Consider the following 48,683-nt stretch of genomic DNA (forward strand, 5'->3'; position numbering starts at 1 on the left):
ATCTCCTGAACAGGCGACAGGGAGCAAACCGCGGCACTCAGTCAGAAGCACTCAGGAGCGTCTAGCGTCGGGCACTTCATGGAATGGTTTTGGCTGAGAGCTGGCTTGGCCTCATTCGCGTGCGCTCATCCCCCTGTCTGAACTATCAAGAAAGCCACCTGCTATTCGACCTTGAAAGGGGTGGGTTTCAGAGCCCACAGGAACTTGCGGCGAACCTCAAATACGGCGACTTCGACAAGATGCTCGTCATTCAAACGCCGTCCGAGAAGATCGAATTCCCGGACGATTTTGCGACGATTCTTCTGGATAATCCTCAGCGGCAGGTTTCATCGGGTGCTGATGCCTACTCGAACGCCGAGAACCGCCTCAAGGCGGCAGCGGTGTCTGGTGGGATTACAGTGTCGATCGATCAACATGTATGTCGCTCGGAGTGTATTTGTGTGCAAGTCTATGCAAACCACAATCAGCAAAAGCTAGATTTATTCTTCGACTAAAGTCCTATGTTTCTGAAAGCGCCTAAAGAGTCTACTGATCCACGGGTTCGCTCCCTTCTACAGAAAGCAGCCCGCCGTGGTTTCACGGGGGTCGTTGATCGCGCTCTGGCTCGTCTTGAAATGAATGGAGACAAGACATGGGTACGCTCGCGCGCAGTCGTTATCACTTTTGAGGAATGCTGGCCGCTTGCCAGTGCACTCGTTGTCAACCGAGAGTCCTCAAGTAAGCGCGATTGTCTGCTTCGCGTCGCCAAGACAGCCAAGCAGAAGGATGCGGCAGGACTTGGCGCACTCGCTCATGCCTACCAAGAGGGTGACAGGTCAATGACAGACTGCGTTCCCGACCAGCATATGTTAAGAATGGTCTCAGAAGCGCTTCAACGTCCGGCCGCCTTCTTCGAGTGGGCACTCCGGCAGAGCACATCTGATCAAAGCAACGCCATCATTCGTGCCGCTCAGCAGTACTTGGCTGCGGCCACTTGGCAGTGGGACAAGGCCTGCATTCTCGCTGGCGCATTGCTGTCGCTTAAGGGAGACATTCCTGCTGTTGAGCCCGCAGAGACGCCGCTAGGTGCCTGTCGGAATATCTCGACGACCCACTACATATCGAGTAGTGCGAGTTAAACGCACCGCTACGGTTGGTATGTAGGAGTCGTTTTTTGGCGGTACTCCGACAAGCTCCTAGCCCGCCTGACGCTCAACGCGAGTCTCAGCGCTTACCGCGAGGCCTGCGTCGACGTGGTCCGCCTGGACGGGGCCGTACTTCAGTTGACGGCCTTTCCAATGAGGCCGCCTGCGCCAAAGCCCAACATCCCGCCGACCAGGGCGAAGGGGGCAAGCGGAGTGAGCAGGAGGAGAGCTGTCGTCCCCACTCCACCGACCATAGCGCCAGCGTGCCCCGCCAGCGGGGAAAGGGGTGGAACGCGAGGGTACGGGGTGGGACGGGGCGGGATGACGAACCCGAGGAGAATCAAGGCGATAGCGGGTAACAGCGCGTCCTGCTTAGGGTTTTCTATCGCCTTGCTCACGGGTTCGATTCCCGCCGACTCCACTTTTTTACGCCGTGCTTACGGGTGGTTGGCAGCTTCCTCCATCTGGGCACACGCCGGCCCAGGTGGCCCCCAGGGGGGAGGCAACAGGGGCGTGGGCGTCTGGGGCAGCGTGACTGCTCGAGGCTCAATACCACGCCTGCTGGGGAGGCCCCTGCGCTGCAGCCAGCTGAGCAGGCCGCGTGGGCAGTGCCCTGTGGTGGCCTCATGAGCGTCGGCGGACGTTCAATGGGAAGGATGGCCGTCCCGTGTTCGTGCTAGCGGCTGATCCCGTCGGGCCCGGCTGTGTCAATAAGGCGTAGCCCCTCGCTTGCCATGAAAACCCACGCTTCCGCCCGAATGTTGCGCGCCGCGCTCGCCACCGCGCTCTCGCTTGCCCTATTCGCCTGCAGCTCCGAGCCGGAGCAGGCGCCGCGCCCCTGCCCCACCCCCCAGGACACCACGCAATACCGGCTGCCCATCATCGAGGTGGGAAAGGTGGGCCAGGTCGCGAAGTTGACCGTGCCAAGCCCGAACATGGACGTGTGCGCCAGGTCGGTCACGGAGGTCACCACCACTGTGACCGAGCCCCTCGGCGCGGTTGTCCCGAGCACCGGCGCGATGACCGAGATCGCGAACCAGGATTCCTCAAGCGCCTCGCGAAAGCTGACGGGCGGCACCGCCGAGTTCACTCCGACGCGGTGGGGCTGGCACACCGTGAGATTCGACTTCGGGGCGGTGGGCGGCCAGGTCGACGCGCGGATGTTCATCGCCGACACCATTGCGCTCACCCAGACGTTGCCGTTCAGGTGCGAGTACCTGCAGCGCAGCCGGTACGGGTGGCTGTGCGAGACCGCCTACGTCCGCGACCTCATCACGGTGCGGACGTTCACCGGGGCGGATGTGTCGATCGTCGACGACGTTCTCTGGGTCTACGACTACCAGAACGGCGCGCTCCAGCGGTACATCGATACGGGCTCGGGCGAACTGGTGAACGACCCGCCGGCCGCCGCCGCCGTCCCACGATACACGTATTCTGGACCGGGCATGCTGGCGACGCGGGATGACGTCCTGCTCGTCTTCAACGGCAAGGCCGAGCTCTACGCGGCCAGCATCGGCGGCGTCGGGTTGGTGGCGAGCCTCGAGTCTCCTCTGCTCTCGGACGTGACCGCGATGCACCGCGATGGAAACTGGGTGTACGTCCTCCGCGACGACAAACTGGTCGTGCCCCTGTGGATCGATCAGGCCGGCGGCCGCATCGTCCCAAAGACCGGCTTCACGGTCCCGGGCACCGAGGTCATGGCGGCAGGGCCGAGGGGGCTGGTCACCTACGAGGAGGTGAACGGTTCGCTCACGGTGCGACGCCTTCAGCTTCGCGACGGCGGCCTGGCCAGCGAGGCGCGCCTGGAGTTGCCGGGCCTGCTGGACCCGGACAGCTTCGTGTCCTCCCAGGCGCTCTTCGAGCGCTCCACGAGCCTCTACGTGCCCCGCCGGGTATTCGTCCTCCTCCACGACGGCGAGTCGATGCGCCTGGGCGAGGTCCCGTACCAGCGAAACACTTGCAGCAGCGCGTGCGTGTTGTACCCCGGTGTGCGGAGGGACCTGCTGTTCTGGCCAGAAGGGGGCATGACGAAGGTCGTCCTCCTGCCATAGCGGTCTCGTCCTGGGCTGTGGCGTCCAGGACGTCGTTGTAGGAGGGAGGCTCCGCGCCCGGAGACGCGGAGCCCCCGCCCCGTCACTCAGCGCACGGTGGTCTTGAAGGAGTTCACGGTGACGTCGCCGGTGCCTTCCACGGGCTCGGTCCCGAGCTCGAGAGACGACAGGTATTCGTTACCGGTGATGAAGCCGCGAGACTTCAGGTAGTCGAAGAGCGGTTTGAATTCCAGGGTGCCTTGCGTCATGGGCGTCAGCATCTGGAACACCAGGAATCTCCATGTCTGCGACCCACCGGGCGGGAAGTTGTCTGCTTTGTAGGTCTTGTAACGCACGCCGTTGATCGTGATCTCCTCGACGAACCAGGCGGGGTTCCGGTCGAGCCCGTAGCCTCCATAAGGCTCGACGGCGACCATGACCTCATGCGTGATGGGAGTCTGGGGAAAGCTGGGGTAGCGGGTCGCATCCCGCGTCAGCCAGAGGTCGAAAGTCAATTGACCCGTTCCCGTGTAGGTGCTTCGCGTCGCCCACGAGCTCGTCAGCTGGCTGATGGCATTGATTTGCCTGGGCAGGTTGGTGTTCGGGGTCACGGGGTTGCCAGGCTTCTGGCCAAACACGATCGCGGGATAGCCTTTGACCTCGCCCGGATCCTTCGGCCACCTCCAGGTCCACCGAGCGGACACGGAACCATCAGCGGCGATTCCACCGATGCCGACACACTGGGAGTAGTCGGTGATGGGTCCCCGGCCCCACTGGTTGTTCTGCACCGCGTAGGAGCCGGCGGTCAGCCACGCTTCATCCTCGCAGTTCATGACGAAGGACGTTCCACTCACGGTGAACTGGTTGCGCGTCTCGTAGAGAAGGGTGTTCCAGGAGGAGTCCCACACCCCGACCCGGACGTCGTACTGGCCCGGAGGCAGGTCCGCGGGCGAGGCGAAGTCGAACGTCAACTGCTGGGGCGAGCCCGCCGTGAGGGTGACGGGGCTGAAGGACTTGTTCCCGTAGATGACGTTGAAGTCGAGTGATTTGTAGATGCGGATGTCGACGTACAGGCCTTGCAAGGTGGTCGTCGACGACAGGGTGACGGAGGCTGTCTGGACCTCGCCCGCGACGAGCGGGTTCTTCGAGACCGACGAGCTCACGATGGAGACCTTGGGGCCCGTCGTAGGCGCCTGGACGGTGAACTGGTCGCGCGTCTCGTAGAGAAGGGTGTTCCAGGAGGAGTCCCACACCCCGACCCGGACGTCGTACTGGCCCGGAGGCAGGTCCGCGGGCGAGGCGAAGTCGAACGTCAACTGCTGGGGCGAGCCCGCCGTGAGGGTGATGGGGCTGAAGGACTTGTTCCCGTAGATGACGTTGAAGTCGAGTGATTTGTAGATGCGGATGTCGACGTACAGGCCTTGCAAGGTGGTCGTCGACGACAGGGTGACGGAGGCTGTCTGGACCTCGCCCGCGACGAGTGGGTTCTTCGAGACCGACGAGCTCTCGATGGAGACGGGCGAGGAGGAGATGTCACTCGCTCGAAATTCCGAAGGTGATGAAGCCGGGTCGCCGGTGCAGGCGATGAGGACGAGCGTCAGTGCGAAGCCGATGAGTTGCTTGGACATGGCCCCTCTCCTTGTGGATGGCGCGACGCGAAGATGGGGTCGCGCGGAGGGCCTGCAGGAGTGCGATGGTGGACGCACCTGCCCTCGAGGGAGGGGCTCGTGCGGGTCCGGACACATTCGGGGGCCCCAAAAGCCCTCTGCGAGAGGCCCTCGGGTACGACTCAGGCGGCCAGGCGGGCCGATGCCCGGGTGCTCGGCCTCGGAGGCTCGTAGCACACCGACAGGCCGGTCAGCGGGGTGAACCGGTCCAGCGCCTCGACGCCCGCCACGGAGTTGCCGCGGGCCTCGCGCGTGGGCAGCTACTACTCGTTGAAGCGCAACGGGAGCTGGATCGCGAGCTCGGGTTGGTTGGTATTGCGCGGGAACACCACGCGCTTCAGCTGGCCCTCCAGGCACTTCGCCAGGCTCGGCGACACGGTGGCGGGCTCGGTCACCTGGGCGGCGCTCACGTCGCCCGAGTGAGCGATCGTGACCAGCAGCATGACGCGGCGGTCCGCGGGAAGCTCGGCGCGGAACTGCTCTCCGCACTCGAGGAGCTTCCGCGAGTTCTTCATCATGACGCGGTTCACGTCCCTGGCGGTGAGCACGGGGGCGGGCTTCGGCGTCACCGTGGGCTTGGGCTCCATGTCCACGGGAGGCTCCTCCGCCGGTGGAGGCTCGGTCTTCTGCTCCACGGCGGGAGTGGGCGCGGGGGGCGCTGGCGTGGGAGTGGGCTCCACCCTGGGAGCCGGGCTCGGGACCGGCGCGGTCACCACGGTGACGGGCGCAGGAGGCGCTGCCCGAGGCATGAGGTACCAGACCGCGCCTCCACCCAACGCCAGCAGCGCCACGGCCCCCAGGGCGCCCATCGCCACCGACAGCCCCGTGCTCCGCGCGGGAGGACTGGCGGCGTCGGTGACGGCGGCGGGCGGGGGAACGGTGTGGAGCCCCTGGGAATCGTTGCTGGGGCGCTCCTGGGCCTCGACGGTGGGAACCCGAGCCGACGGACGGATCAGGGTCTTCTCGGTGCCGAGCGGCTCCTCCTGCTGCGGGAGCAGCGTGCTCACGCCCAGCTCGGAGAGCGAGGGAATCTTCGTCTTGCGCTCGACGTCGGCCGCGCCGAACACGCCCTGCAGGTACTGGGCGAGCTGCGACACGCCCGGGATCGACGCCGTCCCGCGCAGGAACTCCTCCAGGTCGGCGCGCATCTCGGCCGCGTTCGCGTAGCGATCCTCGCGGTGGCGCTCCAGCGCCTTCATCACGATGCGATCCAGGGCGGGAGGAACGTCGGGCCGGTGGGCGCTCGGCGGGGGGATGGGCTGATCCATCAGCGCCAGCAGCACGCCGAGCTCCGTGTCCCGCTCGAAGACGCGGCGCGCGGTGAGCAGCTCGTGGAAGGTGACGCCCAGCGAGAACAGATCGCTGCGGGCATCGAGCTGCTGCTCGCCCCGGGCCTGCTCGGGGGACATGTAGCCCCACTTGCCCTTCAGGAGCCCGGGCTGCGTCTGCGTCATCCGCGAGGAGGCCTTGGCGATCCCGAAGTCGAGCACCTTCACCGTGCCCTGGTACGTGACGAAGATGTTCGAGGGCGAGATGTCCCGGTGGACGAGCTCCACGGACCGCCCCTGCTCCTGGTAGCCGTGGGCGAACTCCAGGCCCTCGAGCACCGAGAGGATGATGCGGGCGGCGATCGGGATCGGCACGCCCTGGCCCGTGGACTGGGTGGCGGCGAACACCGCCTCCAGGTCTTCGCCCGCCAGGTACTCCATGCAGATGAAGTACCGGCTGTCCGCCACGCCCAGATCGGTGATCTGGACGATGTTCGGATGGTGCAGCCGCGCCGCCAGCCGCGCCTCGTCCAGGAACATCGAGACGAACTCGCGATGCTGGGTGAAGTGATCGAGCATGCACTTGATCACCACGTCCCGCTCGAAGCCCTCGGCGCCGAGCTGCTTGGCCAGGAAGATCTCCGCCATGCCGCCCTCGGCGAGCTTGCGGATGAGCACGTACTTGCCGAAGCGGCGCAAGGGCGTGACCGGCTGGGTCAGGGGAATCGCGGGTTGGGTAGCCGTCATGGCCGAGCTTTCCGAAGAGTTCGGACCCAGTATGCCTCGTCCTGACCCGAGACGAGACGGAACACCAGGGCCTCCGTGGGAGGCAGGCGCTGGGAGAAGCGGCCCTTGGCGTCGAGCTTCATCGCCTGCCCATTGAGGAAGAGCCGGGAGCCGCGCGGGACCACGCCCTCCACCGGTATTCCCTCGCGTCCGAAGCGCTCATCCGGGCGGGGACGGCTGAGCGCCAGCCCCTTGCGCTCATTGTCATACACCAGCTGCAGCTTGTTCATCCGGCCGCCTGCCAGCTCGTCTCCCCCAGGGCCGAGCGCCGCCACGTACCAGAGGTAGCTCCCCTCGCCGAGCGTGCCCGGCTCCAGGCTGTATTGGTTCTGGTTCGTCACCCGCTGCAGGAGCGGCGTCTGGACGTCGGCGGCGCGGTAGAGGCGCAGTTGGTACGAGCGCGCCCCCGGCCGGGGCTCGAAGCTGAAGTGCAGCGAGGGCACCGCGCTCTGGAAGTAGACCGTGGCCTTGAGCCCGGTCTCGAGCACCTCGGCCTTCGGGGTCGAGCTCGCCAGCGCGGAGCGGCCGCGATCCGGCTGGAACCGGGCCGAGCCCTGGGCGCGCACGTTCCCGTCCTCACCGAGGAAGCGCCAGTACAGCTCGCCTCGGGCCGGCGGTTCGACTCGCACCTGGTCCGCGCCCGCGCGCCCCGCGAGCAGCGGCTCCCGGAAGGAGGGCTCCTCCGCCACCTCCACCCGGAGGGGCGCTCCGGACGCGGAGGGAACCTGGATCCCCGCCTCGCCGGGCCCGTCGGTGAACACGCGCACGCCCTTCGCATCCGGAGGCAGTACGAGCAGGGGCGCCGAGGCCTGCTCGGCTCGCGGAGACTCCGAGGCTCGGCGTACTCCTTCGCCCGCCTTGAGGAGGGTCGTCTTCCCATCGGCCACCAGCTCGGCCTGCCCGGCGAGGACGGTGACGGTGGCGCCTGTCTCGGGATTGCTCACGGAGAGCGTGCTCTGCTCGGAGACCTTGAGCTCGACTTCACCGCGAGCGTCCGCCAGCTTCAGCGACTGCTTGCCCGTGCCGAACTGGAGCCGCGCCTTTCCGCGGCTGAGCCGCAGCGTGTAGGCGTTCTGGTCTCCCTGCCGGGAGGCCTCCTCGAGCGTCCCGGCGGTGTCCCCGGCGAGGCTGACCTGCAGCGCGCTGGAGGACAGGCGGGCGCTGGAGCCCGCGGGGATCTCGAACGCCGCGCCGCGACCGAGCTCCCGGCTCTGGTCAGGGGCCACGTCGGCGAAGGAGCTGTCCCGGGCGCCCCGCACGCGGGCCTTGCCGCCCTGGGGCTTGAGGGTGAAGACGAGCTCCTCCGCGACCATGGGCGGCGGGGCCCGCCTGGGCTTGCTGAGCGAGAGCGCGAGCTCCTCACCCGCCACGACGGGGACGGGCTGGCCTTGCGAATCGAGCACGCGGATGGCGCCGTACTGGAGCGTCAGCTTGGGATCCGTCTCGCGCAGGACGAACACCATCTCCGACGCGGTGACCAGCTCCGCCCGGCCGAAGCGGCCCGTGACGGTGAGCCCGTTGCCGCCGGCCTTCGGCGCGGTCGAGACGATCCTCCCTTCCTCCAGCTCCAGGGTGAGCGCTCCCGGCGCGCCATTCACCCGCAAGCGGCTGTTCTCGGCCACCTCCACCTCGGTGCCGTTGACGTAGCGCACGCGCGCGGTGCTCCCGGGACCGGTCACCACGGTCTCGCCCGGGTAGAGCGGCTCGTCCACGCGGCCGGGGCGGGAGGCCGCCTCCTGCTGCACCGTGACCTGGCCCTGGAGTTGGATGAGCTTCGCCAGCTCCGGCATGCCGGGTGTGGCAGGGGGCTGCTTGTCACATCCCCCGCATCCCCCCCAGAGGAGCAGGAGCAGCGGGAGCGTGAGGGAGAGGACGCGCACGACTAATTCTCCAGAGGAGACAGATCCACGTAGAACAGCGCCTGATCTCCAGCGCCCACGTCCACCACCTTCGTCTGCGGCATGTAGCCGCGTGCCTCGAAGGTGACGTGATAGCGGCCCGCGGGCAGGCGGAACTCGAAGTCTCCCGTCGCGCGGGTGCGGGCGCGGAGCCGGGCCTCCTCGACACGCAGGGTGGCCAGGACGGGGCGCCCCTGGGTGGAGCGCACGTGCCCGCGTAGCCAGGCCCGTACCTCCGTGGCCTTCTGCAGGAGGACCTCCACCGAGGCCTCGCCATGGGAGGGCACGACCACCACCTCCTCCTGCGGCCGGACTCCGGTGCCGGCGAGCTTCAAGGTGACGGGGCCCGGGCCCGCCTCGGGCACCACGAAGAAGCCGTCCGCATCGCTCCGGGCGACCACCTGACCGCCGAGCTGAACCTCGATACCGGCCACGGGCACCTTCGTGCCCTCGTTGCCCTGCTCCCACAGGAGTCTGCCCTTCACGGTGCCGGGACCTGGGATGCGCTCGAGCGGCAGGAACACACTGGCCTGTCCTCCCGAGGGCACGAGCACCGCGAGCTCCACGGGCTGATAGCCCTCGGCCGAGGCGCTGATGGCCACCTGGCCCGAGGCAAGCCCCTCCACGCGGAACGCCTCCCCCACGGCGATGGCCTCCTTGCCACCGGCCTGGACGCGCGGGCTCTTCAGCGGCAGGGAAGGGTGGGGCCGCAGGGTGATCCACACCGTCCCGGACGTCTCCGGCGTGGGCGCGGCGGCCAGGGCGCCGGTGCTCAGCAGCACGAGCACGAGTGTCATCGCGCACGGTCTCATGGGTGCGGCTCCCCTCCGAGCGTGAGCTGGTAGCCCACTCCGAGAGACAACCCGCCCAGGTTGCCGCTCACCTGCTGGCTTCCCGGCGCGTAGCCCCACTGCACCAGTCCGGCCACGCGGCCCGGGCCCAGCCTCCAGGCGAAACCGGCTCCCACCGTCACGTCGGGGCCCGTCGAGCGGAGCTCCTGGGTGACGGTGCCTTCCTGGCTCTTCAGCTCCAGGTCGCCCTGCATGCCCAGGACGCCCGCGCTCGCGTCCGCGAAGAGCAGGCCCCGTGACAGGACTGGCTGGCTCCAGCGGACCCCGAGCCGGAGGGCGCCACCGCCGAGGGTGAACGTCTTGGTGACCGGGTTCGGTCCGTCCGCCGCGAGGGTCGTGCTCACCGCGGTGTTGCCGCGCAATTCGAGCTGCACCAGCGCCTCCACGGGCAGGGTGGCGAGCCGGAGCGCGCCCTCGAGCTGGAGTCCCGCGCCATGGGCCTGGGCGGCGTTGCTGTGCCCGAACAGGAAGGCGCCCAGCGTGGGCTGCCAGGGCGACCGCTGGGAAGGCGGGGGCAGGTGCTGCGCGGTGGACGCAACCGGAGCGGGGGACTCTGGTCGCGTCGGCGCGCCAGGGGGCGCCGGACGAGGCTCGAGCTGGAGCGTGAACGAGCGATCGGTCTCGTCGAGCGGTGAAGCGGAGATGTTCACCGGAGCCGTGCTCACGGTGGAAGCGGTGAAGGGGACCTCGAAGACGCCGCCCTCCTTCGCTTCGATGGGGCCGAGCGTGCCCTGCTCGGCGCTCACGGCGAGGGGTGGGAGCGCGACGGCGGGGTTGCCGCTCTCATCCACGACGAACCCCTGCAGCCGGACGGGCTGCCCCTGGATCGGAGTCTCCATCGCCACGAGCTGGACGCGGGGGAACCTGGGCTCGGGGAGCGGCACGGTCCGCGTGCGGCTCTTGCGCGAGCGCTCGAGGATGGTCACCTGCGCGCTCGTGACTCCGGGCGGAAGCCGCACCGGCACCACGGCCTCTCCGTTGGCCGCCGCGATCACGGGCCCGTAGGAGGCGGCACCCAGCGAGACCTGCACCCGCGCGCGAGGCGGCGCCTCGACCCGGAGCGAGTAGGGACCGTGGACGGGCAGGGCGAGCCACGCCCCGGAACTGCTCGTTCCCCGCTTCACCGTCGCATGGAACAGGGCCACCAGGGGGCCTTGTCGCGAGGGCGGCCGATAGGTGGCGTGGAACGTGCCGTCCCGCGCGGGAGCGGGCTCGGTGATGGAGCCGGCGTTGACGCTCAGGGAGACCTGCGCGTCACTCAGCGGATGGCCCGCCTCATCGAGCACGCTGAGCTCGAGTTGCGCGCTGTCCTCGGAGGTGACGAATGGCTTGTCGGAACGCAGCGCGACAGCCTGACCCGTCATGGTCAGAACCAGGAGAGTGAGAGTCGCTGCCGCCATGGAGCCTAGGGGTCGTTCCTTTCGCCTCGCCGCAGTCTACGCAATCCACCCCAGGGGCGCGATGCCACCACGAGAAGGGCCAGCCAGGTGACGAGCTGACCCGGTAGACCGGCGGTCTGGCAACCGCACCCGACGTCCACACCCGGGTCCTTCTGTTGGAAGTCCACACGCTCCGTCTGGGTGAGCAGGCTTCCCTCCGGGTTCACGACCCAGACCTTCGTGCTCACCGTCTGGTGGAGCTGGGTGGTGGTCTGGGCGGTGACCTTGACCGTCAGCGGCGAGCCCTTGCGCAGCTCCGGGAGCGCGAAGCCGCCTGCCTTGGCCGGTAGGGCCTGGCCGCCGCTGCTCGCCCCAATCACCGTCAGGCCCTGGGGTTCCAGCATCAGCACGCCGCCCGTCACGGTCAGGTCACCCTCGGTCGATACCTGCACCTCGAGCTCGACCAGCTCACCGGGCTCGGTCACCAGGCTGTCCGCCGAAGTCAGCACCGAGAGCTTCGCGACGGCCGAGCACTGCGGCAGGACGAACCGTTGGACCTGATCGCCGTTCGGCTTCCTCAGCACCTCGTCGTTGATGAGCGGCCAGACGGCCAGGGTCTTCGATGCATCGGCGGGGCACTCGGGCAAGCTGACGGCGGTCGTCCACCGGCCGGGAGACTCCTCGACGGGCGAGGTGACGGCCAGGGGCGGATTGGCGGCGAAGGAGAGGCTCTTGTCCGCGGGCAGCGTCGCCGGGTTTCCACATTGGTCGCGCAGGATGATCCTGGCGGTGAGCTGTCCGCTGCGGATGAGCAGCGGAGCGGGCTCCTGGGTGCTCTGGATGAACGAGAAGCTCGAAGTCTCACGGCTGGGAATCCCCGCCTTGAAGCGGATCGTGAGCGCCTCCTCGGGGGGGACGCCGGGGACGATGTAAGGGGTGCCGCTGGAGACGGTGAACCCGACGTCCTCTGGCTCCGTGTCCTTCCAGACCACCTGTGCGGTGCTCGCCAGGGAGCCCGTGACACATTTGTCGGCGTACGTCGACCGCTCGAGGGTGCTTTTGACGAACGTGGCCGAGCTGCCCGCTGGTGCGCAGAGCGTCACCGTGGCGGCGGGTTCCGCCGTCACGGGATTGTCCCAGGCGTCCTCGGCCGTGAGCACGAGCGTCGCCTCCGAGCAGGTCGGCGTCGGGTCCGGGGCGGTGGTGGACAGGGCCACGTGAGCGAACGGGCCGGCCGTGACCACGGTGGAGGTGCTCCCAGAGAGGTTCTGGGCCACGTCCGTGACGGTGAGGGACTTCGGGTCCGGAGCGGCGCTGAAGAAGGTGACGGGGAACCGCGGCGGCGTCGGCTGATCGGAAGCGAAGTTGATGTCCGTGTCAGGTGGGAGCTCCGCCCGGAGAGCGGTCGTCTCGAAGTGCACCTGGCCGGTGTAGCCGGTGGGGTTGCCGGCCCCGTCCACCGGGATCACCTGGACGGTGTGGACGGTCCCCGCGACCATCGCCGAGTCGAGCTCGACGGTGAAGCGCACGGGCGGACCGGGCGTCACGGCGATCTTCGAGACGCTGGAGTAGAGGGTGGGGATATTGACGTCCTGGACCAGCAGCTCCCACTGGCCGAGCGATTGGAACGTGACGAGGAAATCCTTCGTGCCGCGGTCCACGGAGGGGTTGAAGGTGTAATTGGCGGGCAGCAGCGCGCGAGGTGCCGTGGAGGAGAATCGGATGGTGCCGGCGTAGTCCGGATCGACGGAGCCCGCCGAGGTCATCGCTGTCACCGTCACGTTGAGGGCCACCCCCGCCAGCTCGGCGGAGGCAGTGGTCAGGCCATTGATCGCGAAGGAGCTCGTGGCGGTGGAGGTGGACGTGGAGCTGGTCGTCGCCAGGGAGACGAGGGGCGTGCCGGCCACCAGCAACGGCAGCAGCAGCAGACAGTTCGTGCGGAGACGACGTCTCTGTGCCTGGTTCATCGTTCGCTCCGGGGCTGGCCAGTCAGCGCGAGTCTGCTCAGCGGGGGGCGCCCATCGTAGAGAGAGGTGCATGGAGGTTGCAACAATCCAATGTGGGTGTGATGGCCTCTCTGCGTCGCATGAAGAGATGAGGCAGGTGGCGCTCACGGTGCTGAGGGCGCAGGCGGGCAGCTTCGTGCCGTCCAGGGCGGGCAATCGGGGGCTCGGCTCCTCGTGCACCCTCCGGAGCCCGTGCCGCGGCCCGTGCCTAGGCTTGAGCTGAGGAGCGTGCGTGGGAAATCCTCATGGCGGCGGACGGTGAGGTCCTGGGCAGATGAGGCACCCATCCCGTGTCCTGAAGCTCGCCCTGTCCTTCAGCCTCGCGCTGCACCTGGTCATCCTGTGGTGTCAGGGAATCCCACTTCCACGCGCGCAATCCCCCGAGGCCTCTCAATCCACCCAGAGCCCAGAGGAGGAGACGGCCGGCGACGTCCCCCCCGGCCGGATCCTGATTCGCCCGCCGTCGGCCCCCGCCCCGCCACGCCAGGGCCCGAAGACGCGCGAGCGGGCGGCGGGACGGAGCGGAACGCACAGGGGCTCCCTCACCAGTGATGTCCCACGGGCCGAGCAGGACCCGGAGAGGCCCACGCTCCTGCCGAGCCCCGAGGTATTGGCGCTCCACCCCGGCGGAGAGCTCCCCGAGTCCCCACCAGAGCCGGGACCGCCGGGTACCCGTCTCCGAGCGCCCGCGCACCCAGCCTCCCTCCAGGAGCTCGTCGCCGAGACGGTACGCGACACCGTGGCCAGGCGGCGCGTCGAGAACGGCCTGGTCCACCCGTACTTCGGTGACGTGGGCAAGCAGCTCCTGCGGCGATTCGGCCAGCGCCATGCGTCCGTGGAACGCGGACTGACGGAAGGGGAGAAGGTGGCCCGGAAGGAGCGCGACGTCTCCAGCGTGCTCTCCCGCTCCGCCGAGATGGAGGATCCGCTCGCGCATCCCCGCCGGCCCGATCCGCTCGCGAGTGCACCTTCCTCGCACCCCTCCCTCGAGGAGGCCCAGGAGAGTCTGGCCTATTCGCTGCCCTACCTCTGGACGTACAGCGAGGGCGCGACGGTGGTGCGCCTCACCCAGGCCGCTGACGGGAAGGTCCTCGCCGTCGAGGTCATCGCTTCCTCGGGCAACGGGGAGCTGGACAAGGCCGCCGTGACGGCCGTGTGGGACCTCGGCGAGGAGCTGCCGGCACTTCCGCCGGAGGTCGTGATGAGCCGGGACTCGGTGGTGAGCGAGTGGAAGTTCGAGGTGCAGCGGACCGTGGCGGGCCCCGCGGCACTGGGCGTGGGCGCCGTCGCAACGTTCGATCCCGTCCTCGGCACCGGGGATGTCCTCCACTCCTTCGAGGCCAGGAGCCAGGTCCGGGTGACGCTGGTGGCGTACTACTGAGCGCGCCCCTGCGTGGCCGGCTCGTGGGCAAGGGGGTCCAGGTGCGCGGCAGGGCCACGAGCGAGCTCGACAACGAGTGCGAGTTCTCCTGGACCCGTACGGGCGGGACGAACGCTCAATAGAATGTGTAGTTCATGTACCTGTACTGCTGGTTATTGGCGTCATTCCGAAAGCCCCCCACGCCATCCGCGGTCTGGAACGGGAAGCGGTCGAAGTCGCCAATGTCGAGCGAGACCACTCCGACCCGATGGGCTCCCGCCGTGCGGAAGCGCCGGACCTCCATGTCCCAGTTGTTCTGCACATTCGCGGTATTCATGCCCCAATGCGTGAACAGCGTGTTGCGAATGTTCTGCACCGTCGGGCCATCCGAGACGCAGATGCTGATCTCCCCATCGTAGACCATGCTGCGGTAGCTGAAGTTCGAGGTGCCGACGAACGCCACCTGGTCATCGATCAGCGCCATCTTGGAGTGGATGTAGATTTGATCCAGGCCGCCAGCTCCCCGGCGCATCGGCGTGTAGAAGCGGACCCCACCGTCGAAGGAAGTGATGTCCGCGAGAGGCACCGTGGTGGCGGCGCGGTCTCCCGGGCGCCTGTACGAGAGCGAGTCGCTCTCGAGCCAACGGTTGCGGACCGATGAGAGCATCGACTCGCCGGTGCTCCACGCGTTCACGTTCTCCGAGATGCTCCACTGCTGGCAATCGCGGCGGAACACCTGCCCGCCGTTGGCCGTCCTGAAGGCCACGCAGTTGGTGAGCGCCAGTTTGGCATACGCAATGCGCGCCAGATAGTTGAAGGGCTGCAGCCCGAAGCCCGGGTGCGGCAACATCACGATCACCTTGAGCGTCCGGTGTTGGCTCAACCGGGTGCGCAAGGCCCAGACCAGCGAGGGATCGCAGAAGGCATAGTTCTCCAGATAGACGTACCGGGTGGCCCGGGAAATCTTCTGCATGAGCAGCGCTTGGATGTCAGCCGAGCGGCCCCCCCAGGACTCGGAGTTGGTGGTGAGCACGTTGACCGTGGCGCCATTCACCGCGGCTGCATTCTGGGCGAGGGTGGCCTTGGGTTGATTCCCAGGCGTGAAGTAGACCTGTTTGTTCCAGCGCCGGAGCCACTCCCGCTCCACGTCGAGCGTCGCGGGTCCCTCGAGCAGCACCGCGGTGTCGTGACAACTCCTGCCATCGCCGCCCGCGTGCGGTGCGTATGGCGCGGCGAGCGTATGATGGTGGTCGTCCCAGTAGAAGCTCGCCAGGTTGATGCCACCCACCAGGACCCGGAGATGGCCCGCAATGGAGAAGATGGCCATCTTCTGGTGATTCGAGGTGCCCGCGATCCAGCCCTTGTACACCTCGAAATAGGCCTGGATCCTGTTGTCCCGATACCCGTTGAGGCGGCGGATCGTCTCCTGGTTCGTGTTGAACACCGCCTGGCTCAGGTTGGCGTCCATGCGGCGATCGATCGACGCCGGCTGCCAGAGGATCAGCTCCACGCGGTGCCCCGCGTCGGCGACCGCCTTGAGCGCCGTCTCGAGCGTGGGCCCCGTGGTCGGGGTGTCGAGACGCAAGGAGTGTTCCGCTTCCCAGTACGCCAGGCGCACGTAGGTGTTCTGGGCGGGGGCGCTGGCCCGAACCGCCGCCAGTTGATCACGAAACTCGTGGAAGAAGTTCTCACCATCCAGGATGAACTGGACGGTATTTCCCTGGCTCTGCGCGTTCATGCTCACCCTCCCGGGGGGAAGAACTGCACGTCAACCCGGCAAGCCTAGCACCATCCCCTCGGGCCGCCCGCACCGGTACGCCCACCCGTGCTTCTCCGCGGCGAAGCCCTCGGCACCCTCAGGTCAGTTCCCCAGCCGCGCCACCCAGGCGGTGGCCTCATCCGAGGCGGGTGCGGTGACGCTGCGTCCGAAACGTCCATCCGCATGTCGACAGGCCTGGAGCGCCGCGCGGTGGGCCGCGAGGGAGACGGTGTCGAGGTGTCCGCGCAGTGCCTCCAGCGCGCGGACGGTGTGGCGTGACAGGAGATGGGTCAGACACCGGGCGTGGAGCCCGGCGGCACCGGACGAGAGGCGCGTGGCGCCGGGCAGTGCATACTCTCACCTGCTTGAGGTGAAGGGGATGTGGGAGACTCCCTTCATGACGCTCCCGACCGCCGTGGAAATCGACCACCGCGACCGCGCACTGCAAGCCGCCTTCTGTGACTACGTGCCCCAGGTCTTCCGCACCGTGGACTTCCGGCGCTGGTGCGCGTGGGGTGAATGGAATGACGACTACCGTGCCTTCGCGGTGCTCGACGAGGGACGGGTGGTGGCCAATGCGTCGGTGATGCGGATGCGGCTGTGTATCGAGGGCCGCGAGGTCATCGGCTATCAACTCGGAGCGGTCGGCTGCGTGCCCTCGCACCGTGGCAGGGGGTTGTCACGGATGGTGATGCAGGCCGCGCTCGCGTACTGCGGCGCAGCGCCCGTGCTGCTGTTCGCCAACGAGAACGTGCGTGACTTCTATCCACGCTTCGGGTTCACGCCTCGGGAGCAGGCGCTGTTCGGTACAGCGCTCCACGTGGAGCCCGAGGGCGAGCCCGCGCCGGTGCTCGAACTGGCCGAGCCTCACGTCCGCGCGGGGTTGGTCTCGCTGTGCGACGAGGGGCTCGCGGTGACCGGGCGGTTCGGCGCGCGCGGCCATGGGAGGATAGCGAGCTGGTATGCGGCCACTGCCTTCTCACGGCCGCTGCGCCAACTGCGCGGCGATGTCTGGGTATTCGCCGGGGTCGAGGACGGCACGCTGTATATCGACGATGTCTTCGCGCGCGAGCCCTTCGATCTGCGCGCACACATTCCGCGATTGATTGATCAGCCCATCACCGCGGTCCGCTTCGGCTTCACGCCCGAGCGTTGGTGGCCTCGGGCGGGCGTCGTCGGCGAGGACACGGAGGCGCACCTCTTCGTGCGCAACCTGGCACCGCCGCCCGGGCCTCATCGGTTTCCGGTGATGGCTCGGACCTGAGGAGAAACCGCTGAGGTTGCGGTTTTTTTCGAACGCGGCTTCGATTCCCGCCGCCTCCACTTTTTTACGCCGTGCTTACGGGTGGTTAGCAGCTTCCTCCATCCGTGTTGCACGTATGTCGCACGCGGGCGCAGAGGGCCGGTCGAGAACCCCGACCGCCTCTCTGCGCGTGTCCGGGCTCAGGTGGGCGTAACGCTCCGTCATGTCGATGGTCGCGTGCCCCATCAGCTCCTTGATGACCGTCAGCGGTATCCCCCTCATGGCGAGGTGGCTGCCGTAGGTGTGCCGCAGGTCGTGCCAGCCGATGCGGCCCTGCTCGCGGGTAATGCCCGCCCGCTGGAGGGCCCGGCGCAGCGGCAGCTTGAGCAGCCCGTCAGTAAGCGGCCGACCGTCCTCCTGGCAGAACACGTAAGGGCCGCGTAGGTGCCGGTGTCCCTTGAGCGCATCCACTGCCGAGCCCGGCAGCTCCACCGTCCGCTCGCGTCCGCCCTTGGGCAAGCCCGAGACGCCGCGCCAGATGGTACGGCGAACGTGCAGCTTGCCGCGCTGGAAGTCCACGTCGCCCCACTGGAGCCCGATCAGCTCCCCTTGCCGCAGCCCCGCCTTGAGCGCCACCAAGAGCAGCGCTCGCCATTCCGGCTCGACGGCGTTGAGCAGGCGCTCTGCCTCCTCGAAGGTGAGGAAATCAAAGGGTGGCTTCGGCAGCTTCGCGAAGAGCCTCACACGCGGGGCCTGTTCCATTACCCGCTGCTCTTCCGCGACCGCCAGCAGCTTGCTCAGCACCGTCAACACGTTGTTGATGGTTTTGAGGCTCAGCGGCTTCGGTTCCTCGCCGCTGCGCTTGCGGATGGCGGCCCGCGTGGGGGCCTCCTTCCGGGCGCGCGCTGCCGACTTCTTCTTGCGCATGACAGCCTTGAAATCCTCCATCTCAGCCGGGCCAATGGCAGCCAGCGCCATTTCACCGAAAAACGGCAGGATGTGAGCCTCTAGGATTTGGCTCTTGCTGACGACGCTGGAGTGTTTGTTGTTGTTCTCGCTGTAGGTCAGGAAGCGCGGGGCAAACTCCGCCAACGTCATAGGACGCCCCCCGTTGTTGCTCTCCTTTCCGAAGGTTCCATTGAGGAGGGAGGCGCGCAATTCGCGCTCGTACTGCTCGGCACCCCGGCGCGTCTGCACAGGCGAGAACTTCACGACTCGCTGTCGCCGTCCGTCCGGGTGGTGGAACGTGAAGTCCACTTGCCAAGCCTCCTCGACCTTCCCTGCCTTGTTCTGCCACTTCCGCAATCTGACGCTCATTTCCGACTCCCGAGCGCAGAATCACGGCCCTTACCGGCTGTCCACTCTAGCAGGGCCGCGCGGCGGATGCGGAGGGTTTTCCCGATGCGAGCGACGCCGGGAACCTGATCGAGTCGGATGGCCTCGTAGAGGGTTTTCCTGTTCACGCGCAGTATTTCGGCGGCTTCCTCCACCGTGAGAAACGCGGGCGCGGCGTCCGCAGAAACGGGGGGCGTGCTCATGGCTGGCTCCCCTCCTGCACCGGTGTTGCTCTCCGGGTTGGAGAAGGGTCCGCACTCCAGAGAATGCCGCGCCGCTGGTGCATGGACGCGCGAGCTTCCCGCCGGTCCCGAGCGCTGGCCCGTGGGCAAGTGACCACAGGCGTCGCCTGGAGTGACCACAGGCGCGGCCTGGGGTGACTACCGGCGTTTTTCCCGGCGTCCTCACCTGTCAGCCAACAACAGCGCACGAATGCGCCAAACACGGAGGGTTTCCCCTCCAGGGATTCGATCTTGTTCATCACCTACCCGCCCTGAACGACACGCCCAACAGCCCAAGAACTACCCAGGTGAGCAGTGACACAGCGCAAAGCCGCGTGTCCAGGCCACGAACAGAGCTCAAGGGGTGAGCGGCAGGAGTGCAGCCAGGCCACCAAGGGCCGCACAAGCGAGCGAATGGAGCACGGCCCGCATCGACACAGCCAGCGCACGCCACGAAGTGCGCGTTGACGCGCCCACATCGAGCTTGCCTGGACGCTCACCACGAGCCCAGGGCTCAGGACTCGCCGTGCGCCCCATCACGCGCCACGAGACGCGCGTCGACGCATCCGGCCTGGAAGCTCGCACCATGAGCCCCAGCGCCACGAAGCGCGACCACGAAGCGCGCGGCGAAGTGGCTGTCCGGCCTGGGATGCTCGCCACGAGGCCGCATCGACGTGGCCTCCTGTCCAGCCCGTATGGACGTGCCAAAAGCACAGCGCGCATCCAGACGGGCAGGCAAAAGAGTCGGGTAGCGACAGCGTGGCCACCACCGGGCCCACCAACGCCACCACTCAGAGCCACCAGCGGCGCCACCACCGGGCCACCAACGCCACCAATCAGAGGCACCAGCGGCGCCACCACGGAGGCCACCACGCGCCACCACCGGGCCCCGCTACTCGTAGAACCGGCCCGGTAATGACGGGTCATGCCGAACCGTCGCGCGTGAGTGCCCAACAGGCCCGCGCCGTGCCGAGTCCTGCAAGGGCAACACGCCGCGCGCCACCGGACGGAGCTAACACATACATGTGGGGAACAAATCTGTACTGATTTCCCCGATTCGGGCCTAAACGCGCAATCTCTGCAATATTTGTTTCGCACTTCTTTGGTAGTCCCGGGCTTCCTCTGCTCACGTGGCTGTGTTACCTATCCGGCCGCCTCATATTCTTACCAACCACCGCACTGGAGGTGCCCCATGCTGAGCGAACGGGTTTCGCGTCGGAGGTGGATTCGTATTGCCTGCCCTTCGGCTCATGCGCCGCTGAGCTTGCTTGTGCTGCTGGCGGTGCTCGCGTCCTGCCCGGTCGCATGCGCGAGCCATCCTGCCCCGGATGAGCTCGCCGCTACCCGTGACGTGCTGGCGGGCCTGGACGAGTTCGGCGCGCTGCTGCTGGGGGCCGGACTGCCCGTTGAAGCAATCCCCCAGGGGCGCAGCGTGTCGCCTGAGCAGGCCGAGCGGCTGCGGCGCTACTTCGCAATCCTTTCCTATCTCTCCCAGCACTACGCGCCCCGGGTCGTTGCCGACGAGCTGCTGCGCTATGTCGAGCAGCACCGGCAAGAGGTGTCGAGCTGGGACCTGAGCCGGATGGCTCAGGCGTACCGGAACCTGTTCCTTCTCCGTCAGGATGGCTATCTCGCGGCGGCGCTAACCGGCGAGCCCGCGCATGTATTGGCCCGGTGGAGGTGCGCGACGACGGGGCGGGCGCGGGTGCGTTTGAAATCGGCGAATTCTACACGCGCGGCGACGGCGAGAGCTGGCGGCGTGCAGACCGTCCCAACCTGGACAGGCTGTAGGGCTTCGTGAGGAGAACGCACCATGACTGACAGCTCCGGCCCGCGCCTTACCTTCAGCTTCGAGGGCTTCCGTTACGAGGTTTTCCGCACCCAGGTTGAGCACCGCGATTACGACAAGCTTCTTCTCGCTTGGAGGCAGCCCCTTGGCGGGGGCCCTCGGTCGCAAGTCATTCTCAAGCCCTTGCAGATGGGGGCCTCGGACCACGAGAAGCGCGAGCGCGCTTGGGAAGAGGTGCAGCTTGCGACGTATTTGGAGCACCACGGCATCGCCAAGGTTTATGGCTTCACTTTCTGTGACGATGTTTCTTATGTCGTCATGGAGCACATGCGCGGCTGTTACCTGCTGACGGCGATGGATATTTCCTTGCTGGTGGGGCGCAGGTTGTCACCGGCCTTTGCTGCCTATGTGGCGGCAGAAGTGGCCGACGCGCTTGACTATGCGCACCGGCGCACTGCTGGCGAGCGCGACCCGCTGCACATCATCCATCGTGCCGTGGGTCCCATGCGGATCCGTCTCGGGTTTGATGGCCGCGTCAAGCTCACGAATTTTGGCGCCGCGTACTCAGAGCTACGCGAACGCCTGAAGACCCCGCCCGGCCTGCTGCGAGGCGATCCTTCCTACTGCGCGCCCGAGGTTCTGCGCGCTGTGATGAAGCCCAATGGGAACCGTGCCGCCCCAGTCATGGCAGGAGCGATTGACGGCAGAGCGGATGTTTTCTCTCTCGGGCTCGTTCTGCTGGAAATGCTGTTGGCTGAATACCCGCTCGACCCGAGCGAAGCCCCCGTGCAAAGCGCTCCCCAGGGGTTCGCATCCGGTGTGCGAGCCGAGCGGACGGCGCAATTGAGCCTGGATGTGTTGGCTTACCGTCTGCTGCGCTTCGACCCTGCGGCAGCGGAACGTCAGCTTGAGTTCGCGCCCGCTCCTTTGCGGTCCATTGTCAGGCGTGCGCTTCAGCCAGATCCCTCCGAGCGCTTCACGGCCGGGCAAATGCGCGACGAACTGCACGCCTACCTCTTGACCCAGGACCCGCCCATCAGCGGTGCGGAGATCGCGGCAGAGCTGAAGGCAATCATGGAGGCTGCCGCGAGGGTGAAGCGGTTGACGGCAAACCCCATCGAGCGAACGGCTCTGACGCCGGACGAGGAAGGAGACTCGCGCGAATGAAAGGGAAGCGAGGCACAAAGTCGGTCGCCAAGAACGGGCGAGTCCGAACCGATCTCAGTATCCAGATTGGCAAGGCTGCACGCAAAGCCCGATTGCGAAAGGGACTGACACAGGCGGATGTAGCCGAGCGAGTCAAGCTCACCAACGAGGTATATGGCAGGCTAGAGCGCGGCGATATGACCCCGAGCACGCCAACTCTTGCCAAGCTCAGCGCGGTGCTAGGGGTTAGAGCGGACGTTCTGCTGGGGCTTTCCGGGCCGGACACCTCCCAAGCCCAACCCGTACCTGGCGACGAGCTGCCGCCGGAAGCTCGGCGGTTGCTCCGGACGGTGCGAACGTTGGACGACGTGCAGCTCAACGTTTTCAAGGGAACGGCAGCAGGGTTTCTCAAGCTCAAGAGGCGACGACGGCAGCGGCAGCGCAGGCGTGATAAAGCAAGTGGCGCTGACACCTGAGAGGCACATCGCATGGAAGACGATCTGCTACAGAAAACAATCGGCGAGGCTGCCCGAACCGCGCGCGAGAGTCTCGGACTCACACAGGCCCAAGTAGCCAAAAAGGCAGGCATAAGCGCGCAAGTCTACGGGCGCATTGAGCGCGGCGGAATGATGCCCTCGGTGCCGACGCTTCGGCGGATAGCGGTCGCGCTCGGCATGGACCCGGGCGAGCTGCTCGGCATGAGCGCGCGAGAGGTGCCAACCACGGACAAGGATCTGTCACCCGAGACCCGGAAGGTTGTCGGTCTCCTGCGGACGTGGTCGGAGTCGAAGATCAGGGCCGGGTGCGAGCTGCTACGGGTACTCGATGCCGTGCCGATGCGCGAAGATTAGACCCGTCTCGGAATAGGGACTGGGGCTGTGGGTGGGTAGCGTGGCCGATTTGGAGAGTCAGCGCGCTGCGAGGGGTCCACCTGCCGCCCCGGTCCCGCCGTTTCAGCCGTATCCCGCCGGTTATGCTACGCTCCCCCATCTTGGAGGTGAGGTAGAGCGTGGGACTGGTACTCAGACATCCGGGCATCGGCGAGATGATCGGGGACTACAAGATCATCGGGTTCTTGGGAGCGGGGGGCCTCGGTATCGTCTACAAGGTGGAGCGGGGGGGCCTGTTCTTTGCGTTGAAACTCCTTCTAGTCCCGAGCCTGGACGGCAGGGCCAAACGAGAGATTGGCATTCTCATTCACCTGGAGAACCCTTGCGTCGTGCGCTACGTGGGGTCGGACTTCTGGCCGGATCCAGCCGGTCATCCTTACATCGTAATGGAGTATGTGCCGGGCGATACGCTTTGGGCGTTTGCCTACAAGCAGAACCCATCGGCGCGAAAGGCGACGCGCATCATCTTGGATGCGACATTGACGCTCGGCGAAGTACACGCGGCGGGTGTGTTTCATCGTGACGTGAAGCCCGATAACATCCTCATTCGGGGAGTGAGCGAGCGTCCGATCTTGATCGATTTCGGGATTGGATCTCTTGCCAGTGCCCCGACTGTCACCGGCTCGCAGCTCCCGCCCGGAACAGAGGAGTTCCGCTCCCCCGAGCAGATCCGCTTTCAGCGCGCCAACCCGGACGGCGCGGGTCAATACGAGTACGGGCCGACCGACGAGATGTGGGCGGTGGGTGTCAGTTATTACTGGCTGCTGACGGATGTTTTGCCCTTTGGCGAGCGCACGGATGAAGGGGGACTGGATGGGCTGCGCGAGCGCATCTTGAGTCAGCGGCCGATTGCACCGCACGTCGTCAATCCGCGTGTACCGCTGGCCGCCTCTCTGCTGTGCATGAGGATGCTCGCGGAGCGTCCGGAGGAGCGTTTCCCGCTGGTTGCTACACTGTGCGCGGCGCTGCGTGAGTCCCTGTCCGACGCCGAGCACGACGCCACCTGGGAGCCGCCGCTCGTGGACCCGCTCGATCCGCAGACGACAACGACTGTCGAGGATTCGGAACGGCAGGAGCCGAACGATCAGCGGCGCATGTTTCTAAAGCTGGCGAAGCGGCGCCCCCGGCGCGGGCAGCCCTTGCCGGACGGCGCACCTGTCCTTCCCCCTGTGCCCGCTCAGATGGAAGCGCCACGGGTCCCCGCCGCAGCGGCAGAGCAGGACGAGCCCTCCGCGGTGGATGATCCGGGCGTGGGCGCGGCCCCTGGGGAGCACGAGCAACCCGTTGAAGGCGCTCCGGTGCCGCCAGCTCGCGAACTCGAGCCTGCCGCCGCAGCTCCCCACCCGCCCCGCGCCGCGTGGCGCCTGGGGCTTGCTGGGGCCGTGCTGCTGGTGGCCGTCGTTGCCCTGTCCGTGGGCGCGAACCTGGGGGGACCTGGCTCTACGGGGCGCACCAGCGAGGCAGGGCTAGAACTGCCGCTACCGTCCACGTCCCCCGCCCCCGGCGCAACCGACGCAGGCGTGAGCGGTCGTGAAGTAGCGCCCGCCCCAAAGCCGCTGGAATCTCTATCTGGAGGAGACGCGGCACCCGTTGGGGCTCAACTTCCCGCGTCGACCGCTAACGCTATGGCTCGCACGTCCGCTCAGACACCCAAGAACGAAACGCCGAAAACGAAGATGCAAGGTGCAGGGTTCCGCCTGCCGGTGAAGCCCGCAGCCGTGGCGGTCTGTGCGCTGCTCGACGGGGGATGCACTGCGCCCGCTTCCCTGGTGCGCACCGAGGCCCCCGCGATTACGTGCCCCCAGGATTGGCGAAAGACCCACGAGCGGTTCAACGTTGCTAGGGGTGAGCCGATGGCAACGGTGAAAGGGTACAAGGGCGAGCGTGGAGAGCTGGCCAGGGTGAAAGATGGCCCCGTTACCCTCCAGGTTGGTGGCGAAGGGCGCGTGGGCAATCTGCCCGCCGGGACCTTGCTTCTTGGACAGTGGCAGCTCGGCGACAACCGCCTTTTCGGCACCTTCACCGAGGCGAAGATTCCAGGCGAGGGGACTCTTCCCGTGTGTTTGGTTGCTGGCCTGGAAATCGTCACGGTCTACGTGGACGAGCACGGCAAGCTTTTTGATTGCCCCCCCGGCTTGGGCGTGTGCCTCGATCCCGGAAGCACGCCCGGCAACGTCAAGACAGACACGCGCGTTCTCCTCATTGAGCCTGTCGGGCAACCCTGATTATTACCTTGCCCTTTGGAGGTTGAGTTTCCGTGCTACCCCCCTCTCCCGGTGCCGTCCTGCTGGCCGCCCTGCTCGCTGGTGCTGCGCAAGCCGCAGAGCCTCCCCCCGTCCCCCGCTGCGCCGCGACGGCGCGCTTTGACTTGTCGGCAGGGTCCCTGGAGGGAGCGCCGGAAGTGTGCGCTAGCGCGGACGAGCCGACAGCGTTTGTCTTTGACTCCCGCGTCGCTGGGGGGGCGGTGGAGTTTCAGCCAGTGGGACGACTCGCGCATTGGGCACTCGGGGAAGACGGGCTGAGTCTCTACGTCATTCCCAGGGGGGATTATCTGCCAGGGGAGCGGGTAAAGGTGACGGTGCGCTTCGCGGATGGCGCGGCACCGGCGAGCGCGAGCTTTTGGCTCGTGGGCCATGCGGCAAAGGGGACGCGCCGGGTGTATGTGTTCCGGCAGCCGCGCCCGCCCGACGTTTGCGAGAAAGAGAGGGACGAAGCACAGTCCGAAGCGCGCCAGTGCCAGGAGGACAAGGCGCGGCTTCTGGCCGAGCGTCAGGAGCCGGGCGGGCTCATGGGGCTCGCATGGCTGGAGGGGGGCGGGGTCGTGGCGTCTACAAGCATTCGCCAGTCGGTGACGAAGCCGCCAGCCAACGCGCTGCGGCTCGTTGAAGCCCGGAGCTACAGCTACACGCCCACGGGCGAGACACACCCGGCAAGCGTGGCTGTGCGTCTGGGCCTCTCTAACCCCGGCGCCGAGCCCTGGACACTAGCGGGGGCGGCGCTGGTGGACTCGGCGGGGGAACAGGTGGAGCTTGCCCGTTGGCCATTGGCGCCCATCCCCGCGAATGGGGCCGGTGCCGTCGTGGTAGGCATCGAGGGGGAGCGCGCGCAGCTCGGCTGCCCCTGCACCCTCAAGCTATGGGAAGCAACCGGGCCGCGCACCGTCACCCTTGAGTACGTCACGTTCCCCGAGGGCAAAGCGAAGGGGCCCTGAGTGCGGCCAGCGCGAGCCGTGCCGAGTCTCAAGGGGCTACGCGCCCGCCAATCTCCGGGAAGCGCTCGTAGGCCCGTTTGAGCGCGTCCAGGTGGGCGGGGTTGTCCAGGTCGAGCGGCGCGTCGGTGAGCTGCATAACCCACCCGCCCGACGCGGTACGCCGTGCGCGTGACAGCAGCTCCGCGTCGCGGGCCGGGTCCGGAAAGCCGATGGCCAGTGCGGCAGCGGGCGACCAGTCCATCCATGCGCCAAAAAAGGGCCCTCTGCGCGTTTGGTGCTAGAACGTTCCACCCACGTCCTTACTTGAGTCAACCTCCTCCTCCGGAACTACTGTGATCGTCATTCTGGACACCAACGTTCTTCACAACGACTACTTGTTCAAACAGGCGTCGCTTCAAGCGATTATTCGAGAGAGGATTCTCGGCTACCGTGTAGCCATCTCGACGGTGACGCTCTTCGAGCATGCGTCGCATTATCTAAAGGACCGCAAAGAGGCGGCAAGTATGCTACGCCGACTGGGGGTCGACGAGAGGGCCGTGTTGCCAGTCGACGACAATGACGCACGGGCCATTATCTGTAAGAATTCGGAGGCTGCGGGAATCGAGATTCTTCCGCTTCCCGCCGTTGCGCACGAGATACTTATTGACCGAGCTATTCGGGGGCGACGCCCCTTCACCCAGGACGGCAAACAGGGCTATCGCGACGCCCTCATCTGGGAGACGGTCAAGGCAAATGCCACCAGCGAGGATGTTACGCTCATCGCTCAGGACAACGACTTCGGCAAGAAGGACCTTAGCCCGGAGTTGCGCGAGGAAACCAACGCTCTCACCCACTCGGTGACTCGGTACAAAGGGTATGACCAGTTCCTCAAAGAGTTCGTTGCCCCGAAGCTCAAGGCGTCAAAACTCGAGAATGAATTGAAAAATGGAAAGCGCCAGCTCAGCACGACAGCGGAGTTCTTGCGGCTTCTCAATTTGGAACTGGAACTCTACTCTTTTGGAGCGTCGCCCAACAAAGAGCTGGGGCTGCCAAACAACGCCCATTTAGTTCGGATCGAGCCTCTAAATCGCCCTCCTGAACTTGTCGACGTCTCTGCGCGGCTTCTTGGCGATGGTGACGTTCTTCTCCGCCTTACATTGAGCACTCGTGTGGATGTGCTTGCGGAGTATCGGGTATACATGGGGGAGGATTATTTTGAGCCAGACTACGAGGGCTACGGCGATATTCCCGTCACTCTAGACGTGACCGCCATCACAGCGAGCGACCTCACTTCCATCAATTCACTTAGTATCGAGCGAGTCGAGCAGAACGAGGATGCTGACGAGCCTCCTCACGAGCACGGGCGGTTGTAGACATGAGCCTCCCCAGTGCTTGGATCTTCTGAACCTTGGCGCGCCGACGGCACCTGCCCACGAAGAGGAAGACGTCGCCCTTGAGGAACTGTCCTCCCAAGTGGTGCTCCACCAGGGCGGCCGGCCCGTCAAATCCCTTGTGTATGTCCACGGGGACAGTGCCGGGATAGGCAACCGCTTGCCGGTAGCTGGAGGGATGCCGGGCATCCAGGCAACTCTCGCCTCGGCTGGCGACCGAGCATCGCCCGGCTGAGCCCTTGCAGCCGTCGGAAGTGCTGCCCCTCAGGGCACCTGGGACCCAAATCCGGACCAAAACGGAGCCCGTGACTTGAGAATCAAAAGGTCTGGACAGGAAAGTGGAAGGGGGGGACGGACCTTCAACGGGAAAGACGGCCGCCCGGTGTGCGCGCTGCGGAAGATCGTTCAGGGACAGAAGAGGCCGAGCAGGCGTTCCGTGTAAACCGCTGGAATTCGGGCATGCCAAGAATGTTTCTTGCTTGCCTCAAGGACTTTATCCTTGAATTCCTCACGCAGTGATACACGGGGCAACAAATGAGAAGGCGCTCGATTCTGATTGGCTTGATGATTTCAGCATTCCTCAGCGTGCTGGGGTGCAACGCCGATCATGACCTTGAGAATGAAGATGTGTCAAAGGTCAGTATAAAAAATGGCAGGCTCGTCTTCGAGAATGATGAGGCATTCCATGAGACGATCGCCCACCTCGACAAGATGGACGAGCGCGAACTGGAGGCATGGGAGGCTAGGCTCAAGATAGAGTCATATCAAGAACGATTCAAGACGCTGGGGCGGAATAATGAGGCGGGAGAACTGTCTGCCGCCGATGAAGAGTTTTTTAAATTTCCAGTCAGTTACCGCACTGTCATTAATGTGAATGGTGAGGTGCAGGTTGGCGATTCTATCCTTTGGTACGACAACGGAAATATATATTCCGTGCCATCCAATGACGAGGCGCTGCTCCAGCGGATCAAGGAGAACCCGTCGCTCGCTACTCCCAAAGGAAAATACTCGATTGCTCGGCTCTCCGAAGGTGTCCTCGGAGATTCTGAGGTCAAAAGTGGTCAGCGGGTTGGTATTGACATGTTGGGAGGGCTCGATGCTAGGCATCAGTATGAATTCTACCAGTACGGCGATACGGGCTCGAAGAGAAAGTATGTTCACGAGCTTTTTTCGTATACGCAGGTAACTTGGTACCCAGATGGGTACTCCTATAATTCTAATTTGTACCTGAGAATCAAGTTGGAGTGGCGTGGTCGGAGTTCGTGGAAGCCTGCCGGAGAAACCCGAAATATCAAATACAGCCTGGATTCTAGCGCTGTGTTGTGCAATATGCACGTGCCGCCCGTTACTTCGCAGAGCCAGTGTGGATTCCTATATACAAATTCCTATATTACTGGAGATTTCGTAAGGTCCAGTGATTTGGATGTATTGATGGGGACGGCATCTTCGTACCAATACACCAACACGGGTGGTGGAAACCCTTACTGGAGCGTTGAGGTAAGCGGCTCTATTTACCAGCACGTACAAGGTGATTGGCCGAGTAATGCGTGGTCGAATTATGGTTATCCGTTGTGGTGATGACCACGAGTTCTTTTGCGCATAGCTAATACGACCCGGTCACTTCCCGAGGGCCACCGTGGAACTCCGAGGGGAAATCCTCCTCGGAGGGCGTCCGAAGTAACCGAGTAGTACTAGCCGTACCAGTAGGCGCGCGCTTGTGGACGTGCCCGGACAGGGAGCGCTTGCCCGTGAGTGGAGGGGGGCCGAGTATCCAGGCCGCTCGCGCCTCAACTGGCCCCTACAGCATGGCCCCGGTTGAGCCCTCGCAGCCGTTAGAGCCAATGCCCCCTGATGCAGCAACTCCGGCACAGGAACCCGGCAGAGGGAGCGAGCTGCTCGTTCAGGACGGCCACGGGAACGGCGAGCCATACAGCCCGGATGGTCCGGCGACGGGAGGTGGGTAGCCCCCGCCATGTTGCACGTATGTCGCAGGAGCGTGCGGAATGGGCCGGAACGGGGCGGGACACGAGGGGACTCGGCGGGATATCGACTCCCAAGCATTCCGGGCGGTTACGAGGTAAGGGCGCGATTCTGCTAGAGGTTTCGCACCGCCCGGCGCGGGTTCGATTCCCGCCGCCTCCACTGGAGGTAGCAAGGCTCGTGACGCTGCACCTTGAGCTTCAAGAGCCCAACGCAGAGCGAGCCTGCCCCGAAGAGGCCACACAGCGGTAGACGACGCCGGAACGCTCCCCGCGAACACGCCGCTGGAGGAGCGCCCGTGTGCGGCAGAGCGTCCATCCTGTCCGTATCGCGAGGGTCGCCGTCTAAGGAGAGGGCCCCTGGACGCAACTTCATTTCTCATCGGCCGATAATGGTGGGAACCCCCCCACGTCCAAGTGATTGAGCCATGATCGATCGCCTCTCCTCCCGTCGTCCGGCCTCGAGTGCGGCTCGGGCGCAAGGCCCTGACAACACGTGGCACAGTGGCCAGCCGCTGTCCGAGGCGCGCAACGCCCACCGCACCAACACGAAGGAGCAGTTCCAGGAGGCCCTCAAGAGCAAGGCGAACTGGTTCGAGGGGGACGTCCGGCTGGAGATCGACCGCTCTGGCATCGAGATGCGGCACGACAAGCAGCACGAGAGCGGCGACAACCTGACGCTGCGCGAGTGGCTGACGATGGGGAAGGCCTCTGGCCGTGGGCTCAAGCTCGACGTCAAGGAGCCGGAGCACATGGCGGAGATCCTCGAGACGATCAAGGAGGTGGGTATCCCCGAGGAGCGGCTGATGCTCAACCTGGGGTTCGGGGCGATGGCGCAGTGGGGCGCGGAGATCCGCAAGCAGTTCCCCAACGCCATACTCGCCATCAACCCACCGACGGACGGCAAGGTGGGGGCCGCGGAGGCTCGCCGCATGGTGGAGCAGGCGAAGAAGTTCGGGGATCCGGTGAACTTCGTGGTGCGCTACGACAAGCTGACGGACGAGGCGATCCGCGAGTTCCAGAAGCACCCGGGCGCGGCGATTTCCGTGTGGGGCAGCGGGGTGAAGGACGTGTCCCGTACCTCGGAGGAACTCAAGCGCCGCGGAGTGAACGGGATGATCGACCTGGCCAGCGGTAGCGGCAAGGGCGTCGATGATTACTTGAAGGACGGGTTCAACTGGGCGAAGACGGGCCTGGACAAGCTGTTCTGAGCCTCACGAGAGCAGCTCTGGATTCCGGAGCGCTAGCAACTCTCTCCTCGCAGCGGCCGAGAATTCAACATGCGCATCCCCGGTTTCGCTCCCCCCAAGCCCAAGACCGAGAGCGCGCCGAAGCCCGCCGCCTCCACCGGCGGGACCCAGGCCAACACGGTCAAACCTCGAGCCACGCAGCCGTCCCCGGCTGCCAACAACGGCATCAGCACCTTCACCGCCGCCCCCGCTCGCGCCAAGGTGGAGCTCAACGCCCCTTCCGCAGCGGGGTCGACGACGCCCGCCGTGGCGGATCCGGTGCAGGAGGCCGCCACCCGCGTGCGCGAGGCCGGCACCCGTGGGCCCGCCGCCGCCATGGACGCGCTGCGCGTGGAGGCCGAGAAGCTCGGTGACCCCGCCCAGGTGGATGCGCTGCTCCAGGCCTGCCGCGTCGAGGTCGAGTCCGCCGCCGACACGCTCGCCGACCGCGTCCAGCACAACAAGGACGACTCGGGCTCCAACCGGGCCACCCGCGACATCGTCGAGGACATGGCCGCCATCGCGGATCTCGCCGGCGAGGCCGGCACCCGCCAGATCGCCGATACCGTTGCCCAGAAGATGGCTGGCCGGCTCGGTGACAACGAGGGCGACCTCAACCAGTTCGACGACGCCTTTCGCGAGCTGGCCGACAAGGGCCAGGGCTCCAAGCTCGCGCTCGCGGTGGCCGAGCGGATGATCAACGGCACCGACCTGATCAACGCCGGCAACAGCATCCTCGACGCGGGCACCCAAGCCATCGGAAAGGTCACCGGCGAGTACAAGACAGCACAGGCCGGGTACGCCCAGCACGAGGCACGGCTCGCCCAGGATCTCACCGGCTTCGGCCCCGGCATGACCGAGGAGGAGAAGCGCAAGTACACCGAGGAGTTCTGGAAGCTTCCCGAGCACGCCGACGCAAAGGCCAGGATGGAGGCGGCGGAGAACAAGCTCGCCCATGCGATGGAGGCCGGTGGGCCGCAGCTCGAGCAGCTGGCGCGGCAGGGCGACCCGGATGCGGCCAAGATGCTGATGGAGGGTTACGAGGCGCTCTCCACCAGCATCCACCACGCCGACGACGCGCTCGCCTTCGTGGCTGACGTGAACAAGGCCGAGAACGCGGATCTGCTGGGCGCCATCGACAAGAGCACCGACGGCGACATCCAGAGCCGGATGGGCGAGAACATCGTCGCGGTGGCCACCCCGCGGGCGCAGGGCGAGGCCATTGCCCAGGCCGAGATGGGTGACCCCCAGGGCCTGGAGGCGTTCTCCGGGCTGATCGAGGCGATCGGCGCCGGCAGCAACATGAAGGATCTCGCCACGGAGGTCCGAGGGCTCGGCGAGACGCTGAGGCAGCTGCGCGAGAACCCGGGCCAGGCCCGCTTCGACACCCTCGTGCAGGACTGGCAGGACAAGAGCAAGCTGGGCAAGGCGATGGCCATCGCCGGGGTCGCGGCCGGCATCTACACCGCCGCCACCGACCCCAGCGAGGTCGAGCGCATCAAGGCGGGCCTGGGCGCGGTGAAGGGCGGCCTGGAGATCACGGCGGGCGTGCTCGGGACCTTCGGCACCGCGGCCAAGGTGGCGGGCGTCGCCGAGCTGGCCGGCAAGTTCGTGCCCTACTTGGGCCTGACCATCGACGCGATCCAGATGGGCCAGGACATCCACGCGCTGATGAACGACCCCAACGCCGGCGAGGCGATCGCCGCGTTCGGCACCGGCGTGTCGCTGCTCGGCGACCTGGCCGGGTGCGTGCCCATTCTCGGCACCCTGCCGGACGGCGCGCTCGGCATCGCGGGCGAGCTCATCCACACGCTCGGCGGCTTCATCAGCGGCATCATCGAGGGCAACGAGGCGCAGGAGAAGCTCGACCAGGAGCGCGCCGCGTTGCTGCAGAAGGCGGGGGTCCCGCCGGAGACCCGCGAGCTGCTCACCGGCATGGATCCGCGCCTCATCACCCAGACACAGCTCGGCCAGTTGGGGATGGACCGCGAGGACTTCCTCTCCACGCTGCAGGGCATGCGCGACGCGACCGGCGACGCGGGGGAGGGCTACCTGACCGCCATGTCGGCCGCCGCCGCGTTCGGTCTCAAGGGTGACGAGGCCAAGGCCTTCATCGACACGCTGCGCGCCGAGTTCGCGAGGAACCCGCAGGGCATGCGTGACTTCGAGAACGCGGTGGGCTGGCTGGACTACTACTCGGACGGCGTGGCGCACGACAACGGCGGCTCCGAGCGCGGCTCGCTGACGGACCAACTGCAGACGGTGCAGTACGCCTTCGCCCGCGACTTCCCCAATCTCGCCACGCAGTACGGGACCAGCAACACGACGGTGGAGGACATCAACGTCGGCTACTACGCGGCGGCGTAGCGCCCTCTCCCGCGGGGGAGCCCCGTGCGACGGGGCGCCTCAACCCCGAAACAGGGGTTCACCGCGGGGTGACAGGAGCCACCACAACGCGGAGCCGCACCGCTTCACCTACGATGGCTCCCATGAAGACTCCGGCCCTGACGCTCCTCTGCATCTCCCTCTTCTGTGCTTTCGGCAACGAGTCCGCCGCCGCGGCCCCTCCCGAGCCCTCTTCCGCCGAGGTGCGCTCCGGAATCGAGAGCTATCTCAAGAAGTATCTCCGGGACGACCTGAAGGTCATGTCCGAGGACGACCGCAAATACAGCTATGACACCTTCGACCTGAACAACGACGGCCGGAAGGAAATCTTCGTCGCCCTCATCGGTCCGTACTTCTGTGGCTCTGGCGGCTGCACGCTGCTCATCCTCAATCCCGACTTCACCCTGAATAGCCGCATGACGGTGGTGGGAGACCTTCCGCTCCAGGCCTCCAGCAAGACCACCCATGGATGGAGGGACCTGGTCATCCAGTCCAGGGGTGACCACCTCATGAAGTACAACGGGAAGAAGTACCCCTCCAACCCGTCGATCCAGCCCAAGGTGAAGCTGGAGGATGTGCCAGGCAAGCAGCCCATCCTTGAGGGGGCGTACGACAAGAAGCTGAGTTACTGAGCCAGGCCGCTCCGCCGCGGGCTTTGAGATCAGTTCCCCAGCCGCGTCACCCAGGCGGTGGCCTCATCCGAGGCTGGCGCGGTGGTGCTGCGGCCGAACCGTCCATCCGCATGTCGACAGGCCTGGAGCGCCGCGCGGTGGGCCGCGAGGGAGACGGCGTCGAGGTGTCCGCGCAGTGCCTCCAGCGCGCGGACGGTGTGCTCCACGCGCGGGAGACCGGAAGGGTAGACGGAGAAGCCCCCTCCTGGCTCGGCGCGTGACAGGAGATGGGTCAGACACCGGGCGTGGAGCCCGGCGGCACCGGGAATGCCGCGCTCGGCCGCGGCGCGAAGGAGCTCCTCCGCGTCCAGCTGCTCATGCAGTCCCACCGTCCGCGCACCAATGCCTCCCACGTGGCCCATCGCACCCGACGCCCGCGACATGCCCGAGAGCACCTCCACCACGCCCGCCAGTGCCTCGGGCGCCATCCGCTGGCCGTCGCGCTCGAGCCCGCGCCGGAGGGAGGAGAGGGACACCTCGGCACGATGGAGCCAGGCGCTCACCGCGACGAGCAGGACGGTGACCCCCAGCACGAGCAGCTCATCGAGCCCGGGCCGGAAGGGCCCCAGCCACCGGAGGAGGGCCGCCACCAGGGGAGCGGCGAAGAAGAAGCCTCCCGAGGTGAAGGCGCTGAGCAGGAAGTAGCCCAGGAGCGCTTCGGCCCGGCTCCGGTCGGCATCGAAGGTCCACTCCCAGGGTCCCCCCCGCACGCGGAGGACTCCTTGCACGAGCATGCCTCCACCCACGGGGGAGGGCGTGTTGACGAGGGCCGCCACGAGGATGGCGAGCATGGTGCGAACGGGGCTGCCCGTGAGGGCCCACGCCGAGAAGACACACAGGGACGGCACGCTCAGTCCCGCGAGGATCGCCAGGAGATGGGCTGGATTGCGGCGCGAGGAACTCACACAGGCCTCCACGAGGTGGACTCGAGCCCGGGTTCCACGAGAGGCGCGTGGCGCCGGGCAGTGCATACTCTCACCTGCTTGAGGTGAAGGGGATGTGGGAGACTCCCTTCATGACGCTCCCGACCGCCGTGGAGGGTTTGGGCTTCCAGCTCGGGCGGCTCGCCCAGAGAGGTGCGGCAATGTCCAGGCATTCTGTCGATACTCGCCCCGTGGACACACGGCGGCCCCGGCGCGCGGGTGCGCTGGCGCTGGCGGCGCTGATGCTGGTTACAGCGTGCGCCACGGGGCCCCCATGGGTGGAGGGTTGACGGCTTCCCGTTACCGTCCACCCGTGCCGCACGACTCGCCCGAGCCATGGGCGCTGGAAGCGGAAGCGGAAGCCGAGGACGGGAGCCAGGGAGAGGCTCTCTTTGCCAAGCTGCCCACGGATTTCGCGCCTGTGCAGGTGAGCGACGCTGAGTTTTCGGCAGCCATGACAACGCTTTGGCTTGACATGCCGCTTCGGGTGGCCGCGTCTCGGCCCCCGTTGTATGTGGGCCGTAGGCTGGCGTTGGCTTCCGCGCCCTTGAGTGGCAAAGCGTGGCAGTCAGACCTGGCCCGGTCCTATGGGCAATTTTGCGAGCGGTGCGGCACTCCAGGGGATTGCCTGACGCTGTTTGAAGATGGGCCCCGCATTCAGGATGACGACAAGCGAAGCCTTGCGCTCGCCCTGGCGGTGGGTCCTGCCCTGGAAGGCGTAAGCGCGGAAGTGCGGGCCATGCTCGACCCTACGCGAATGCTCGCGATGATCAGCATTAGCATCACGGTTTATATGGCGCTGCTGCTGGCGCCAGTGCCCGAGCCGATAACAAAGGGCGCGGCCCTGGTGTTTAGTGCCGCCCTGTGGGGTTATCTTGGTTATGAATTCTTTGATTTGCTGCGGGCCTATGCGCAGCTTTACGAAGATGCGCCCCGGGCCTCCACCTTTGCGGAGCTGCGCGAGGTTGGCGAGCGTTTCGGGCGTGTCATCGGCCCCAACAGTGTGCGAATTCTCGTCATCGTGGGGACAGCGGCCATTGGTGAAACGGTGGCCCTTGCATCCAAGGCCCCAATGCTCTCCGGATTTAATCAAGCGTCGGAGAGAGTCGCGACTCGTACCGGGTTGGGCCTGCTGGAGACGGCAACCGGAGCCGAGCGCCTTATTGTCTCTGTGCCAGAGGGGACGATCCGTGTGGTATTGGCGCCTCATGCCGTGGCCATGGCTGCCCGGGGCGCTGGCACTGGGAGTCCTGCCCCAACTCGGGGTAAGCTCCTCCCCAACGGACACAGGGCGTGGGGGTCGTTTAGTGGCTTCAAGTCGGCCATGGGGCCAGCGGGCAAAGGCAAGGAGTGGCACCACCTGGTTGAGCAGACCAAGGGAAACGTTAAGCGATTTGGAAGCGAGGCTATCCACAACACTGAGAATGTCATTGCTCTAGACAAGCCGCTGCACGACGAGGTGAGCGCCTTCTATTCGTCGATCCAGTGGACCGCCACCAAGTCCTCACGTCTGACAGTGAGGCAATGGCTCAGCACTCAATCCTACGAGGCGCAGCGGGAGTTTGCCTTGCTTGCAATTGAGAACATCAAGAATGGGGTGTGGTGATGGAGCTGGGGAGCGTCGTTGAGGACTTCGCCCAAAACGTAGCGGAGCAGACCGACGCGATCATGCGCGGCGATCGTAAGGGCGGGAACAAGTATGCGAAGCGCTACATTGCTGCATACAAGAAGCTACGCGACCACGGCGAGGCGGGGCGGGACGCGCTCGCGGGGCTGCTAACGCATTCGCGCATGGATGTTCGAGTCAACGCGGCGGCCTGTTTGCTCAGCGATAGACCAGAGCAGGCAAAGCCCGTCCTTGAAGAAGCAGCCAAGCGGAAAGGCATGGTCCCCTTTTTGGCGTCTCGCGTTTTGAAATATTGGGACGAGGGTACTTGGAAATTGGATATTGATTAATACTACAAGGTCATCTCAAGTTTTCGCCGAGGGGAGATTTTCCATTGAAGTCCCGTGCGACTCCTCGGGAAGTGACCGAGTCGTATTGGTTATGATCTGCTTTTTCTCCCAATTGTCAGGAAGGCCAGCAGCAGCCGGGGCAACCATTTCTTGTCAGTCATTGACATGTCCTCTCCGAGCGCCGCGCAACTGGACTCCCTGGGCTGATGCAGGGGGTAACACCCGCCCCATGGCAGCGGCGAGCCCACGCCACATCAAGCCACGTGCCTGCGTCCGCGGGGTACTTAGGAGGCGGGTCTCCCTCGGCCCCGCCCCGAGCGCGGCGGCACGCGAGGGGCGCCTGACGCGTCAGGGGTGAGGATGGACGCGTCCGAGGCGGAGCGGCGCCCGGGGCGCAACGTTCACACTGGAATTGCTCTTACCGCCGGTCTCGTGAATGTCGAATTCCCAGAACTGGGAGATCCAAGTAACCAGGGATTTGGTGTATCAAGGGGTTTCCCCTCGTTGTACCCCCCAGAGGAGTCCCCCATGCGCCGTATTGGTTCAGCCCTTCTTGCCGCCAGCCTGTTGGCCGGTTGCGGTGGTTCCGAAGTCGAGCCGTCCTCCCAGCCCCTCGTGCAGCAGCAGGCGCCGCTCACCACCACGGACGTGGACGTGGCCCCGGAGTGCCAGGGCATCCTCGGCTTCGTGAACACGGCGTCCTTCCAGAAGTTGGACGCGTACCTGCCGAGCGACGTCGCCACCAACCTCGTCAACCGGCGCGCGGCGTCGTCGTTCGTGTCCCTGGCGGACGTGTCCTCGGTCGCGCTGGTCGGCCCGGCCCGTCTCCAGCAGCTCGCGGGCGGTGCCCGCACCGAGGGCTTCATCGGCTCCAGCTGCGTGGGCATCATGGACGGCCTCGCGCTCTCCTCCGATGACGCCGCCGCGATCGTCTCCCTGGTGAACACCCTCAGCGACTCCGAGCTGCACGACGTGCTGCCGTACGCGTGGAACGGCGCCGTGAACCTCCTCAACCTGCGCCCGTTCACCTCGGCCCAGGACATCTCCAACGTCGCGGGGATCGGCGACGTCAGCCTGCGCAACATCCGGAACTCGGCCACGCTGAGCCGGCCCTTCGAGGCGCTCGTCAACGCGGTGAACGCGCAGCCGCAGGACAACTACAACGCGACCATGGCCCGTCACTTCGACTGGTGGCAGGTCGTGACGACCAACGGTACCTACCATCAGCCCTCGCTGGAGTGCTTCGGGCTCGAGCCGAGCAGCGTCCCGTATGGCGCCACCGTCCGTCCGTACCTGGCCGACGCCGCCGAAGTGCGGGGCGTGGTCAACGGCGCGGTGTCCGTCGCCAACCGGTTCAATGGGATCCCCAGCGGCGTGATCTCCGCCGGCCTGGCGAACCTCGATGCGCGGACCGCGGGGCGCTCGTTCAAGGGCTGCTACATGAGCTACGCGAACGACCCCTGGAGCGGGCACAGCGTCGCCATCTTCGTGGACACCGTGAACGGCTTCAGCTTGATGACCGATACCTACTGGGCCGAGTGAGCCCAGGGGGTTCCATGCCAGCTCCGCGAGGAGCTGGCCGGCCCGGTTGAGCAGCTCGACGTCCCCATGCAGCACATTCAGGAGCCCGCGTCCGTAAGCATCCGGGCAACCTCCACCCGGCCTGGCGGGCTCATTGAGGCATGGCGCGTGTCAGCAGGTGGCCTACACTGATACAGCCCTCATGTCCGATCTGTTGCGCCGCGCCTCCCTCGCCCTCTTCGAACACTCGCCGGATGCGGTGCTGGTGGTCGATCTCCAGTACCGGCTCATGGAGGCCAACGGGGCCGCGCAACGGCTGTTCGGCGAGCCGGGCGAGGCGCTCCGGGGCAGGCCCGTGTCGGAGCTGCTGCCGGAGTGGACTCCGCCCGAGCCGCTGTCTCCGGAGGAGCCACCCCGGGACGGCGAGTGGGTGTGGCGCGGGTCCGCGGGGTCTCCGCGCCAGGCGCACGTGCTGCGCGTGCGCTGCCTGCCGCTGCCGGAAGGGCGGGTGCTGGTGCTGCGCGACTTGACGGCGCAGGCGGAGGTGGAGGCTTCGCTGCGCCAGCAGAAGGAGTATTACGAGTCGCTGGTGCTCAACAGCCCGGTGGCCATCGTCACCATCAACCTCCGCTTCAACGTGGTGTCCTGGAACCCGGCGGCGGAGTCGTTGTTCGGCTACACGGCCCGCGAGGCCATCGGCCGCAACATCCTGCGGCTGGTGGCCAGTGAGGGGCCCATCAAGGAGGAGGCGGATGTCACCGCTCGCGAGGCGCTCCAGCGCGGGCGCACTCACGTCATCACCCGGCGCCTGCGCAAGGACGGGACGCCCGTCAACGTCGAGCTCCTGGCCCTGCCGGTGACGGTGGATGGCGAGCAGGTGGGCTTCGTCTGCATCTACCACGACATCACCGAGCTGCACCGGCTGCACCAGCAGGAGCTGGCGCACCTGCGCACCATCCAGCACGAGCGCGAGCGGGCGGATCAGCTATTGCTCAACGTCCTGCCCAAGCCCGTGGCGGACCGGCTCCTCCAGGGCCAGCGCATCATCGTGGAGAACTTCCCGGACGTGACGGTGCTGTTCGCCGACCTGGTGGACTTCACCCGCTTCGCCGCCCAGCACACGCCGCCGGACGTGCTGCAGGTGCTGAACATGGTGTTCTCCGTCTTCGATCAGCTCACCGACGATTTCGGGGTGGAGAAGGTGAAGACGATCGGCGACGCGTACATGGCCGTGGGCGGGCTGTCGCTGCCCCGGAGCGATCACGCCGATGCCGTGGCGAGGATGGCGCTCGCCATGCGCACCGAGCTGCTGAGCCTGGGCGAGCTGCTCCAGATTCCCCTGCACCTGCGCATCGGCATCCACTCGGGGCCGGTGATCGCCGGAGTCATCAGCGGCAAGAAGTTCGCCTATGATCTGTGGGGCGACACCGTCAACACCGCGAGCCGGATGGAGTCCCACGGCGTGGTGGATGGCATCCACCTGTCGGAAGCGGTCTACGAGCGGCTCCAGGGCCGCTACCGCTTCCAGGATCAGGGGCTGGTGCACGTGAAGGGCAAGGGGCCCATGCGCACGTACCTGCTGCTCGGCACGGAGTGAGTGGGCCGCCGGACACACGGCCCGGGACGGTCCGCGCTCCGGGCCGGGAACGCGAGGGCTACGCCGCCTTGCGCGCTGACAGCACGCCGCGCAGGCCCTGGTGGGCCGAGCGCAGCATCTCCTCGGTGGTCTTCCAGTCCACGCACGCGTCCGTCACCGAGCAGCCGTAGCGCAGCTGCGAGAGATCGGGGGGGATGGGCTGGTTGCCGGCCTCGAGGAAGCTCTCGACCATGAGGCCCACCACCGAGCGGTTGCCCTCGCGGATCTGATGCACCACGTCGCGCATCACCAGAGGCTGCAGCTCCGGCTTCTTCCAGGAGTTGGAGTGCGAGCAGTCCACCACCACGTTGACGGGCAGCTTCGCCTTGGCGAGCGCCTGCTCGGCGAGCGAGATGGAGACGGTGTCGTAGTTGGGCCGTCCGCCACCGCCGCGCAGCACCAGGTGGCCGTAGGCGTTGCCGCGGGTGCGGATGATCGCCGACGCGCCGTTGTCGTTGAGCCCCAGGAAGCTGTGCGGCCGCGAGGCGGAGAGGATGCCGTTGACGGCGGCCTCCAGCGAGCCGTCCGTGCTGTTCTTGAAGCCCACGGGCGTGGAGAGACCCGAGGCCATCTCGCGATGCGTCTGGGACTCGGCCGTGCGCGCGCCGATGGCCGTCCACGACACGAGGTCGCCGTAGTACTGCGGCGCGATGGGATCCAGGGCCTCGGTGGCCGCCGGCATGCCGAGCTCCGCCACGTCCCGCAGGAAGCGGCGGCCCCGCTCCATGCCTTCCTCGATGTGGAAGGAGTCGTCCATGCGCGGATCGTTGATGAAGCCCTTCCACCCGGTGGAGGTGCGCGGCTTCTCGAAGTACACGCGCATCACCACGTGGATGGTGTCCTGCACCTCGTCGGCCAGCGTGCGCAGCCGGCTCGCGTAGTCCAGGCCCGCCTTGGGATCATGGATGGAGCAGGGGCCGACGATCACGAACAGGCGCGGATCCTTGCGCTCCAGGATGCCCATCAGGGCCCGGCGCCCGGCGAGCACGGACTCGGCGGCCCGCTCGGTCATCGGCACCCGCGTCTTGATCTCCGCGGGGGAGGGCATGTGATCGAAGCCGACGACATTCAGGTTCTCGGTACGTGCGGTCATGGAGCGGTGCCTCGGGCGCGGCTCGGGGGGACCCGAGTCTACCAGGAGAGCGGGCGGGAGAGCGCCGCTACCTGCTCTATCCAGAAGCCCCGGGCCGCGAATTCGATTCCCCGGCCCGGGGTCCACACGCACGGAGACCCGTCAGTACACGTTGTACTTCTTGCGCAGTGCCTCGTGCTCCTCGGCGTTGCGCGAGGGGTGGAGGCGCCGCTCGGCGTCGTGGAGGTAGTACCAGTACTCGCTCGGCTGGGGGGCGAGCGCGGCCTGGAGCGACGCCACCGTGGGAGCTCCAATGGGTCCGGGCGGCAGGCCCTTGTGGTGGCGGCTGTTCCACGGATCCTGCGGGTCGCGCAGGCGCTGGAGGAAGGCCTGCCGGTCATTCCACTCGGCCAACAGGTAGCGGGAGGTGGCGTCCACGCCCAGGGGGAAGCCCTTGTCCACGCGCTTCCAGAGGATGCCGGCCACCAGGGGCCGCTGGGTGGGCATGGGCTCCTCGCGCTCGAGCATGGAGGCCATCACCACCACCTCGTGCAGGCTGCGCCCGCTGCGCACGAGGGCGTCCTTGTTGGGGGTGTAGAAGCGCTCGGCGAAGGTGTCCAGCTGGCGCTGGATGAGCTCCTCCACCTTCACGGCGCCGGGCACCACGCGGTACGTCTCCGGATAGAGGTAGCCCTCGAGCGTGCCCCGGGGCAGGGTGAAGGACGCGGTGTAGCGCTCGGGGTGGCTGGCGGCGGTGATGTAGGCGCCGGGGGTGATGAGGCCGGCCGCGGCGAGCGCCGCATCGGTGTCGCGCAGGCGCCAGCCCTCGATGACGACGAAGGGGACGTCCTCGGGGATGGGGGCACCCTCGAGGGCGGTGGCCAGCTCGGCCATCGTCATGGAGGGGCTCACCGCGTGACGGCCCGCCTTGGGGGCGAAGTGGCCGCGGCGGAAGAGGAGCCAGCGCCAGAGCCGGGCGTCCTTGATGAGGCCCTCCGAGGCGAGCTGGGGCCCCAGGCCGCGCCCGGTGGTGCCCTTGGAGACGGTGAATTCCACGGTGGGGGCGCCCGGCGGGGCGGCGGCGCGTTGGACCTCGCGCTCGGCCCAGAAGAACGTACCGGCAACCCCGCCCACGGCGAGGACGACGACCCCGAGCAAAACCAGAAGGATGCGCTTCATGCGGTGCACAGAGTAGCACCCACGCGAGCCCTCGCAGCCGGGACTTCAGGCGATCATCAACGGTGCAACGGATGGCGGGATACCCTCCAGGCGTCCGTTTTCACTTTCTCCCATCCGCTCCCTCCCCGAGCACCCGCCCGAGGGGGCGGAGCCCTACCCGGTGTCGAACGCGGTGACGTTCGAGCGGGTTCCGAATCCGGTTTCCGGCGGTTCGTGACGGGGGCCTCGCCGGCTTCGCGACACGATGTGGGAGTGGCCGCGCCCCGGTCACGTCTCGAGACGAAGTGGGCTTGTGGCCGCACGCGGGGCGCGGTGGAATCCGGAGGAGGAGGGAGCACCCATGCCCGAATCCCTGAACCGAGAGAAGGCCCGGCGCGCCGCCGCCCACCCGGAGCGTCCCGGAGAGCAGTGCCGTGCCGAGCCCGGACGCTTCGTCCCCGTGATCAATCGCGGCAGATGCGAGGGCAAGAGCGATTGCGTGGAGGTGTGCCCCTACGGCGTCTTCGAGGTCCGCCGCATGGAGGATGCCGACTTCGCCAGGCTGTCGGTGCTCGGTAGATTCAAGAGCATCGTGCACGGGCGGAAGACGGCCTATACGCCAGCGGCGGACCAGTGCCACGCCTGCGGCCTGTGCGTCGTCGCGTGTCCGGAGAAGGCAATCCAGTTGGTCGAGGCCCCGCGCTGAACGAGAATGGGGGGCTTCTTTTCCCCGGAGTCCCCATCTCGATGCGCCGTGCCCTGCTTTCCGCCTTGCTGCTCCTCGCGGCCCTGCCCGCGAGCGCCGCCGAGTCCCTGTCTTCCGCTTGGCCGCGCATCCGCAAGGCCCGCATCCAGCAACTGCTCCCAGTGGCCATGGAGCGGGCGAAGGTGGACGCCTGGGTCGTGCTCTGCCGCGAGAACGACAACGATCCGCTGGCCGCGCACGTCGGCTGTGAGAACGTTGGAGCCCCCGCCGCGTTCCTCTTCCTGAAGCAGAAGGACGGGGTGCGCTCCCTCGCGCTCTCGCCGGCCGGTGAGGCCAAGGCCCTCCAGGACGTGGGCACCCATGACCAGGTGGTTACCCTGGCCCGCGGCGTGGACATCTTCGCCCAGGTGGCCGCGACGCTCGCCGAGGTGAAGCCCCAGCGCATCGCGGTGAACTCCTCGAGCACCCTGACGGTGGCGGACGGGCTGTCGGCCACCCAGCGCGAGCGGCTCGAAGCGGCGCTCTCGCCCGCGCTGCGCCGCCGCCTCACCTCGTCCGAGGAGCTCGTCTACGAGTGGCTGTCGGTGAAGCTCCCCGAGGAGGTGGAGCTCATGCGCCGCGCCGCCGCCGTGACGGCCTCGCTCGAGGAGGAGGCCTACCGCACCGTGGTGCCCGGCACGACACGCGACTCGGACGTGGCGCGCTTCCTCAAGAAGCGCATCGTCGAGCTGGGCGTGGAGGACGGCTGGGCGCCGGATCAGAACCCCAACGTGAACTCCGGCACGGACCGGGGCCACTCGCACGCCACCGACCGCGTCATCCAGCCGGGTGACTTCATCCAGACGGACTTCGGCATCAAGGCCGAGGGCATATGGGTGACGGACATCCAGCGCTTCGCCTACGTGCTCGCCCCGGGCGAGACGCAGCCGCCGAAGGAGGCGCTGGAGAAGTGGGAGAAGTCGAAGAAGGGCAGCCGCGTGGCGCTCGCGGCGCTGAAGCCCGGGGCGCGCGGCTACGACGTGGACAAGGCCCAGCGCGACTGGATGAAGGAAGCGGGCTCGGAGCCGGTGATGTGGGGCACGGGGCATCCCGTGGGCTACTGGGCACACGACGTGGGCCCGGCGCTCTCGGGCGCGCAGTCGGGCAAGCCGCCCGAGGGCAAGGCGCTCCGGCCCATCCGCCCCGGCCAGGTCTTCGCCTTCGACGGCTTCTTCGCGTGGAAGCTCGCGACGCCCGGCGAGACGAAGACGCTCTCCGTCGAGGAGATGGCCGTGGTGACGGAGAAGGGCGCCGAGTACCTCAATCCGCCGCAGGAGCAGCTCATCCTCATCCCCTCGCCAGCGGCGGCGCGGCAGGTCCCGAGCGCGCAGTAGGCCCGCGCGCCTCGTTTCACCTGGAGGGGGTCATGGCTTCCGGGCCAGGCCCCTTCCGGTCGTGAGGTACACGGCGAAGCTGCCCAGCCAGTGTCCGCCCTCGTAGTGCTCGCCCGTCACCGCGCGCAGCCCCGCCTCGCGGTGGAGCTTCGCCGCCGCTTGCAGGGAGCGCAGCCGTTTGTCCGCGGGCGGCAGGCCCGACACGATTCCCTCCAGCATCCACGCCCGGCTCAGGTTCAGGCCGTCCAGGTGCGCGAGCTTGGGATCGCTCGGATCCGTCACGACCGCTGGCTCGAGCCAGGACGTGGAGCCATCGCTGGGGATGTCCGGCAGGAAGCCGCGCAGCCACGTGGCGAAGCGCGCCGGAGGCAGAATGCGCCGCATCAGGTCCGCCTCGGCGAGGCACGGCGAGAGGAAGTCATGTCCCGAGGGCTCATAGTCGAGCGGGCCCCGGCGATCCTTGCCGTAGAAGGTCTCCACCCGCTCCATCAGGAGCTGCTCCATCGCGCGATCCTCCGCCTTCCGCGCCCAGTCCAGCACGAGTCCGAAGGCGAAGGCCGTTTGATCATGCTCACCCACGCGGATGGGCCGCGAGAGCTTCGGGAGCCACTCGCGCAGCCGGTCCGCCGCGCGCGCCTCGAGCGGCTTCAACGTGGCCGACCACTCGCGCGCCTGCGGATCGTCCCACTCCCTCAGCTCCGCCGCGAGCTGGAGCAACCACGCGAGCCCGTAGGGACGCTCGAAGGAGACCCGGCCCGGGCCGCTCAGGTAGCGCACCTCCGCGTCGATGTTGGCGGGCGTCAGGCTCCGGGCCACCGCCTCGCGGGCACGCGCGGCGAAGGGCGCCTCGGGGAAGGTCCGGGCCAGCCTCACCAGCAGCCAGTGCCCGTGCACGGCCGAGTGCCAGTCGTAGCAGCCGTAGAAGGCGGGAGTGAGCTCGCGGGGCGGGCGCGCATCCGCGTCACCGCTCATCACGTGAGCGATCTTGTTCGGGTACTCCTGGTGGACGCAGGTGAGCGCGAGCTCCGCGAAGCGCGTCGCGGCCTCGGCACTGAAGTCCGGGGGTGGGGGAGTGCTGCTGGAGAGCGTGGTCATGAGGAGCACCAGCGGGAACGGGGACATCACCCGGCGACTGTAACAACTCCCGAGGCCCGGCTCCGCGTGACTTCAGCGCGGCTTCGCGCGCGGCACCGTGAAGGAGAAGGTGCTGCCGCGGCCGGGCTCGCTCTCCACCTGGAGCTTGCCTCCGTGCGCCTCGACGATGCCCCGGGCGATGGACAACCCGAGCCCCGCTCCCCGGCGATCCGTCCGGTCCGCCTGCCAGAAGCGATCGAAGATGTGCGCGAGCGACTCGGGGGGGATGCCCGGCCCGGTGTCGCGCACGTGGAAGCGGACCTGCTCGCCCTCCACCCGCACTCCCACCCAGAGAGCGCCTCCGGCCGGAGTGAACTTCAGCGTGTTGCCCATCAGGTTGGAGAAGACCTGGAGGAGCCGGTCCCGATCGGCGAGCACCGCGGGGACCTCTCCCTCGGGCAGATCCAGGTGCATCCGGACCGCCTGGGGACCGGCCGAATCCATGGCCTCGCGCAGGAGGCTGGCCGGAGTCTGGGGGCTCACCTTCATGGACAGCTGACCGGCCTCCATCCGGGCCACGTCCAGCAGATCCTGGATCATCCGGCCCATACGCCGGCTGGCCGAGGCGATGGAGCTCAATGCCTCCTGGCTCTTGGTCTGAAGCTCTCCGCCATGCTTCTGGATCTGCCGCTCGAGCACCTGCGCCCACAGCGAGATGATGTTGAGCGGGCTGCGCAAGTCATGGGCCACGATGCCCAGGACCTCGTCGCGCGCCTTCGTCGCCCGCTGGGCGGACTGGTAGAGCCGGGCGTTCTCCACCGCCAGACTGGCCAGCCGCGCCAGGCCCTTCGCCGACTCCAGATCCGAGAGATCGTAGATGGGCCCGGAGGGCGTCGAGATGAAGACGAGCGCCCCCAGCAGCCGCTCGCCCGCGAGCAGGGGCACTCCCACGATCGAGCGCGGATTCATCCGCCGCAGCATCGCCAGGTGCTCGGGGCGCTGGGTCATGGACTCCAGCGACTCGGGAGTGGCGTGGGGGATGAGCAGCGGCTCGCGCGTCGTCAGCACCTCGCGCGCGAGGAAGGGCTGGCTCATGTCGAGCTGGAAGTCGCGGAAGGCATCGGCCAGCCCCTGCTCCAGGGGGTGACGGTGGGCCACCTCCAACCGGCGCACCTGCTCGCCTTCGGAGAGGTACACGACGCACCAGTCCGCCAGCGACTGCACGGCGAGTTGGGCCACGGAGACGAGCGTCCGCTCATAATCGAGCGAGGAGGAGAGCACTTCGCCCGCCCGCGCGAGGAAGCGGTCCCGCTCCTCCACCTGCTTCTGGAAGGAGACGTCCCGCAGGATGGCCGTCAGCACCGTCTTGCCGCCCACCTGTAGCCGGGAGATGGCGGCCTCGGCGGGAAACTCCTCTCCATTCTTCCTCAGGCCGGAGATGGTCTGGCGCTCCCCCATCCTCCGCGAGGCCGGGGCTCCCCCTCCAAACGTCTGGACGTGTCCGGGGTGGTGGGTCCGGAAGCGCTCCGGGAGGAGCAGCTCGAGCGGCTTGCCGAGCATCTCCTCGGCCCTGTAGCCGAAGATGGACTCCGCTCCGGAGTTGAAGCGGGCGATGCGGCCCTCCTCATCGATGGAGATGATGGCATCCGCGGCCATGGAGACGATGCCCAGGAGGGTCTCGAGCTCCGCCGCGTTCTTGTCCGCGACCGCCTGGGCCGCGCGCCACTGGCGTAGTTTCAAGGAGCTGAATCGACGCATAGGGGGGTGGCGCCCCTATAGCGTAACGGGGAGGACCGATTCCAGGTCATTGACCTCGATCGACAGGTCCGGCGCCGGTGCACCCGAACCGCCCTCCGACAGGAAGCTGCTCTGTGCCTGCATCTCCTCCGGAGAGCCGTAGGTCGCGATCCATCCCATGTCCATGAGGACGTCGAGACCGAGGATGGCCTTGTAGAAGCGAGCGGTGCCCCCCCTCGGGAAGGGGAGGCACTTCGCGTGTGATGAGGCGCGCCGGTGGCGCCGGGGTGTGGCCCGGGCTCAGTTGTCGAGCGCGCCGGCGAGGATCCACGAGCGGATGCGCGTGAGCTCGCCGGGGTGGTCGTCGAAGTAGGCCTCGTTGAGCTGAGGCATCCGGCCGCCGCAGACGGGATTGGGGCTGATCTTCTTCACCACCAGGGAGTCATCGGGCTGGTTGGGCACCACGCGCTTGATCCCGGTGGGGCCACAGGGCAACCCCGCGGCCGCGACGTTGACGAGGGAGGCGTAGGACTTGCCCGTGTCCAGGTTGAGTCCTCCGCGGGTGCCCGTGCTGCTGTTGTGGCAGCCCGTGCACTGCGCGTTCCAGATGGACTGGATGTCCCGGGCGTACTGGGGGACGCCGACCTCCACGATCCTCGTACCCGTCACGGAGTCGGTGCCATCGGACACGGTGACCTTGAGGGTGTAGCTCGTGGGGGCGCTGACGTCGGACGAGCGCCACTGCGCGGTGTTGCCCGTCGCGGTGAGGTTGCCCTGGGCGGCCGGTTCCGTCGTCCAGGAGTAGGTGAGCGTATCTTCATCTGGATCCGTGGCGACGATGGAGAGCTGGATGGTGTCACCGGCGATCACCGAGGCGGAGAGGGGGTTGATCTCCTCCAGGATGGGCTTGCGGTTGAGGGTGGGGACGTTGGCCACTGCCACGTCCACCGTCTGCTGGGCCGAGCCTCCCCTCCCATCCGAGACCGTCACCTGCAGCTTGAAGACCGTGTCGGCCGAGACGGTGGGCGCGGTCCACGTCTGGTTCGCCCCGGTGCCGGTGAAGGTGCCCTTCGGAGCGGCCGGCGTCTGCGTCCAGGAGTAGACGAGCTCCTCCTCATCCGGGTCGCTGGCCGTCACCGCGAGCGTGGTGCTCGCGCGCTCGTCGATGGAGGGCGGCGTGGCGGTCGCCTGGCTGATGCTGGGCGAGCGGTTGGGAGGGGGGGTGGTGAAGGAGATGGGCTCCGACTCGGTGGCGTTGCCCGCCGCGTCGTAGGCCTTGGCGGTGAGCTGGTGGCTGCCCTGAGAGGCCGCGGAGGAGTCCCAGGTGCACGAGAAGGTCGCGCCCGAGCCCCTCATCGTCACATCCGCGCAGGCGAGCTCGCCGGAGACGTAGAACTCCACCTTGGACACCCTGCCGGAGTCGTCGTTCGCGGTGGCCGTCAGCGTGCGCTGGCCGGTGACGCTATCCCCCTCGCTCACGCCTCCCGTCACCTGCACGTCCGTCGGAGGCGTGGTGTCTGGCTCACTGATTGGGCACCCGAGCCCCGCCAGGCTCAGGAGCAGTACCGCGGACAACGACGTCCTCAGGGTCCGCCGGGCGGGCGGGGTCGGCTGAAACGCGTGCATGGCCATCCTCGTTCCCGGGCACCCGGAATGGTGCCCGGAGACGCGGACTATTGCATGCCGCTCAGCCCTGCGGCACCGACCAGGTGCCCGTCCACTCCGTGGGCTTGTCCGGGTGCAGCGAGGTGATCTTGTACGTGCAGTGCTTCTCGCCGCTCGGGTCCGGGCTGTGGATGGTGTAGAGCGGCGACAGCCGCGAGCCGCGCTCGTTGCCGGCGTACTGCACCTCGTACTCCTTGCTGGTGGAGCTCGTGGTCGTGGTCTCGCCGCGCTCCGTCTTGCGCGTGGTGGTGCACTGCGCCTCGAA

40 protein-coding genes are annotated in these 48,683 nt (G+C 66.9%); 21 read left to right on the plus strand and 19 right to left on the minus strand.

From position 1 onward, the window contains the following. The first annotated feature begins 89 nt into the window (after positions 1-89). Positions 90-494: a hypothetical protein gene (locus ACJ8AT_RS30205; RefSeq protein ID WP_407741395.1), complete on the plus strand. Its 405-nt coding sequence runs from the start codon at positions 90-92 to the stop codon at positions 492-494. A gap of 1,388 nt (positions 495-1,882) precedes the next feature. Beyond that, the gene (locus ACJ8AT_RS30210) at positions 1,883-3,175 is read left to right on the plus strand and encodes a hypothetical protein (protein WP_407741396.1); all 1,293 of its coding nucleotides are present in this window, start codon (positions 1,883-1,885) and stop codon (positions 3,173-3,175) included. An 86-nt stretch (positions 3,176-3,261) separates the two neighbouring features. On the opposite strand, the gene ACJ8AT_RS30215 is transcribed toward ACJ8AT_RS30210, so the two are convergent. The 6 genes from ACJ8AT_RS30215 to ACJ8AT_RS30240 all read right to left on the minus strand — a co-directional run bounded on the left by ACJ8AT_RS30215 (position 3,262) and on the right by ACJ8AT_RS30240 (position 12,970). Beyond that, complete coding sequence (locus ACJ8AT_RS30215) at positions 3,262-4,782, minus strand: GH12 family glycosyl hydrolase domain-containing protein (protein ID WP_407741397.1); 1,521 nt, start codon at positions 4,780-4,782, stop codon at positions 3,262-3,264. Between the two features lie 302 nt (positions 4,783-5,084). Next, entirely contained in the window at positions 5,085-6,836 is a 1,752-nt protein-coding gene (locus ACJ8AT_RS30220; RefSeq protein WP_407741398.1) for a protein kinase domain-containing protein, read from the minus strand. Continuing rightward, positions 6,833-8,755, minus strand: coding sequence for a FecR domain-containing protein (locus ACJ8AT_RS30225; RefSeq protein ID WP_407741399.1), 1,923 nt, complete (start codon positions 8,753-8,755; stop codon positions 6,833-6,835). The genes ACJ8AT_RS30220 and ACJ8AT_RS30225 overlap by 4 nt, the downstream gene beginning before the upstream one ends. A gap of 2 nt (positions 8,756-8,757) precedes the next feature. Then, positions 8,758-9,570 (minus strand): carboxypeptidase regulatory-like domain-containing protein, encoded by an 813-nt coding sequence (locus ACJ8AT_RS30230; protein WP_407741400.1) that lies wholly within the window; start codon positions 9,568-9,570, stop codon positions 8,758-8,760. An 11-nt stretch (positions 9,571-9,581) separates the two neighbouring features. Then, positions 9,582-10,988 carry a hypothetical protein gene (locus ACJ8AT_RS30235; protein WP_407741401.1) on the minus strand — a complete coding sequence of 469 codons (1,407 nt, stop codon included), beginning with the start codon at positions 10,986-10,988 and terminating at the stop codon, positions 9,582-9,584. A gap of 41 nt (positions 10,989-11,029) precedes the next feature. Next, positions 11,030-12,970 (minus strand): hypothetical protein, encoded by a 1,941-nt coding sequence (locus ACJ8AT_RS30240; RefSeq protein WP_407741402.1) that lies wholly within the window; start codon positions 12,968-12,970, stop codon positions 11,030-11,032. Positions 12,971-13,748: 778 nt separating this feature from the next. Here ACJ8AT_RS30240 and ACJ8AT_RS30245 point away from each other — a divergent pair. After that, positions 13,749-14,390 carry an energy transducer TonB gene (locus tag ACJ8AT_RS30245; RefSeq protein WP_407741403.1) on the plus strand — a complete coding sequence of 214 codons (642 nt, stop codon included), beginning with the start codon at positions 13,749-13,751 and terminating at the stop codon, positions 14,388-14,390. Positions 14,391-14,505: 115 nt separating this feature from the next. Here the strand turns inward: ACJ8AT_RS30245 and ACJ8AT_RS30250 are convergent, their stop codons facing one another. Continuing rightward, positions 14,506-16,107 (minus strand): phospholipase D-like domain-containing protein, encoded by a 1,602-nt coding sequence (locus ACJ8AT_RS30250; RefSeq protein ID WP_407741404.1) that lies wholly within the window; start codon positions 16,105-16,107, stop codon positions 14,506-14,508. 418 nt (positions 16,108-16,525) lie between these two features. On the opposite strand from ACJ8AT_RS30250, the gene ACJ8AT_RS30255 reads away from it, so the two are divergent. Then, positions 16,526-17,392, plus strand: a complete 867-nt coding sequence (locus ACJ8AT_RS30255; protein WP_407741405.1) for a GNAT family N-acetyltransferase — start codon at positions 16,526-16,528, stop codon at positions 17,390-17,392. Positions 17,393-17,467: 75 nt separating this feature from the next. Here the strand turns inward: ACJ8AT_RS30255 and ACJ8AT_RS30260 are convergent, their stop codons facing one another. Continuing rightward, positions 17,468-18,688 carry a tyrosine-type recombinase/integrase gene (locus ACJ8AT_RS30260; RefSeq protein ID WP_407741406.1) on the minus strand — a complete coding sequence of 407 codons (1,221 nt, stop codon included), beginning with the start codon at positions 18,686-18,688 and terminating at the stop codon, positions 17,468-17,470. Next, positions 18,685-18,909 carry a helix-turn-helix domain-containing protein gene (locus tag ACJ8AT_RS30265; RefSeq protein ID WP_407741407.1) on the minus strand — a complete coding sequence of 75 codons (225 nt, stop codon included), beginning with the start codon at positions 18,907-18,909 and terminating at the stop codon, positions 18,685-18,687. The genes ACJ8AT_RS30260 and ACJ8AT_RS30265 overlap by 4 nt, the downstream gene beginning before the upstream one ends. A 1,210-nt stretch (positions 18,910-20,119) precedes the next feature. On the opposite strand from ACJ8AT_RS30265, the gene ACJ8AT_RS30270 reads away from it, so the two are divergent. The 6 genes from ACJ8AT_RS30270 (at position 20,120) to ACJ8AT_RS30295 (ending at position 25,963) form a co-directional block, all read left to right on the plus strand. Further along, the gene (locus tag ACJ8AT_RS30270) at positions 20,120-20,728 is read left to right on the plus strand and encodes a hypothetical protein (protein WP_407741408.1); all 609 of its coding nucleotides are present in this window, start codon (positions 20,120-20,122) and stop codon (positions 20,726-20,728) included. A 12-nt stretch (positions 20,729-20,740) separates the two neighbouring features. Continuing rightward, entirely contained in the window at positions 20,741-21,883 is a 1,143-nt protein-coding gene (locus tag ACJ8AT_RS30275; RefSeq protein WP_407741409.1) for a serine/threonine protein kinase, read from the plus strand. Further along, positions 21,880-22,338, plus strand: a complete 459-nt coding sequence (locus ACJ8AT_RS30280; protein ID WP_407741410.1) for a helix-turn-helix domain-containing protein — start codon at positions 21,880-21,882, stop codon at positions 22,336-22,338. The genes ACJ8AT_RS30275 and ACJ8AT_RS30280 overlap by 4 nt, the downstream gene beginning before the upstream one ends. Before the next feature lie 12 nt (positions 22,339-22,350). Beyond that, positions 22,351-22,713 carry a helix-turn-helix domain-containing protein gene (locus ACJ8AT_RS30285; protein ID WP_407741411.1) on the plus strand — a complete coding sequence of 121 codons (363 nt, stop codon included), beginning with the start codon at positions 22,351-22,353 and terminating at the stop codon, positions 22,711-22,713. A gap of 158 nt (positions 22,714-22,871) precedes the next feature. Next, positions 22,872-24,977 carry a serine/threonine protein kinase gene (locus ACJ8AT_RS30290; RefSeq protein WP_407741412.1) on the plus strand — a complete coding sequence of 702 codons (2,106 nt, stop codon included), beginning with the start codon at positions 22,872-22,874 and terminating at the stop codon, positions 24,975-24,977. Between the two features lie 32 nt (positions 24,978-25,009). Further along, positions 25,010-25,963: a DUF2381 family protein gene (locus ACJ8AT_RS30295; protein ID WP_407741413.1), complete on the plus strand. Its 954-nt coding sequence runs from the start codon at positions 25,010-25,012 to the stop codon at positions 25,961-25,963. A 28-nt stretch (positions 25,964-25,991) separates the two neighbouring features. Here the strand turns inward: ACJ8AT_RS30295 and ACJ8AT_RS30300 are convergent, their stop codons facing one another. Next, positions 25,992-26,204: a DUF5953 family protein gene (locus ACJ8AT_RS30300; RefSeq protein WP_407741414.1), complete on the minus strand. Its 213-nt coding sequence runs from the start codon at positions 26,202-26,204 to the stop codon at positions 25,992-25,994. Between the two features lie 91 nt (positions 26,205-26,295). On the opposite strand from ACJ8AT_RS30300, the gene ACJ8AT_RS30305 reads away from it, so the two are divergent. Next, positions 26,296-27,315 carry a PIN domain-containing protein gene (locus ACJ8AT_RS30305; protein ID WP_407741415.1) on the plus strand — a complete coding sequence of 340 codons (1,020 nt, stop codon included), beginning with the start codon at positions 26,296-26,298 and terminating at the stop codon, positions 27,313-27,315. Here the strand turns inward: ACJ8AT_RS30305 and tnpB are convergent. Then, positions 27,248-27,466 (minus strand): IS66 family insertion sequence element accessory protein TnpB, encoded by a 219-nt coding sequence (tnpB, locus tag ACJ8AT_RS30310; RefSeq protein ID WP_407741416.1) that lies wholly within the window; start codon positions 27,464-27,466, stop codon positions 27,248-27,250. The genes ACJ8AT_RS30305 and tnpB overlap by 68 nt on opposite strands. 431 nt (positions 27,467-27,897) lie before the next feature. Between tnpB and ACJ8AT_RS30315 the strand changes: the two genes are divergently transcribed. From ACJ8AT_RS30315 to ACJ8AT_RS30330, 4 genes are all read left to right on the plus strand, one after another. Further along, on the plus strand, positions 27,898-28,911 hold the full coding sequence (locus ACJ8AT_RS30315; protein ID WP_407741417.1) for a hypothetical protein: 1,014 nt from the start codon (positions 27,898-27,900) through the stop codon (positions 28,909-28,911). Positions 28,912-29,740: 829 nt separating this feature from the next. Then, positions 29,741-30,523 carry an FAM151A/B family protein gene (locus tag ACJ8AT_RS30320; protein WP_407741418.1) on the plus strand — a complete coding sequence of 261 codons (783 nt, stop codon included), beginning with the start codon at positions 29,741-29,743 and terminating at the stop codon, positions 30,521-30,523. A 69-nt stretch (positions 30,524-30,592) separates the two neighbouring features. Then, positions 30,593-32,908 (plus strand): hypothetical protein, encoded by a 2,316-nt coding sequence (locus ACJ8AT_RS30325; RefSeq protein ID WP_407741419.1) that lies wholly within the window; start codon positions 30,593-30,595, stop codon positions 32,906-32,908. Positions 32,909-33,030: 122 nt separating this feature from the next. Then, positions 33,031-33,558: a hypothetical protein gene (locus ACJ8AT_RS30330; RefSeq protein WP_407741420.1), complete on the plus strand. Its 528-nt coding sequence runs from the start codon at positions 33,031-33,033 to the stop codon at positions 33,556-33,558. Positions 33,559-33,587: 29 nt separating this feature from the next. On the opposite strand, the gene ACJ8AT_RS30335 is transcribed toward ACJ8AT_RS30330, so the two are convergent. Continuing rightward, a complete protein-coding gene (locus tag ACJ8AT_RS30335; protein WP_407741421.1) occupies positions 33,588-34,502 on the minus strand; it encodes a hypothetical protein in 915 nt (304 codons plus the stop codon). Positions 34,503-34,833: 331 nt separating this feature from the next. Here ACJ8AT_RS30335 and ACJ8AT_RS30340 point away from each other — a divergent pair, with 331 nt between their 5' ends. The 4 genes from ACJ8AT_RS30340 (at position 34,834) to ACJ8AT_RS30355 (ending at position 39,594) form a co-directional block, all read left to right on the plus strand. Next, positions 34,834-36,126: a hypothetical protein gene (locus ACJ8AT_RS30340; RefSeq protein ID WP_407741422.1), complete on the plus strand. Its 1,293-nt coding sequence runs from the start codon at positions 34,834-34,836 to the stop codon at positions 36,124-36,126. Beyond that, positions 36,126-36,476: a hypothetical protein gene (locus tag ACJ8AT_RS30345; protein WP_407741434.1), complete on the plus strand. Its 351-nt coding sequence runs from the start codon at positions 36,126-36,128 to the stop codon at positions 36,474-36,476. Before ACJ8AT_RS30340 ends, ACJ8AT_RS30345 begins: the two co-directional genes overlap by 1 nt. 528 nt (positions 36,477-37,004) lie before the next feature. Further along, positions 37,005-38,018, plus strand: coding sequence for a hypothetical protein (locus ACJ8AT_RS30350; RefSeq protein ID WP_407741423.1), 1,014 nt, complete (start codon positions 37,005-37,007; stop codon positions 38,016-38,018). A gap of 181 nt (positions 38,019-38,199) precedes the next feature. Continuing rightward, a complete protein-coding gene (locus tag ACJ8AT_RS30355) occupies positions 38,200-39,594 on the plus strand; it encodes an adenylate/guanylate cyclase domain-containing protein (protein WP_407741424.1) in 1,395 nt (464 codons plus the stop codon). Positions 39,595-39,652: 58 nt separating this feature from the next. Here the strand turns inward: ACJ8AT_RS30355 and ACJ8AT_RS30360 are convergent, their stop codons facing one another. Then, positions 39,653-40,726, minus strand: a complete 1,074-nt coding sequence (locus ACJ8AT_RS30360; RefSeq protein ID WP_407741425.1) for a 3-deoxy-7-phosphoheptulonate synthase — start codon at positions 40,724-40,726, stop codon at positions 39,653-39,655. Positions 40,727-40,867: 141 nt separating this feature from the next. Then, the gene (mltG, locus tag ACJ8AT_RS30365) at positions 40,868-41,884 is read right to left on the minus strand and encodes an endolytic transglycosylase MltG (protein ID WP_407741426.1); all 1,017 of its coding nucleotides are present in this window, start codon (positions 41,882-41,884) and stop codon (positions 40,868-40,870) included. Between the two features lie 340 nt (positions 41,885-42,224). Here mltG and ACJ8AT_RS30370 point away from each other — a divergent pair, with 340 nt between their 5' ends. After that, positions 42,225-42,569: an ATP-binding protein gene (locus tag ACJ8AT_RS30370; protein ID WP_407741427.1), complete on the plus strand. Its 345-nt coding sequence runs from the start codon at positions 42,225-42,227 to the stop codon at positions 42,567-42,569. Between the two features lie 65 nt (positions 42,570-42,634). Continuing rightward, entirely contained in the window at positions 42,635-43,942 is a 1,308-nt protein-coding gene (locus tag ACJ8AT_RS30375) for a M24 family metallopeptidase (RefSeq protein WP_407741428.1), read from the plus strand. Between the two features lie 30 nt (positions 43,943-43,972). Here the strand turns inward: ACJ8AT_RS30375 and ACJ8AT_RS30380 are convergent, their stop codons facing one another. The 5 genes from ACJ8AT_RS30380 to ACJ8AT_RS30400 all read right to left on the minus strand — a co-directional run. Then, complete coding sequence (locus ACJ8AT_RS30380) at positions 43,973-45,064, minus strand: DUF2891 domain-containing protein (protein ID WP_407741429.1); 1,092 nt, start codon at positions 45,062-45,064, stop codon at positions 43,973-43,975. Positions 45,065-45,109: 45 nt separating this feature from the next. Continuing rightward, positions 45,110-46,756: an ATP-binding protein gene (locus ACJ8AT_RS30385; protein ID WP_407741430.1), complete on the minus strand. Its 1,647-nt coding sequence runs from the start codon at positions 46,754-46,756 to the stop codon at positions 45,110-45,112. Positions 46,757-46,789: 33 nt separating this feature from the next. Continuing rightward, positions 46,790-46,939 carry a hypothetical protein gene (locus ACJ8AT_RS30390; RefSeq protein WP_407741431.1) on the minus strand — a complete coding sequence of 50 codons (150 nt, stop codon included), beginning with the start codon at positions 46,937-46,939 and terminating at the stop codon, positions 46,790-46,792. A 114-nt stretch (positions 46,940-47,053) separates the two neighbouring features. Beyond that, positions 47,054-48,379 carry an Ig-like domain-containing protein gene (locus tag ACJ8AT_RS30395; RefSeq protein WP_407741432.1) on the minus strand — a complete coding sequence of 442 codons (1,326 nt, stop codon included), beginning with the start codon at positions 48,377-48,379 and terminating at the stop codon, positions 47,054-47,056. A gap of 61 nt (positions 48,380-48,440) precedes the next feature. Further along, positions 48,441-48,683, minus strand: a 243-nt coding sequence (locus ACJ8AT_RS30400) for a hypothetical protein (protein ID WP_407741433.1), incomplete at its 5' end; no start/stop codon positions are given.

The sequence above is a fragment of the Hyalangium sp. genome (assembly GCF_045802625.1).
Taxonomy (GTDB): domain Bacteria; phylum Myxococcota; class Myxococcia; order Myxococcales; family Myxococcaceae; genus Hyalangium.

Coding starts and splice junctions, on each gene's coding strand:
- ACJ8AT_RS30210 (WP_407741396.1), top strand. CDS start 1,883: ATGTTGCGCGCCGCGCTCGCCACCGCGCTCTCGCTTGCCCTATTCGCC.
- ACJ8AT_RS30215 (WP_407741397.1), bottom strand. CDS start 4,782: ATGTCCAAGCAACTCATCGGCTTCGCACTGACGCTCGTCCTCATCGCC.
- ACJ8AT_RS30220 (WP_407741398.1), bottom strand. CDS start 6,836: ATGACGGCTACCCAACCCGCGATTCCCCTGACCCAGCCGGTCACGCCC.
- ACJ8AT_RS30230 (WP_407741400.1), bottom strand. CDS start 9,570: ATGACACTCGTGCTCGTGCTGCTGAGCACCGGCGCCCTGGCCGCCGCG.
- ACJ8AT_RS30235 (WP_407741401.1), bottom strand. CDS start 10,988: ATGACGGGTCAGGCTGTCGCGCTGCGTTCCGACAAGCCATTCGTCACC.
- ACJ8AT_RS30240 (WP_407741402.1), bottom strand. CDS start 12,970: ATGAACCAGGCACAGAGACGTCGTCTCCGCACGAACTGTCTGCTGCTG.
- ACJ8AT_RS30250 (WP_407741404.1), bottom strand. CDS start 16,107: ATGAACGCGCAGAGCCAGGGAAATACCGTCCAGTTCATCCTGGATGGT.
- ACJ8AT_RS30255 (WP_407741405.1), top strand. CDS start 16,526: ATGACGCTCCCGACCGCCGTGGAAATCGACCACCGCGACCGCGCACTG.
- ACJ8AT_RS30260 (WP_407741406.1), bottom strand. CDS start 18,688: ATGAGCGTCAGATTGCGGAAGTGGCAGAACAAGGCAGGGAAGGTCGAG.
- ACJ8AT_RS30265 (WP_407741407.1), bottom strand. CDS start 18,909: ATGAGCACGCCCCCCGTTTCTGCGGACGCCGCGCCCGCGTTTCTCACG.
- ACJ8AT_RS30270 (WP_407741408.1), top strand. CDS start 20,120: ATGCTGAGCGAACGGGTTTCGCGTCGGAGGTGGATTCGTATTGCCTGC.
- ACJ8AT_RS30275 (WP_407741409.1), top strand. CDS start 20,741: ATGACTGACAGCTCCGGCCCGCGCCTTACCTTCAGCTTCGAGGGCTTC.
- ACJ8AT_RS30280 (WP_407741410.1), top strand. CDS start 21,880: ATGAAAGGGAAGCGAGGCACAAAGTCGGTCGCCAAGAACGGGCGAGTC.
- ACJ8AT_RS30285 (WP_407741411.1), top strand. CDS start 22,351: ATGGAAGACGATCTGCTACAGAAAACAATCGGCGAGGCTGCCCGAACC.
- ACJ8AT_RS30300 (WP_407741414.1), bottom strand. CDS start 26,204: ATGGACTGGTCGCCCGCTGCCGCACTGGCCATCGGCTTTCCGGACCCG.
- ACJ8AT_RS30315 (WP_407741417.1), top strand. CDS start 27,898: ATGATTTCAGCATTCCTCAGCGTGCTGGGGTGCAACGCCGATCATGAC.
- ACJ8AT_RS30320 (WP_407741418.1), top strand. CDS start 29,741: ATGATCGATCGCCTCTCCTCCCGTCGTCCGGCCTCGAGTGCGGCTCGG.
- ACJ8AT_RS30325 (WP_407741419.1), top strand. CDS start 30,593: ATGCGCATCCCCGGTTTCGCTCCCCCCAAGCCCAAGACCGAGAGCGCG.
- ACJ8AT_RS30330 (WP_407741420.1), top strand. CDS start 33,031: ATGAAGACTCCGGCCCTGACGCTCCTCTGCATCTCCCTCTTCTGTGCT.
- ACJ8AT_RS30345 (WP_407741434.1), top strand. CDS start 36,126: ATGGAGCTGGGGAGCGTCGTTGAGGACTTCGCCCAAAACGTAGCGGAG.
- ACJ8AT_RS30350 (WP_407741423.1), top strand. CDS start 37,005: ATGCGCCGTATTGGTTCAGCCCTTCTTGCCGCCAGCCTGTTGGCCGGT.
- ACJ8AT_RS30355 (WP_407741424.1), top strand. CDS start 38,200: ATGTCCGATCTGTTGCGCCGCGCCTCCCTCGCCCTCTTCGAACACTCG.
- ACJ8AT_RS30360 (WP_407741425.1), bottom strand. CDS start 40,726: ATGACCGCACGTACCGAGAACCTGAATGTCGTCGGCTTCGATCACATG.
- mltG (WP_407741426.1), bottom strand. CDS start 41,884: ATGAAGCGCATCCTTCTGGTTTTGCTCGGGGTCGTCGTCCTCGCCGTG.
- ACJ8AT_RS30370 (WP_407741427.1), top strand. CDS start 42,225: ATGCCCGAATCCCTGAACCGAGAGAAGGCCCGGCGCGCCGCCGCCCAC.
- ACJ8AT_RS30380 (WP_407741429.1), bottom strand. CDS start 45,064: ATGTCCCCGTTCCCGCTGGTGCTCCTCATGACCACGCTCTCCAGCAGC.
- ACJ8AT_RS30390 (WP_407741431.1), bottom strand. CDS start 46,939: ATGGACATGGGATGGATCGCGACCTACGGCTCTCCGGAGGAGATGCAG.
- ACJ8AT_RS30395 (WP_407741432.1), bottom strand. CDS start 48,379: ATGCACGCGTTTCAGCCGACCCCGCCCGCCCGGCGGACCCTGAGGACG.